General features: G+C 74.2%; 51 protein-coding genes, 1 tRNA gene and 1 pseudogene (2 of these 53 running past the window's edge). 27 read left to right on the top strand and 26 right to left on the bottom strand.

The genetic code is table 11. The features are described from left to right. The 3 genes in view from NRK68_RS27025 to NRK68_RS27015 are tightly spaced (at most 5 nt apart) and all read left to right on the top strand, a layout consistent with a single transcriptional unit that may run on beyond the window. A protein-coding gene (locus NRK68_RS27025) for an ABC transporter ATP-binding protein (RefSeq protein ID WP_257854358.1) crosses the window boundary here: on the top strand, positions 1-522 show its 3' portion. Its footprint begins 273 nt before the window's first position; only the last 522 of its 795 coding nucleotides appear in the window; its start codon lies off the left edge, out of view; it ends in the stop codon at positions 520-522. Continuing rightward, positions 509-1,393 (top strand): ABC transporter permease, encoded by an 885-nt coding sequence (locus tag NRK68_RS27020; protein WP_257857008.1) that lies wholly within the window; start codon positions 509-511, stop codon positions 1,391-1,393. Before NRK68_RS27025 ends, NRK68_RS27020 begins: the two co-directional genes overlap by 14 nt. 5 nt (positions 1,394-1,398) lie before the next feature. Then, the gene (locus NRK68_RS27015; protein ID WP_183068538.1) at positions 1,399-2,154 is read left to right on the top strand and encodes a sirohydrochlorin chelatase; all 756 of its coding nucleotides are present in this window, start codon (positions 1,399-1,401) and stop codon (positions 2,152-2,154) included. A gap of 23 nt (positions 2,155-2,177) precedes the next feature. Here the strand turns inward: NRK68_RS27015 and NRK68_RS27010 are convergent, their stop codons facing one another. After that, positions 2,178-3,179: a ketopantoate reductase family protein gene (locus NRK68_RS27010; protein ID WP_183068537.1), complete on the bottom strand. Its 1,002-nt coding sequence runs from the start codon at positions 3,177-3,179 to the stop codon at positions 2,178-2,180. An 85-nt stretch (positions 3,180-3,264) separates the two neighbouring features. On the opposite strand from NRK68_RS27010, the gene NRK68_RS27005 reads away from it, so the two are divergent. Then, positions 3,265-3,645, top strand: a complete 381-nt coding sequence (locus tag NRK68_RS27005) for a nuclear transport factor 2 family protein (protein WP_183068536.1) — start codon at positions 3,265-3,267, stop codon at positions 3,643-3,645. 7 nt (positions 3,646-3,652) lie between these two features. Here NRK68_RS27005 and NRK68_RS27000 read toward each other — a convergent pair whose 3' ends face one another. The 3 genes and pseudogenes from NRK68_RS27000 to NRK68_RS26990 all read right to left on the bottom strand — a co-directional run bounded on the left by NRK68_RS27000 (position 3,653) and on the right by NRK68_RS26990 (position 7,676). Continuing rightward, positions 3,653-4,219 (bottom strand): DUF1697 domain-containing protein, encoded by a 567-nt coding sequence (locus tag NRK68_RS27000; protein WP_220819385.1) that lies wholly within the window; start codon positions 4,217-4,219, stop codon positions 3,653-3,655. A gap of 20 nt (positions 4,220-4,239) precedes the next feature. Then, positions 4,240-5,477, bottom strand: a pseudogene (gene mgt / locus NRK68_RS26995) (macrolide-inactivating glycosyltransferase). Next, entirely contained in the window at positions 5,478-7,676 is a 2,199-nt protein-coding gene (locus NRK68_RS26990; RefSeq protein ID WP_257857007.1) for an FUSC family protein, read from the bottom strand. A gap of 134 nt (positions 7,677-7,810) precedes the next feature. Here NRK68_RS26990 and NRK68_RS26985 point away from each other — a divergent pair, with 134 nt between their 5' ends. From NRK68_RS26985 to NRK68_RS26970, 4 genes are all read left to right on the top strand, one after another. Continuing rightward, positions 7,811-8,425 (top strand): TetR/AcrR family transcriptional regulator, encoded by a 615-nt coding sequence (locus NRK68_RS26985; protein ID WP_257857006.1) that lies wholly within the window; start codon positions 7,811-7,813, stop codon positions 8,423-8,425. Continuing rightward, on the top strand, positions 8,422-9,333 hold the full coding sequence (locus NRK68_RS26980; RefSeq protein ID WP_257857005.1) for an SDR family oxidoreductase: 912 nt from the start codon (positions 8,422-8,424) through the stop codon (positions 9,331-9,333). Before NRK68_RS26985 ends, NRK68_RS26980 begins: the two co-directional genes overlap by 4 nt. Positions 9,334-9,395: 62 nt before the next feature. After that, on the top strand, positions 9,396-10,262 hold the full coding sequence (locus tag NRK68_RS26975; protein WP_257857003.1) for a phosphotransferase enzyme family protein: 867 nt from the start codon (positions 9,396-9,398) through the stop codon (positions 10,260-10,262). A 36-nt stretch (positions 10,263-10,298) separates the two neighbouring features. Then, the gene (locus tag NRK68_RS26970; protein ID WP_183068531.1) at positions 10,299-11,084 is read left to right on the top strand and encodes an alpha/beta fold hydrolase; all 786 of its coding nucleotides are present in this window, start codon (positions 10,299-10,301) and stop codon (positions 11,082-11,084) included. A 53-nt stretch (positions 11,085-11,137) separates the two neighbouring features. On the opposite strand, the gene NRK68_RS26965 is transcribed toward NRK68_RS26970, so the two are convergent. The 3 genes from NRK68_RS26965 to NRK68_RS26955 all read right to left on the bottom strand — a co-directional run bounded on the left by NRK68_RS26965 (position 11,138) and on the right by NRK68_RS26955 (position 16,243). Next, positions 11,138-13,945 (bottom strand): hypothetical protein, encoded by a 2,808-nt coding sequence (locus NRK68_RS26965; RefSeq protein WP_257857001.1) that lies wholly within the window; start codon positions 13,943-13,945, stop codon positions 11,138-11,140. A 192-nt stretch (positions 13,946-14,137) separates the two neighbouring features. After that, a complete protein-coding gene (locus tag NRK68_RS26960) occupies positions 14,138-14,875 on the bottom strand; it encodes a 3'-5' exonuclease (protein ID WP_183068529.1) in 738 nt (245 codons plus the stop codon). A 90-nt stretch (positions 14,876-14,965) separates the two neighbouring features. Continuing rightward, positions 14,966-16,243 (bottom strand): DUF5919 domain-containing protein, encoded by a 1,278-nt coding sequence (locus tag NRK68_RS26955; RefSeq protein WP_183068528.1) that lies wholly within the window; start codon positions 16,241-16,243, stop codon positions 14,966-14,968. 286 nt (positions 16,244-16,529) lie between these two features. On the opposite strand from NRK68_RS26955, the gene glgX reads away from it, so the two are divergent. After that, positions 16,530-18,644, top strand: coding sequence for a glycogen debranching protein GlgX (gene glgX, locus NRK68_RS26950; protein ID WP_183068556.1), 2,115 nt, complete (start codon positions 16,530-16,532; stop codon positions 18,642-18,644). Here glgX and NRK68_RS26945 read toward each other — a convergent pair. Beyond that, positions 18,629-19,933, bottom strand: coding sequence for an MFS transporter (locus NRK68_RS26945; protein ID WP_257856998.1), 1,305 nt, complete (start codon positions 19,931-19,933; stop codon positions 18,629-18,631). The two genes, glgX and NRK68_RS26945, sit on opposite strands and share 16 nt — an antisense overlap. An 82-nt stretch (positions 19,934-20,015) precedes the next feature. On the opposite strand from NRK68_RS26945, the gene treY reads away from it, so the two are divergent. Beyond that, entirely contained in the window at positions 20,016-22,289 is a 2,274-nt protein-coding gene (treY, locus tag NRK68_RS26940) for a malto-oligosyltrehalose synthase (RefSeq protein ID WP_257856997.1), read from the top strand. A 215-nt stretch (positions 22,290-22,504) separates the two neighbouring features. Further along, positions 22,505-23,959 carry a M14 family zinc carboxypeptidase gene (locus NRK68_RS26935; RefSeq protein WP_183068525.1) on the top strand — a complete coding sequence of 485 codons (1,455 nt, stop codon included), beginning with the start codon at positions 22,505-22,507 and terminating at the stop codon, positions 23,957-23,959. Here NRK68_RS26935 and NRK68_RS26930 read toward each other — a convergent pair. Together NRK68_RS26930 and NRK68_RS26925 are read right to left on the bottom strand one after the other, a co-directional pair. After that, complete coding sequence (locus NRK68_RS26930) at positions 23,914-24,399, bottom strand: GNAT family N-acetyltransferase (protein ID WP_183068524.1); 486 nt, start codon at positions 24,397-24,399, stop codon at positions 23,914-23,916. The genes NRK68_RS26935 and NRK68_RS26930 overlap by 46 nt on opposite strands. An 80-nt stretch (positions 24,400-24,479) precedes the next feature. Then, positions 24,480-25,043: a DUF1707 and FHA domain-containing protein gene (locus tag NRK68_RS26925; protein WP_183068523.1), complete on the bottom strand. Its 564-nt coding sequence runs from the start codon at positions 25,041-25,043 to the stop codon at positions 24,480-24,482. Between the two features lie 111 nt (positions 25,044-25,154). On the opposite strand from NRK68_RS26925, the gene treZ reads away from it, so the two are divergent. Continuing rightward, positions 25,155-26,924: a malto-oligosyltrehalose trehalohydrolase gene (gene treZ, locus NRK68_RS26920; RefSeq protein ID WP_257856996.1), complete on the top strand. Its 1,770-nt coding sequence runs from the start codon at positions 25,155-25,157 to the stop codon at positions 26,922-26,924. Positions 26,925-26,933: 9 nt separating this feature from the next. On the opposite strand, the gene NRK68_RS26915 is transcribed toward treZ, so the two are convergent. Then, the gene (locus tag NRK68_RS26915; protein WP_257856995.1) at positions 26,934-28,073 is read right to left on the bottom strand and encodes an aminopeptidase P family protein; all 1,140 of its coding nucleotides are present in this window, start codon (positions 28,071-28,073) and stop codon (positions 26,934-26,936) included. Then, positions 28,070-28,915: a LysR family transcriptional regulator gene (locus NRK68_RS26910; RefSeq protein ID WP_257856994.1), complete on the bottom strand. Its 846-nt coding sequence runs from the start codon at positions 28,913-28,915 to the stop codon at positions 28,070-28,072. The genes NRK68_RS26915 and NRK68_RS26910 overlap by 4 nt, the downstream gene beginning before the upstream one ends. Positions 28,916-28,992: 77 nt before the next feature. On the opposite strand from NRK68_RS26910, the gene NRK68_RS26905 reads away from it, so the two are divergent. After that, complete coding sequence (locus NRK68_RS26905; RefSeq protein WP_257856993.1) at positions 28,993-29,886, top strand: CTP synthase C-terminal region-related (seleno)protein; 894 nt, start codon at positions 28,993-28,995, stop codon at positions 29,884-29,886. Between the two features lie 74 nt (positions 29,887-29,960). Then, positions 29,961-30,033 (top strand) — tRNA-His (locus NRK68_RS26900). 69 nt (positions 30,034-30,102) lie between these two features. On the opposite strand, the gene NRK68_RS26895 is transcribed toward NRK68_RS26900, so the two are convergent. Continuing rightward, on the bottom strand, positions 30,103-30,858 hold the full coding sequence (locus tag NRK68_RS26895) for an alpha/beta fold hydrolase (RefSeq protein ID WP_183068518.1): 756 nt from the start codon (positions 30,856-30,858) through the stop codon (positions 30,103-30,105). Positions 30,859-30,931: 73 nt separating this feature from the next. On the opposite strand from NRK68_RS26895, the gene NRK68_RS26890 reads away from it, so the two are divergent. Together NRK68_RS26890 and NRK68_RS26885 are read left to right on the top strand one after the other, a co-directional pair. After that, a complete protein-coding gene (locus NRK68_RS26890; protein ID WP_257856992.1) occupies positions 30,932-31,438 on the top strand; it encodes a hypothetical protein in 507 nt (168 codons plus the stop codon). Next, complete coding sequence (locus tag NRK68_RS26885; protein ID WP_257856991.1) at positions 31,435-31,644, top strand: hypothetical protein; 210 nt, start codon at positions 31,435-31,437, stop codon at positions 31,642-31,644. Before NRK68_RS26890 ends, NRK68_RS26885 begins: the two co-directional genes overlap by 4 nt. Here the strand turns inward: NRK68_RS26885 and NRK68_RS26880 are convergent. Then, positions 31,631-33,691: a phosphocholine-specific phospholipase C gene (locus tag NRK68_RS26880; RefSeq protein WP_257856990.1), complete on the bottom strand. Its 2,061-nt coding sequence runs from the start codon at positions 33,689-33,691 to the stop codon at positions 31,631-31,633. The genes NRK68_RS26885 and NRK68_RS26880 overlap by 14 nt on opposite strands. Positions 33,692-34,016: 325 nt before the next feature. On the opposite strand from NRK68_RS26880, the gene NRK68_RS26875 reads away from it, so the two are divergent. The 5 genes from NRK68_RS26875 (at position 34,017) to NRK68_RS26855 (ending at position 39,733) form a co-directional block, all read left to right on the top strand. Then, positions 34,017-35,039: a 3-oxoacyl-ACP synthase III family protein gene (locus tag NRK68_RS26875; protein WP_257856989.1), complete on the top strand. Its 1,023-nt coding sequence runs from the start codon at positions 34,017-34,019 to the stop codon at positions 35,037-35,039. Next, the gene (locus tag NRK68_RS26870; protein ID WP_183068514.1) at positions 35,036-35,779 is read left to right on the top strand and encodes a glycosyltransferase family 2 protein; all 744 of its coding nucleotides are present in this window, start codon (positions 35,036-35,038) and stop codon (positions 35,777-35,779) included. The genes NRK68_RS26875 and NRK68_RS26870 overlap by 4 nt, the downstream gene beginning before the upstream one ends. Further along, positions 35,779-37,260, top strand: a complete 1,482-nt coding sequence (locus NRK68_RS26865; RefSeq protein WP_183068513.1) for an AMP-binding protein — start codon at positions 35,779-35,781, stop codon at positions 37,258-37,260. Before NRK68_RS26870 ends, NRK68_RS26865 begins: the two co-directional genes overlap by 1 nt. A gap of 311 nt (positions 37,261-37,571) precedes the next feature. After that, positions 37,572-38,777 carry a cytochrome P450 family protein gene (locus tag NRK68_RS26860; protein ID WP_257856988.1) on the top strand — a complete coding sequence of 402 codons (1,206 nt, stop codon included), beginning with the start codon at positions 37,572-37,574 and terminating at the stop codon, positions 38,775-38,777. Then, positions 38,774-39,733: an NAD-dependent epimerase/dehydratase family protein gene (locus tag NRK68_RS26855; protein ID WP_183068440.1), complete on the top strand. Its 960-nt coding sequence runs from the start codon at positions 38,774-38,776 to the stop codon at positions 39,731-39,733. Before NRK68_RS26860 ends, NRK68_RS26855 begins: the two co-directional genes overlap by 4 nt. On the opposite strand, the gene NRK68_RS26850 is transcribed toward NRK68_RS26855, so the two are convergent. Genes NRK68_RS26850 through NRK68_RS26835 form a run of 4 tightly spaced genes read right to left on the bottom strand, consistent with a single transcriptional unit; the run spans position 39,690 to position 43,438 of the window. Beyond that, the gene (locus NRK68_RS26850) at positions 39,690-40,301 is read right to left on the bottom strand and encodes a GTP-binding protein (protein WP_183068439.1); all 612 of its coding nucleotides are present in this window, start codon (positions 40,299-40,301) and stop codon (positions 39,690-39,692) included. The two genes, NRK68_RS26855 and NRK68_RS26850, sit on opposite strands and share 44 nt — an antisense overlap. Continuing rightward, positions 40,288-40,662, bottom strand: a complete 375-nt coding sequence (locus NRK68_RS26845) for a DUF742 domain-containing protein (protein WP_257856987.1) — start codon at positions 40,660-40,662, stop codon at positions 40,288-40,290. The genes NRK68_RS26850 and NRK68_RS26845 overlap by 14 nt, the downstream gene beginning before the upstream one ends. Then, entirely contained in the window at positions 40,662-41,081 is a 420-nt protein-coding gene (locus tag NRK68_RS26840) for a roadblock/LC7 domain-containing protein (protein ID WP_030960438.1), read from the bottom strand. The genes NRK68_RS26845 and NRK68_RS26840 overlap by 1 nt, the downstream gene beginning before the upstream one ends. Further along, positions 41,078-43,438: a sensor histidine kinase gene (locus NRK68_RS26835; RefSeq protein ID WP_257856986.1), complete on the bottom strand. Its 2,361-nt coding sequence runs from the start codon at positions 43,436-43,438 to the stop codon at positions 41,078-41,080. The genes NRK68_RS26840 and NRK68_RS26835 overlap by 4 nt, the downstream gene beginning before the upstream one ends. Before the next feature lie 394 nt (positions 43,439-43,832). Here NRK68_RS26835 and NRK68_RS26830 point away from each other — a divergent pair, with 394 nt between their 5' ends. After that, positions 43,833-44,156: a hypothetical protein gene (locus NRK68_RS26830; RefSeq protein WP_183068436.1), complete on the top strand. Its 324-nt coding sequence runs from the start codon at positions 43,833-43,835 to the stop codon at positions 44,154-44,156. Positions 44,157-44,294: 138 nt separating this feature from the next. Here NRK68_RS26830 and msrB read toward each other — a convergent pair whose 3' ends face one another. From msrB to NRK68_RS26810, 4 genes are all read right to left on the bottom strand, one after another. Further along, positions 44,295-44,708, bottom strand: coding sequence for a peptide-methionine (R)-S-oxide reductase MsrB (msrB, locus tag NRK68_RS26825; protein ID WP_183068435.1), 414 nt, complete (start codon positions 44,706-44,708; stop codon positions 44,295-44,297). Between the two features lie 23 nt (positions 44,709-44,731). Continuing rightward, complete coding sequence (murC, locus tag NRK68_RS26820; protein ID WP_183068434.1) at positions 44,732-46,129, bottom strand: UDP-N-acetylmuramate--L-alanine ligase; 1,398 nt, start codon at positions 46,127-46,129, stop codon at positions 44,732-44,734. Positions 46,130-46,223: 94 nt separating this feature from the next. After that, positions 46,224-46,691, bottom strand: a complete 468-nt coding sequence (locus NRK68_RS26815) for an indole-3-glycerol phosphate synthase (protein WP_183068433.1) — start codon at positions 46,689-46,691, stop codon at positions 46,224-46,226. A gap of 136 nt (positions 46,692-46,827) precedes the next feature. Continuing rightward, positions 46,828-47,610 (bottom strand): pyrimidine reductase family protein, encoded by a 783-nt coding sequence (locus tag NRK68_RS26810; RefSeq protein ID WP_183068432.1) that lies wholly within the window; start codon positions 47,608-47,610, stop codon positions 46,828-46,830. Positions 47,611-47,694: 84 nt separating this feature from the next. On the opposite strand from NRK68_RS26810, the gene zapE reads away from it, so the two are divergent. Beyond that, positions 47,695-48,750 carry a cell division protein ZapE gene (zapE, locus tag NRK68_RS26805; protein WP_373024535.1) on the top strand — a complete coding sequence of 352 codons (1,056 nt, stop codon included), beginning with the start codon at positions 47,695-47,697 and terminating at the stop codon, positions 48,748-48,750. A 64-nt stretch (positions 48,751-48,814) separates the two neighbouring features. Further along, positions 48,815-49,240, top strand: coding sequence for an OsmC family protein (locus NRK68_RS26800; RefSeq protein ID WP_046779505.1), 426 nt, complete (start codon positions 48,815-48,817; stop codon positions 49,238-49,240). Positions 49,241-49,335: 95 nt separating this feature from the next. On the opposite strand, the gene NRK68_RS26795 is transcribed toward NRK68_RS26800, so the two are convergent. Next, positions 49,336-50,418 (bottom strand): amidohydrolase family protein, encoded by a 1,083-nt coding sequence (locus NRK68_RS26795; RefSeq protein WP_257856984.1) that lies wholly within the window; start codon positions 50,416-50,418, stop codon positions 49,336-49,338. A gap of 39 nt (positions 50,419-50,457) precedes the next feature. Beyond that, positions 50,458-51,783, bottom strand: coding sequence for a cytochrome P450 family protein (locus NRK68_RS26790; RefSeq protein ID WP_257856983.1), 1,326 nt, complete (start codon positions 51,781-51,783; stop codon positions 50,458-50,460). A gap of 377 nt (positions 51,784-52,160) precedes the next feature. Here NRK68_RS26790 and NRK68_RS26785 point away from each other — a divergent pair, with 377 nt between their 5' ends. The 3 genes from NRK68_RS26785 to NRK68_RS26775 all read left to right on the top strand — a co-directional run bounded on the left by NRK68_RS26785 (position 52,161) and on the right by NRK68_RS26775 (position 55,162). Continuing rightward, a complete protein-coding gene (locus NRK68_RS26785) occupies positions 52,161-52,718 on the top strand; it encodes a hypothetical protein (protein ID WP_257856982.1) in 558 nt (185 codons plus the stop codon). Positions 52,719-52,772: 54 nt separating this feature from the next. Then, positions 52,773-54,131 carry an alkaline phosphatase PhoX gene (locus tag NRK68_RS26780; RefSeq protein WP_183068428.1) on the top strand — a complete coding sequence of 453 codons (1,359 nt, stop codon included), beginning with the start codon at positions 52,773-52,775 and terminating at the stop codon, positions 54,129-54,131. An 89-nt stretch (positions 54,132-54,220) separates the two neighbouring features. Beyond that, entirely contained in the window at positions 54,221-55,162 is a 942-nt protein-coding gene (locus NRK68_RS26775) for a polysaccharide deacetylase family protein (protein WP_373024533.1), read from the top strand. A gap of 15 nt (positions 55,163-55,177) precedes the next feature. Here the strand turns inward: NRK68_RS26775 and NRK68_RS26770 are convergent, their stop codons facing one another. Together NRK68_RS26770 and NRK68_RS26765 are read right to left on the bottom strand one after the other, a co-directional pair. After that, positions 55,178-55,828 carry an ABC transporter gene (locus tag NRK68_RS26770; protein ID WP_257856980.1) on the bottom strand — a complete coding sequence of 217 codons (651 nt, stop codon included), beginning with the start codon at positions 55,826-55,828 and terminating at the stop codon, positions 55,178-55,180. Continuing rightward, positions 55,825-55,878 carry the 3' end of an ATP-binding cassette domain-containing protein gene (locus tag NRK68_RS26765; protein ID WP_183068546.1) on the bottom strand. The gene runs 762 nt beyond the window's last position, so 54 of the gene's 816 nt are visible here — the last part of the coding sequence; the start codon falls outside the window, past its right edge; it ends in the stop codon at positions 55,825-55,827. The genes NRK68_RS26770 and NRK68_RS26765 overlap by 4 nt, the downstream gene beginning before the upstream one ends.

The raw sequence follows: 55,878 nt of genomic DNA, 5'->3' as shown, positions 1-55,878 counted from the left end.
CAGGAACACGCCCTCTTCCCCTGGCTGACCGCCGGCAAGAACATCGAACTCGCCCTCCGGCTGCGCGGCGTCGCCAAAGCCGACCGCAGGCCCGAAGCCGAACGCCTCCTCGAACTCGTCCGCCTCACCGGCGCCCACGGCAAGCGCGTCCACGAACTCTCCGGCGGCATGCGCCAGCGCGTCGCCCTCGCCCGCGCCCTCGCCCAGGACAGCCGCCTGCTCCTGATGGACGAACCCTTCGCCGCCCTCGACGCCATCACCCGCGACGTCCTGCACGGCGAACTCACCCGCATCTGGGAAGAGACCGGCCTGTCGGTCCTCTTCGTCACCCACAACGTCCGCGAAGCCGTCCGCCTCGCCCAGCGCGTGGTCCTGCTCTCCTCCCGACCCGGCCGGGTCGCCAGGCAATGGACCGTGGACATCCCGCAGCCACGCCGCATCGAGGACGCCGACGTCGCCGAACTGTCCCTCGAGATCACTGAACACCTGCGTGGGGAGATCCGCCGCCATGGCCAGCACTGAAACCAAGCCGAAGGCCGATGACCTCGCCGGCCTGGAAGCCGGCCTCGACGCCCTCGACGCCGTCCCCACGCACCGCACCCCGCTCCGTGAGGTCCTGGTCAAGAAGGCCCTGCCGCCGTTCCTCGCCGTCGCTCTGGTCCTGCTGGTCTGGCAGGTCCTGGTCTCCCTGAAGGTCACCGACGAGACGAAACTCCCCGCCCTCTCCGCCGTCTGGCACAGCCTGTCCGACATGTGGCTGAAGGGAACCCTGCTGGAGGTCATCTGGACCTCCGTCTCCCGCGGCCTCCTCGGCTTCCTCCTCGCCCTCGCCATCGGCACCCCCCTCGGCCTCCTCGTCGCCCGCGTCAAGTTCGTCCGCGCCGCGATCGGCCCCATCCTCCAGGGCCTGCAGTCCCTGCCCTCCGTCGCCTGGGTGCCCCCGGCCGTGCTCTGGTTCGGCCTCAACGACGCCATGATGTTCACCGTCATCCTGCTCGGCGCCGTCCCCTCCATCGCCAACGGCCTCGTCTCCGGCATCGACCAGATCCCGCCCCTCTTCCTCCGCGCCGGCCGCACCCTCGGCGCCACCGGCCTGCACGGCGCCCGGCACATCGTCATGCCCGCCGCCCTCCCCGGCTACATCGCCGGCCTCAAACAGGGCTGGGCCTTCTCCTGGCGCTCCCTCATGGCCGCCGAGATCATCGCCTCCTCCCCCGACCTCGGCCTCGGCCTCGGCCAACTCCTCGAAAACGGCCGCAACAACATCGACCTCCCCGGCGTCTTCCTCGCCATCATCCTCATCCTCGTCGTCGGCATCGCCATCGACCTCCTCATCTTCAGCCCCCTCGAACGCCACGTCCTGCGCAGCCGCGGCCTGCTGGTGAAGAGCTGACCGGCATGTCGCCCGTACTGCTGGTCATCGCCCACGGCAGCCGCGATCCGCGGCACGCCGCGACCGTGCACGCCCTGACCCGGCGTGTGCGGGCGCTGCGGCCCGGACTGCGGGTGGAGACGGCCTTCCTGGACTTCAACGCCCCGCGGGTCGAGCAGGTGCTGGGGGCGCTGCACGCCGACGGCGTGCGCGACGTGGTGGCCCTGCCGCTGCTGCTGACCCGCGCCTTCCACGCGAAGGCCGACATCCCGGCGGCCCTGTCGGAGGCGCTGACCCGGCTGCCGGGCCTGGCGGTCTCGGTGGCTGACGTGCTCGGCCCGTCCCCGCTGCTCGTCGAGGCGCTCGAGCGCCGGCTGTCCGAAGCCGGCATCACCCCGGCGGACCGCGCCACCACCGCGGTGGTGCTCGCGTCCGCCGGATCCACGGACCCGGAGGCGATCGCAGTGATCGCTGAAATCGCGCGGGAGTGGCGGCACACCGGTTGGTGCGCCGTGCGGCCTGCGTTCGCCTCCGCCGCTCTGCCCCGTACGGAGGACGCCGTACGGGCCCTGCGCGCCGAGGGCTTCGCCCGGGTGGCGGTGGCCCCGTACGTCATCGCCCCCGGCCGGCTCCCGGACCGGATCGTGGCCGGCGCCGGGGCGGCGGGCGCCGACGTGGTGGCCGACGTCCTGGGCGCCGCCCCGGAACTGGCCCTTCTCCTGCTGCGTCGCTACGACGCGGCCGCGGCGGCACCCGCCCGGCTCCCGGCTCTCACGGCGTGACGGCCTGAGAACCGCCGCGCCGGCTACGCCCGGGCGGCGGCCTCGTCGGCCAGGGCCGTCAGGTCCGCGATGGACATGGCGCCCGGCGGCAGACCCTCGCGGGCGAAGATGTTCGCCGCGTGCCGCAGGACGTCATTGACCGGGGTGGGCACCCCGTGCAGCCGGCCCAGCAGCGAGATCTCCCCGTTGAGGTAGTCCGCCTCCACCGAGCCCGTGCCGCGGGCCAGGCTCTGCCAGGAGGATCCGCCCCGGACGCCCGGCGGCTGCTCGACCTTCCCGTCTCGGGCCTGCGACTGCTCCGCGTCCGAGGCGTATGCGATGCCGGCCGCCCCGAAGGCGGCCTTCGCCTCGCGGACGGCCCGCAGCAGCAGTGCCGCCTTCGCGGGGTCGGGCTCCGGGCCGGTGGTCGCCTGGATCGCGTTGCTCAGGTTGCCCAGCAGCTTCGCGTACTTCCACCGCATGACGTCCTCGACCAGCGGGGCCTCGAAGCCGGCCTTGGTCAGGTCCGCCGCGACGGTCCGGGCGAGGGCGTCCGTGCCGCCCGCGGCCCGGCCCAGGTGCAGGATGCCGGTCAGGGGGGTGCACAGCGCCGAGACCACGCCGGGTTCCAGGAAGGTGGCGGGCAGCCAGACGCACACCCCGTACACGCGTGCGAAGCGCCGTAGCGCCAGCCGCTCGCTCTCCACGCCGTTTTGCGCGCAGAACACCGGGAGCCGCTGCGCGGCCGTACCGCCGCCGGCGACCTCCGCGTCGCCCCAGGTGTCGAGCGCGGCGATGGCGTCCTGGGTCTTCACGGCCAGCAACAGCACGTCGTCCGGGCGGAGTTCGCCCAGTTCGTCCGGTCCGGTGACCACGTCGAGCCGGTGCACCCGGCTCCCGTCGGCGGTCGTGAGCCGCAGTCCCCCGGCCCGGAGGGCCTCCGCGTGTGCGCCGCGTGCGACGAGGACGACCTCGCCGCCCGCCTCCGCGAGCCGTCCGCCGATGGTGGCGCCCACGGCGCCCGCGCCGATGATGATGTACCGCATGCCGATGAGCCTGGCACACCCCACCACCCACGTCGCCCCCGGGGGCGGTCACCGGCGTCGCGTCCGACCGGGGCAGGATGCTCCCATGGGTGGGGACGGAGAGGCCGTGGCCGAGGCGGTCGCGCGCGAGATGCAGTTGATGAGTCCGGGCGTGCGGACGTCGCGGGTCCTGACGGACCGGCTCCTCGATCCGGAGTTCGTCGAGGTCGGTGCCTCGGGCCGCCGGTGGGACCGGCGGGCGATGCTGGCGGCGCTGCCGGAGATGGAGGGCGGCGCCGAGGACGGACCGCGGTACGAGCCCGCCGGTATGACGGGGGTCGAGCTGGCGCCGGGGGTGGTGCACCTCCTGTACGAGACCGTGATCGACGGGCGGCGGGCGCGTCGGAGTTCGATCTGGCGGCGGTCGGACGACGGGGCCGGGTGGCGGCTGTACTACCACCAGGCCACGCCGGTGCCGGACGCGTAGACGCCGGTCAGGGGCCGGTCAGTTCCACGAGCTTGGCGACGGTGTTCCAGTTGCGGGTGGTCACGTCGATGCCCTTGACGACGGCGGGCCGGGCGAGGGCTTCGGCCAGCTTGGAGCGGCCGAGGCCGTCAGGGACGTAGAGGTAGAGGACGCGGTCGCCGAGCCGGTACTCCTCGGGGAGGAACGCGGCGCCGTCGAGTGCGGCGAAGCGTTCCGGGCCGGGCTGTTCGGCGAAGAAGGTGGCGTGGAGCTGCTTCCCCTCCAGTTCCGCGGCCGGGAAGGGGCAGGCCTCGGCGACGGCGCGCAGGTACGCGCCGTCCACCACCAGGCACGCGACCCGGAAGCCGAAGTGGGCCTCGATGGCCGCCTCCAGCTCCCGGGCGAGGGCCACCGGGTCGGTCTGCGCACTGCTGAACACGGCGTTCCCGCTCTGCAGGTACGTCTGCACGTCCCCGTGCCCGAGTCCTTCCAGGACCGTGCGCAGTTCCGCCATCGGGACCTTCCTGCTGCCGCCGACATTGATCCCGCGCAGCAGCGCCGCGTACTTGGTCGTCACCGTGGCCTTCTTCGTCATGGGGGCACCTTAGGGGTCGCCTATGACAGTTCGGCCTCGATGAGGTCGGCCGCCTGGTGCGTGCCGCCCTCGGCGGCCATTGCGGCCCGGATCTCCTCGGCGCGGGCGGCGACGGCGGGGTCGGCGACGAGGGCGAGGACGGCCTCGCGGAGGGTGGCCGCGTCCGCTTCGGCCATGGGGACGTGCCGGGCGACGCCGAGGGCGGCCAGCATGTCGGCGTTGCCGAACTGGTCGACGGCCTGGGGGACGGCGACCATCGGGGTGGCGGTGGCGAGTCCCTCCTGGCTGCCGCCGGCGCCGGCGTGGGTGATGAAGGCGTCGGCCTGGCGCAGGATGTCCAGCTGGGGGACCCAGCGGTGGACCTCGACGTTGGCGGGGATCTCGCCGAGGTCGGCCTCGTCGGTGAACTTGCCGATCTGCAGGACGACGTGCCAGTCGGGCAGGTCCGCGAAGGCGTCCATGCAGGCGCGGTAGAAGGCGGGCTGCTTGGTGAAGGCCGAGCCCAGCGAGACCAGGACGACCTTCTTGCCGTGGGCGGCATCGGGCCGGCTCCAGGTGCCCTGGGTGGCGCTGCGGTCGCCCTGGCAGGCGCCGACGAAGGTGTGGACGGTCTCGTCGACGCGGTCGGCGTGGGGCTGCAGGGCCTTGGGGATCAGGACGAGGCTGCGGCGGGGGCGGCTCTGGAAGCGGTCGACCTGGTCGCCGAGGCCGTTCTCGGTGAGCCATGCCGCGAACTTGGCGTAGTACGCCTGCCCGCGCTCGGAGGCCTTCAGCCCGGCGAACATCGGCTCGGCCACCTCCTGTTCGTACCCCTCCCAGGCGACGAGGTTCGGGGAGAGCGAGACGGCGGGGACGCCCCAGCGGTGGGCGAGCACGGGCGCCGGGTAGGAGGTGATGTCGTGGATGACGAGGTCCGGTTCGTCGCCCTCAAAGGCGGCGGCGAGCTGCGGGAGGACCTGGACGGCGTCGTTCAGGAAGGGCTCCAGGTTGTCGATGAGTTCGGTGCCCCAGGCCTCCGGGTCGTCGTCGGTGGGGAGGGTGGAGGTGTAGATCACCGGCGTGGCGCCGGTCTCGGCGACCTTGTCGGCGAAGGCGGCGGGGATGGCGTAGCTGACGCGGTGGCCGCGGGCGACGAGCTCCCGGATCACCTCGATGCTCGGGTTCACGTGCCCGTGGGCGGCGATGGAGAACATGGCGATGTGGGCGGGCTTCGCTGAGGTCATGCACCGACCTTAACGAGACGATACGTCTCGTGCAACTATTTTCGGGATTCTTCTCCCTCGCCGGACGGGGCGCGGCACGGCTCCAGGACGCGTTCGACATCGACGGCGAGGCTTTCGAGCCAGGCGAGCGCCCCGAAATACCGCGACGGCGCCACGCTCTCGGGCGTATCGGGGTACGGCCACTCCCCGCCCGCCCCGGCCTCCGGGGACTGCTGCCCGGCGGTCGAAGGGGCCGCGGCGTCGGCGGCGCGCGCGGGAAGCCATCCGGCGGTGGCCGCGGGCGGCTCGGACCGGGCGCGGCGGGACGCGGCGTACATCGCGGCGACGAGTTCGGAGGTCCGGCCGCCGAGCCGGTCCCGGTGCACCGGGTCGAGGACGGGTCCGGAGCGGGCGAGCAGCCGGCGCGAGCCCCACAGCACGTGATGGCCCGTCATCATGGCCGCCTGCCAGTCCGGTGCCCCTTGCGCCGGCGCCCTCGGCTCGCCCTGGCGCTGTGCGTACGCGCTCTCCGCCAGGGACAGCGCTCGCTGGAGCGCCCGGTCGTCGGGCGTGGCACCCGGGACACCCGCCACCACGGCGGCCGTGGTGCGCTCGACCGTCTCGGCCTCCCGTTCCAGCAGCTCGGCCACGGCCCGGTGCAGCTCCGCCTGGGCTCCCCGCGGCCAGGCGAGCAGTCCGAAGACGACGCCGATCATGCTGCCGATGATCACGTCCATGATCCGCACCTCGGCCAGCCGCCAGGTCACCGGTGCCAGCTGCGCGAAGACGAAGGACACGACGAGGGTGAACATCCCCTGGGCCCAGCCCACGCCTCGTACCGGCCCGACCCGGAAGGCGACGACCATGACGACCGGCAGGACCACGGCGTAGACGGTGGTCCGCCCGCCGACCAGGGCCAGTACGCCCGCGGCCAGGAGCGCCCCGAGCAGCGTGCCCGTGAGTGCCTGGCGCACGGTCGCCCGGGTCTGCGCGGCCGTGGTCCGGGTCAGGCTGAGGACGGCCAGCATCGCCCAGAAGCCGTGCGGCAGCGATTCCACGCCCGCGACGGTCCGGGCGGCGCCGAGCGCGAGGGCGATGCGGACGGCGTTCTGGAAGTACACGGAACGCGGTCCGGCATGGGCCCACAGCCGGTGCCACCACAGCAGGGGCGCTCCTTGGCCCGCGTACCAGAAGCGGACGGAGTCGGTCCCGCCGGGGATCCGCGCGCGCCGCCCCCGTACCGCCAGTTCCGATGCGTCGGCGTAGGCCACCGCGGCGTCCGCGACCTCCAGCAGCGCGGCCCGGCGACGGCCGCGGGCGGCCGTCAGGCCCTGCCGCTCGTGTTCGGCGCGGTCCGCGGCCTCCTCGCGAAGCCGCCGCAGGGTGAGGGCCTCGTCATTGGTGCGGCCGGTGCCGGAGAGGAGGGCGGCCGTCGCGGCGGCGGCCCGGCCGACCGCGTCCAGCAGGTCCGCCCCGGGCTTCAGCGGGGCCTTGCCCGGGGGCGGTGGCGGCAGGTGCTGCATGCGGCCGAGGAGCGTACGGACGGCCAGACCCGTATGGGCGAGGGCCCGGTCGCGCAGGCCCGGCCCGGCGGGGCGGTCGGCCTCGTCGGTCCGCAGGGGGCGCAGCGACTCTCCGGCCTCGTGGACGGCCGCCACGGTGGCGGCGGACAGGGTGTACGGTGCCCGCCCCAGCTCGTCCGCGCAGCGTACGGCGACCATGCCCGCCTCGGCGGCCCGCTGCCGGTAGGTGGGGCCGCGCGGTTCGGGCAGGACGAAGAGCTCGGCGAGGACCAGCAGGACGAGTCCGAGGGTGACGCCCAGGAGCCGCTGGCCGAGGGTGTCCGGGGCGTAGGGCGGGAAGCTGGGCATGATGTAGAGCAGTTGCAGCCCGGGGGTCGCGCCGGCGGCTCGGGGACCGGCCGCCGCCACGAAGGCGAGGACGAAGCCGATCAGCAGCATGCCGGCGACCGCGGTCCAGGTCCGTACCGCGAGGAAGGTGCCGGCCGTCACCAGCAGCCAGATCGCGGGCGTCGTCCGGAGCATGACGGCCGCCCGCTGGCGCCCGGTCCCGGGGATGTGGGAGAGCGCCGCCATCGACACGACGCCGAAGAGGGCGTACGTGGCCGCCACGGGCTGGTCCAGCCCGTAGAGGAACAGGTAGAAGCTGCCGCATGCGGCGAGGGTGGTGCGGATCGCGCGCCGCGCCACCGTACCGGGGCCGCGGCCTGCGCGTCCGTCGCGTTCGGCGCCCACCACTCCAGCATCGGGCCGTCGGCGGGAAGCCACCACCCGCCCGCGTGCGGGCGGCGGGACTTGCCGTGGGGGAAGGACTCCCGCTTTAATGAATGAACAGTCATTTATATGGCGACCGAGGGAGGTGGGCGGCGGTGGGACGCCCCCGGGGGATCGAGGACGAGGTGATCCTGCGCGCGACCGCGCGGGTCATGGGCCGGGTGGGGCCGACGGGGCTCACCCTGGCCGCCGTGGCCCGCGAGGTCGGTCTGGTGCCCGGCACCCTCGTGCAGCGGTTCGGGTCCAAGCACGGTCTGCTGCTGGCGCTCGCCGACCGGTCCGCCGAGGAGGCCGGCGAGCTGGCCGCCCGGGCGCGCGGGGCGCACGCGAGCGCGCTCGACGCCCTGGCGGCGCTGACGTCGCAGAGCTTTGCCGGGATGGACACGCCGGAGAGCTTCGCCCACCACCTGGCCTTCCTGTGCACGGACCTCACCGATCCGCAGCTGTACGAACGCGCCCTGGCCGTTCACCACGCCCAGCGGCGGGCCATCGCAGCGCTGCTGGCGGAGGCCGTCGCCGCGGGCGAACTCCGCGCCGCGACGGACGTCGCGGCCCTGGCCGGCACCGTGCAGGCGATCACCGCCGGCGCGGGCCTGACCTGGGCCGTCGAACGCAGCGGCACCCTCGCCCAGCGGCTGCGGCGCGAACTCCACGCCGTACTGCACCCCCATCTCCCGCCACGGCACGGTCACGAACCGGAGGAATCATGACCACCGACACACGCCCGCTCGCCGGAAAGGTGGCCCTGGTCGCCGGCGGCACCCGCGGCGGCGGCCGGGGCATCGCCGTCGAGCTGGGCTCCGCCGGAGCGACCGTGTACGTCACCGGGCGCAGCAGCGGCGCCGGGCGCTCGGACCTGGACCGTCCGGAGACGATCGAGGACACGGCGGCGAGGATCACGGCCGCGGGCGGCCTGGGCATACCCGTACGGACCGACCACAGCCGTCCCGAGGAGGTACGGTCCCTCGTCGAGCGGATCGCCGCCGAGCGGGAAGGGCGGCTCGACGTGCTGGTCAACTCGGTGTGGGGCGGCGACCCGTTGACCGACTGGGAACGCCCCCTGTGGGAGCAGGACCTGGAGACCGGCCTGCGGCTGCTGCGGCAGGCCGTGGAGACCCATGTGATCACCAGCCGGTACGCGCTGCCGCTGATGGTCGCCCGCGGGAGCGGCCTGGTGGTCGAGGTCACCGACGGCAACACCGCCCGCTACCGCGGCACGTTCTTCTACGACCTGGCCAAGTCCGCGGTGATCCGCCTCGCCTTCGCGCAGTCCGCCGAGCTGAAGCCGCACGGCGTGGCCGCCGTGGCGATCACCCCCGGGTTCCTGCGGTCGGAGGCCGTGCTCGACCACTTCGGCGTCACCGAGGCCGACTGGCGCGACGGGGTGGCGCAGGACCCGGACTTCGCCCACTCCGAATCCCCCGTGTATCTGGGCCGGGCGGTCGCGGCGCTGGCGGCCGACCCGCAGATCATGACCAAGACCGGCCGGGCGCTGGCGACTTGGGGCCTGTACGAGGAGTACGGGTTCACCGACGCCGACGGTACCCGGCCGGACTTCGCCGCCCACTGGGCGAAGAACCTGGAGGCGGAGTACGGCCCGCTCGGCGACCCCCTCTGACCGGAGCGTCCGGGCACGTCCCATCGCGTCCCGCCGTGTCAGGGCGGTGGTAGAACAGCGGCATGGACGAAGCGCTGGCGAGGAACGTACTGGCGGCGGCGGGCCTCACCGGCGGCGGGCGCCGGGAGGCCGAGCTGCTCGCGCTCGGTGAGAACGCCGTGTTCGCGGTCGGCGACCTCGTGGTCAAGGTGGGCCGGGAGGCCTCGCTGCTGGAGCGGGCCGAGCGCGAACTCGTGGTGGCCGACTGGTTCGCCACGGCCGGCGTCCCGGCGGTCCGCGCGGCGGAACCGAAGCCGCGGCTGGTGGGAGGGCATCCGCTGACCCTGTGGCACCGTCTCCCGGACGCGGTGCGGCCCGCGCGACCGGAGGACCTGGCGGTGCTGCTGCGGGCCGTCCACGCGCTGCCGGAGCCTCCGTTCGCCCTGCCGGCGCGGGACCTGCTGGGCGGGGTCGAGCGCTGGCTGCGGCTGGCGGGGGACGCGATCGACCCGGCCGACGCGGCGTACCTGCGCGCCCGCCGGGACGCCCACGCGGACCGGGTGGCGGCGCTGACCCCGCACCTGCCGCCGGGCCCGGTCCACGGCGACGCCCTGCCCCGCAACGTCCATGTGGGCCCGGACGGCCCGGTCCTGGTCGACCTGGAGACCGTATCGGCCGACCTGCGCGAACACGACCTGGTGGTGATGGCCCTGGCCCACGACCGGTACGGCGTGCCCGCCGGGGAGTACGAGGCCTTCGTGGCGGCGTACGGGTGGGACGTCCGCGACTGGGCGGGCTGCGCGGTCCTGCGCGGCGCCCGCGAGACGGCCGGCTGCGCCTGGGTCGCCCAGCACGCACCCGGCAACGCCGCCGCCGGGGCCGAGTTCCGCCGCCGCGTGGCCTCACTCAGGGCGGGCGACCAGCGGACGCGGTGGCATTCGTTCCAGTAGATGGCGGGTACGGCGCGGACCTGCGAGTATCCGCGGATGATCACACTCTCCGATGACCTCGGACACCTTTCCTACGTCGTCACCGGCGACGGGCCGCCCGTCGTGCTCGTGCACGCCGGCATCGCCGACCACCGCATGTGGGACGCGGTCGTGCCCGCCCTCGCGGAACGGCACACCGTCATCCGCTACGACCTGCGCGGCTTCGGGCAGTCCGCTCCGCCGAGCGGCCCGTTCCGGGAGACCGACGACCTGCGCCGGCTCCTGGACCACCTCGGCCACGAGCGTGTCCGGCTCGTCGGCGCGTCCTGGGGCGGCCGCGTGGCCGTGGACTTCACCCTCACCCACCCGGACCGGGTCCACTCCCTCGCGGTGCTGGCCGCACCGTGGCCGGGATACGACTGGTCCGCGGAGATGATCGCGTACGACGCGGCCGAGACGCGGGCGCTGGCCGCCGGCGACCTGGACGCGGCCGTCGCGACGAACCTCGACATGTGGGTGCGCGGACCGGCCCGCGCCTGGGAGGACGTCGCCACCGCACTGGCCGACCGGCTTCGCGAGCCGATCCGTACGTCGCTGGTGAACCAGGACGTCGTCGGGGAGCACTCGCAGGGCGTCGTGCGGGGCGACCTGTCCGGTATCGCGGTCCCCACCCTGGTCGGGATCGGCACGCTCGACGTCGCCGACTTCCAGGACATCGGCCGCCGCTACGCCTCCGAGATCCCCGGCGCCGTCCTGATCGAGTTCCCCACCGCCGCCCACCTCATCGCGATGGACGCCCCCGCCGAACTCACCGCGGCACTGCTCCCGTTCCTGGGCCGCTAGGGGGTGTCCTTGCGCCGGCCCGATCGGCCGGCGCAAGGACGGGGTTTCCGGCGCTACTTCGTGTAGTAGCCGGCCACGTCGGCGATCAGATCGACCGCTCCCGCGTTGTTGTAGAAGGTGACCCTCCCGTTCACCACGGGGACGATCACGAGGTTCGGAATCGTCTGCCCGGTGGTGAAGTTGAGGTTCGACGCACTGGTACGGGTCGTACCGTCCGGGAACACCGACACGTAGCTGTCCGTCGTCGGGTCGGTCGCCGTCACGTTCAGGACGACGGCCGTGACACCCGACGCCGGGATCCCCGCCGTACCCGCGACCTGCAGGGTCACCGTGCCGCCCTGGCCGACCTTCGCCTTCGGCACACCCTGGCCGGCCCGCGTGTCCATCAACCGCGTCGGCGTGACCGGCTTGTACGAGGAACCGGAGCCGTCCGTGGTGTAGTAGCCGGCCACATCGGCGATCAGGTCCACCGAACCGGCGTTGTTGTAGAAGACGACCCTCCCGTTCACCACGGGGACGACGACCAGATTCGGAATCGTCTGCCCGGCAGTGAAGTTCAGGTTCGACGCGCTGGTCCGCGCCGTGCCGTCCGGGTACACCGACACGTAGCTGCCCGTGGTCGGGTCGGTCGCCGTCACGTTCAGGACGACGGCCGTGACACCGGACGCCGGAATCCCGGACGTACCCGCGACCTGCAGGGTCACCGTGCCGCCCTGGCCGACCTTCGCCTTCGGCACACCCAGACCGCTGCGGGTGTCCATCAACCGGGTCGGGGTGACGGGCTTGTACGTCGAGCCCGAGCCGTCCGTCGTGTAGTAGCCCGCCACATCGGCGATCAGGTCCACCGAACCGGCGTTGTTGTAGAAGCCGACCTTCCCGTTCACCACGGGGACGACGACCAGATTCGGAATCGTCTGCCCGGCAGTGAAGTTCAGGTTCGACGCACTGGAGCGCGGCGTCCCGTCCGGGTACACGGAGACGTGGCTGGCCGTGGTCGGGTCGGTCGCCGTCACGTTCAGGACGACAGCCGTGACACCGGACGCCGGGATCCCGGACGTACCCGCGACCTGCAGGGTCACCGTCCCGCCCTGGCCCACCTTCGCCTTCGGCACGCCCAGCCCGCTGCGCGTGTCCATCAGCCGCGTCGGGGTGACCGGCCTGTACGTGCCCAGGCCGGAGACCGGAGGCGGCGTCACCGTCAGCGTGCCCGCCGCGTACTGGTGGCTCAGCGCTCTCACGCTGATGTTCCAGGTGCCGGCGGGAGCCGTGCGCAGGTCCACGGTCGCCTTCAGGGTGCGGGCGTCGTCGGAGACCGAGACGGTGGTGGCCGTCAGCGGGGCCGGGCCGCCGGTGAACTGGACGGTGGTGCTCATGCCCAGTGCCGTGCCCTGCACGGTGAGGGTGGCGACCGTACCGCTCTGCACGGTGGTCGGCGTGACCGTCCCGACGGTCACCTCCTCCCCGCCGCACGGAGCGGTGGTGCAGACGAGCTCGGCGCGGTAGGCCGTACGCTCCGTCCGGTCCGGCAGCGCGAGGACGAACAGGCTCTGGTCGGAACCCGTGCACTCGAACGAGGTCGAGGTGTTCGTGCAGAGGTCGGTACCGGCCTTGCTGTACAGCAGGGGCCGCGGGATGTGTATCCCGCCGTCCGTGGCGGCGATGTCGGCCCTGAACCGGTCGCCCGAGACGCTCGGCAGGACGGCGCACACGCCGGTCCGCTCCTCGGAGAGCGTGCCGGTCAGCGGACCGTACCCGTACGCGACCGACCCGACGCGCGGGCAGTCGGCGGCGGGCCCGGCGGCCGTGGCGATCCGCCAGGCGTCGAGGCGGTAGGAAGCAGGCAGGGACCAGTTCTCGGGAGCCTGGGTGACGACCTGGTAGCCGGTGGATCCGGTGGGCGTGCACGCCCAGGTCCGCGGATGGCAGGCGATGCCGCCGGCGTTGTTCATGATCAGCATGCTCGTGCTGTCGTGGGCGTCCCGGACGTCTATATGCAGCCGGTCCGTGGTGGCGGCCGTGGTGATCCGGTGGCAGCGCAGGGTGCCGCTCTGGCCGGACGTCCCGGTCGCGGCCGGGGCTCCGACCGTCGTGGCCGCGGAGGTGGCGCAGCCGCGGGCCGTGGCGGTGACGTCGCGGCGGTCCAGGGTGTGGCCGCGCGGGACGTCCTGGCCCTCCAGGAGGACGGTGTAGGCCTTGCCCGCGGTGAAGGAGCAACTGGTCAGGCCGTCGGTCCGGAGCTGCTGGCCCGGGGCGGGGTGGGTGTAGCAGGAAGGCCCGTTGCCGTCGGTGTCGATCATGGTGATCGCGTAGTCCGGGAACAGGTCCGCGTCGTCCGGAAGGCTGTAGCGGACCCGCAGGAGTTCGGAGGTGGAGTGCGCGTCGGCCGGGATCGTCAGGCAGTGTGAGAAGACGCCGTTGCCGGTCTCCAGGCGCACCGTCCCCGAGTCGTCGGCGAAGGTCCCCGCGGGCAGGGTCTGACAGTCCTTCTGGAGTACGTCCGTACGGACCAGGTGGACGCCGTACGGTCCGGTGGCCTCGGTGTCGTCGGCGCGCACCAGCGCGCGGAAGGGTGCCGTTCCGGTCAGCCCGCAGACTCCCTGGGAAAGGTCACCGGCGGTGCACTGCGCGGTGCCGTTCCGGTCGACCACCTCGACCTGGACGGTCAGGCCCGCGCCGCCGCGCGAGGTGAGGGCGGCGATCCGGGCGCCCTGCGGGCTCGGCAGCTCCAGGCAGTGCGTCTGCCCGGGCGCGGTGAGCGTGCCCGCGTACCGTCCCTCGGTGACGCCGACGCAGTCCTCGGCGACCGGTGCGGCCTGAGCGGTGCCCACCGGCAGGAGCAGCGCCGCGAGGACACCGAGCAAGCCCGTCAATACGGTGGAAAACAGGCGTCTTCCGGACGCCGATGCGGTTGTCATGGACCCCCCACGGTGATGTGCGACGAGAGATCGTCGCACATCCGTACGGGGTGGCCTGGCCGATATTCGCGCACCCTGTCACCGCACCCCGTGACCGCGCCCGCCACCGCCCTGTCCGGCCGGTCCGGCCGGGTCCGGTCAGGCCGGGACCAGGTCGCGCAGGGGCCAGGCGGTGTCGATCACCGCGTCCGGGGTGCCCTGGCGGCGCAGGTAGGACTGGAAGTCCCGGGCCCAGCGGGCGTGCCAGGTGCCCTGCCGGGCGTGCAGGTCGGCCGGGGTCAGCGCGGCCACCTGCGGGTGCCGCTCGGCTATCGCGCGGGCCACATGGACCGCGGCCAGCGCGTCCGCACCCGCGTCGTGCGCCGCCTCCAGCGTGACCCCGTACACCCCGCAGACGGCCTCCAGGGTCCGCTTGCCGCGCCGGAAGCGGTCCACGGCCCGGTCGATGGTCAGCGGGTCGACCACCGGGCCGGTCCGCGCCCCGCCCAGCCGGTCGGCCAGCGAGGGCAGCCCGTGCCGGGCCAGTTCGGCGCTCAGCAGCGTGAGGTCGAAGGCGGCGTTGTACGCGACGACCACCGCCCCCGTACGCCAGTGCGCGACCAGCGCCCGCGCGACCTCGTCGGCGACCTCCCGCACCGGGCGGCCCTCCGCGACGGCCCGTTCCGTGCTGATCCCGTGGATGGCCGAGGCCCCTTCCGGAATCGGTATCCCCGGATCCGCGAGCCAGCCGCGCCGCTCGTGCACCGCACCGCCGCGCACCTCGACCACGGCCGCCGTCACGATCCTCGACTCCCCCGGCTCCGTGCCGGTCGTCTCCAGGTCGAACCCGATCAGTACCCGGCCGTGCCAGCCCCCCGTACCGTGCTGCTCCTCCACCCCGTGTCCTTCCCCCGTACACCTTCGGTCAACGGGTTTCAGCCTGCCACGGGCCACTGACAAGCCCGGCGACGGCCCCTCCCGGGAGGCTCACGACACCGGGCGGGAGTCCTCCCACATCGACTCGAACTCCTCCCGGTAGGTCGCGAACAGTCCGTGGTCCGCGTCCTTGGGCACCCCGCGCCCGCCGCCCCGCAGTACCAGGACCGGCGATTCCATCCCCCGCGCCCGCCGCAGGTACGACTGGACCACCGCGATCCCCGAGGACTGCCCCTCCACCAGGTAGGCGGTGAAGCGGGGCGTCTCGTCGAAGACGTGGATCTCGAAGCGCGAGGGGTCCCGCAGTCCCGCCCGGACCCGTCGCACGTGCAGGATGTTCATCTCCACCGAGCGGCTCAGCTCGCCCTTGCGCAGCCCCAGCTCCCGCTCGCGGCGTTTGACCGCGCTGCTCGCCGGGTTGAGGAAGAGCAGCCGCACCCGGCAGCCCGCCTCCGTCAGCCGGACGAGTCTTCGCCCGGAGAAGTTCTGCACGAGCAGGTTGAGGCCTATGCCGATGGCGTCGAGCCGCCGCGCGCCCCCGAAGAGGTCCTCCGCCGGCAGATTGCGCTGGAGCCGCACCCGGTCCGGGTGGACCGAGACGACGTCCGCGTACCGGTCGCCCACCAGGTCCTCGACGGCGTCGATCGGCAGCCGGTCCGCGGCGGGGCTGCCGGAGCCGCCGCCCAGCACCTCCAGCAGCCGTGCCGAGGCCCGCTCCGCCTGCTCCAGTACGGGCCGCGACAGCGCCCGGTTGCGGGAGACGACGTTACGGGTGACCTCCAGCTCGTCCAGGGCCAGCTCGATCTCGCGCCGGTCGTCGAAGTACGGCTCGAAGCACGGCCAGTGCTGGACCATCAGCTCCCGCAGCTGCGGCAGGGTCAGGAAGCTCAGCACGTTGTCGTCCGCGGAGTCGAGCAGGTAGCCCTTGCGCCGGCTGACCTCTCGCACGGCCACCGCCCGCTGCACCCATTCCTGCCCGGCGGGCCCGGCGGCCGCGACGACCCAGTCGTCCCCGCCGTGCACCGGTTCGTAGATCGGCCGCAGCACCGCTCCGACCACCGACCGCAGCCGCTGTTCGATCAGGTTGAGCCAGATGTACGCCCGGCCGGCCCGCTGCGCCCGCGTACGGACCTCGCTCCAGGCCTCCGCACCCCAGTCCAGCTCGGCGCCGGCCCCCGCGCTCCCGGCCTCCGCCGGCCCGCCCGCCAGGGAGACCGTCCCCGCCGGGATCCCCGTCGGCGCCCCGCCGGGGGCACCTCCTGGGGCGTCCGCCGGGCCACCCTCGTGACTGCTGTCACCAGGGGGCAGCTCCAGACCTCCCGAGCTCACCCGTGCACCGCCTTCTGCGTCTGGACGCCCGTCTCCAGTGATCACGGAAGGGTATCCCGCGCGTGCGGCCCGGTGCAGCCCGATGGGGCTTACGAAGGCCGTCCGTCGACCCATTATCGGATGCACGGACAGTCCGCTGACCCGCATATCAGCTCTGCGGGTCACCCGGTAGGACCACTCCCAAGTCCGCGCGTGAGGACCCTCTTTCGGGGAAGATCTGGCAGTGACGCTGTCCATGCCGGTTCATCCGGGACGTCTTTCGACACCGAGGGAAGAGTCGTTGTCTATGCAGGTCTGGCCGGGACAGGCGTATCCCCTCGGCGCCACGTACGACGGCGCCGGAACGAACTTCGCGGTCTACTCCGAGGCCGCCCGCCGCATCGAGCTGTGCCTCCTCCACGACGACGGGTCGGAGACCGCCGTCGAACTGCGGGAGACGGACGCCTTCGTCCGCCACGCGTACCTGCCGGGGATCATGCCGGGCCAGCGCTACGGCTTCCGCGTGCACGGCCCGTACGAGCCCGAGCGCGGCCGGCGCTGCAACGCGGCGAAACTGCTGCTGGACCCGTACGCGCGGGCGATCAGCGGCAAGGTGAACTGGAACGAGGCGGTGTACGGCTACCACTTCGGCCGGCCCGACTCCCGCAACGACCTGGACTCCGCCCCGCACACCATGAGCTCGGTGGTGGTGAACCCGTACTTCGACTGGGCCAACGACCGGCCGCCGCGCCACGAGTACCACCACACCGTGCTGTACGAGGCCCACGTCAAGGGCCTGACCATGCGCCACCCCGACCTGCCCGAGGAACTGCGCGGCACCTACGGGGCGCTCGCGCACCCGGCGGTCATCGGCCACCTCGCCAAGCTCGGGGTCACGGCGCTGGAGCTGATGCCGGTGCACCAGTTCGTCAACGACCACCGGCTCGTCAACGACGGTCTGAGCAACTACTGGGGCTACAACACGATCGGTTTCTTCGCCCCGCACAACGGCTACGCCTCGGGCGACCGCGGCCAGCAGGTGCTGGAGTTCAAGTCGGCGGTACGGGCCCTGCACGAGGCCGGGATCGAGGTGATCCTCGACGTGGTCTACAACCACACCGCCGAGGGCAACCACCTGGGCCCGACGCTGTCCTTCCGGGGGCTCGACAACGCCTCGTACTACCGGCTGTCGGACGATCCGCGGCACTACATGGACACCACGGGCACCGGGAACTCGCTGCTGATGCGGTCCCCGCACGTACTCCAGCTGATCATGGACTCGCTGCGTTACTGGGTCACCGAGATGCACGTGGACGGCTTCCGCTTCGACCTCGCGGCGACCCTGGCCCGGCAGTTCCACGAGGTGGACCGGCTGTCGTCGTTCTTCGACCTCGTCCAGCAGGACCCGGTGGTCAGCCAGGTGAAGCTGATCGCCGAACCGTGGGACCTCGGCGAGGGCGGCTACCAGGTCGGCAACTTCCCGCCGCTGTGGACGGAGTGGAACGGCAAGTACCGCGACACGGTGCGGGACCTGTGGCGCGGGCAGCCGCGCACGCTCGCGGAGTTCGCCGGGCGGCTGACCGGGTCCTCGGACCTGTACCAGGACGACGGGCGGCGTCCGCTGGCCTCCATCAACTTCACCACCTGCCACGACGGCTTCACCCTGAACGACCTCGTCTCGTACGACGAGAAGCACAACGAGGCCAACCGCGAGGGCAACCGGGACGGCGAGAGCCACAACCGGTCCTGGAACTGCGGGGTGGAGGGCCCGACCGAGGATCCGGAGATCATGGCGCTGCGCGAGCGCCAGATGCGCAACTTCACGGCGACCCTGCTGCTGTCGCAGGGGGTGCCGATGCTCAGCCACGGCGACGAGTTCGGCCGCACCCAGGGCGGCAACAACAACGCCTACTGCCAGGACAACGAACTGTCGTGGGTGGGCTGGCCCGAGCCCGGGAAACCGGCCCCTTCGCTGCTGGAGTTCACCCGCCGGATGGTGTGGCTGCGCCGCGACCACCCGGTCTTCCGGAGGCGCCGGTTCTTCCACGGCCGGCCGGTGGAGGGCACGCACGACGAGCTCTCCGACATCGCCTGGTTCACCCCGCACGGGGAGGAGATGCGGGCGCGGGACTGGCAGGCGCAGCACGCCCGGGCGCTGACCGTGTTCCTCAACGGTGAGGCGATCTCCGAGCCGGGCAGCCGCGGGGAACGGATCACCGACGACTCGTTCCTGCTGATGTTCAACGCCGGTGCGGATCCGCAGGAGTTCACCGTGCCGCCCGGGCACGGCGCGCAGTGGCGGCTGGTGGTGGACACCGCCCGGGCGGACGTACTGCCACCCGGCACCGGGCCGCAGTACGCGGCCGGCGACCGGGTGGCGCTGACGGGACGGTGTCTGGTGGTGCTTCAGCGGCCGGCGTAGGCGCTGTCGGGGGCCGGCCGCCGGTCCGGCTCGGGGCCCGCCTCGTCCCGGACCGGGTCGGCGCCCGGATCGGCGGGCGGGGCGGGGGACGTACGGGCGGCGGGTACCGGGGTGGCGAGGGCGAGTGTGAGGCAGAGCGCGGCCGCCGCCACGGCCACCGCGAACGCCCCGCTCGGGCCGTACCGCTCGGCGAGGCGCCCGGCGACCACGAGCGCGGCGGCCTGCCCGGCGACCAGGCTGCTGGCGGCGAAGGCCATGGCGGTGGCGAGCCGGTCCGGGTCCACGGCCCGCTCGGTCAGCGCGAACGCCGTGATCAGGTGGGGTGCGTAGGCGGCCCCGAGGACGGTGACGACCGCGTACAGCGGCCACAGGCCGTCGGTGACCAGCAGGGGCGCGGAGAACACGAGGGCGGCGCCCGTGGCGACCTGCCAGCGCAGCCGCAGGCCGAAGCGGGCGGGCAGCGCGCCGAGCGCCAGGCCGACGGCGGCGCTGACGACGCCCATCGCGGAGTAGACGACGGCGGCCTGGTCCGGGACGCCGAGACGGATGGTGAGCGCGGTGATGCCGGCCTGGCAGGCGCCGAACATCACGCCCTGGAGCGCGAGGGAGACCCGTACGGCGTGGACCACGGCGGGCGGCCGGACCCGGCCCGCGCGGCGTTCACGCGCCGGTGATCCGGCGGTGGCGGAGGCGGTCGGATGCAGGGCGAAGGCACCGCCGAAGACGGCGACGAGGCCGGCCGCCCCGGCCAGGGCGAAGGCCGGGTGTGCGATCAGCGCGGCGAGCCCGACCAGGGCGGGCCCGAAGACGAAGGAGACCTCGTCCAGGGTGCCCTCGAGGGCGTGGACGGCGCCCACGACGCCCTCGTCGGCCCCGGCACGGCGGGCCAGGGCGACGGAGCGGGTCCGGGCGAGCGGTCCGATCAGCGGCACGGAGGCACCGGTGACGGCGCCGATCGCGGCGAGCGGGAGGGTCGCGAGATGGGTGAGCGCACCGGCGACGAGGGCGGCGGTGGCGACGGCGTTGACGGCGGCGGCGACCAGGACGACGGGCCGCTGCCCGTGCCGGTCGGCGAGCCGGCCGAGGACGGGTCCGAAGAGGACCTGGCCGAGGGAGAGGGTGCCGCCGACGATGCCCGCGGTGGCCAGGGAGCCGCTGGTCTGGGCGACCAGCAGGAAGCTCCCGAACTGGGACATGGCGACCGGCAGGCGGGCGAGGAAGGAGACGAGCGGAAGGAGGGGCCCGGTCAGGGCGATGACTCTTCGATACGTGTTGACGGTTCCGAGCACTTGATCGACACTAACCCGGCGCAGTCACTCGGATGCATTGGGTCATGGCACGGAATCCGGCAGGTTGGGTACGTACGTTCTCATGAGCCAGCCGCACCCGACCCCCGCATCGGAATCCGATCTTCCGAAACCCGTCACCCCGGCGTCGACCTACCGCCTCCAACTGCGCCCGGAATTCCCCTTCGCGGCGGCCGAGGCGGCCGTGCCGTACCTCGCCTCGCTCGGCGTGTCGCACCTGCACCTCTCCCCCGTCCTGGAGGCGGCGCCCGGATCGGCCCACGGATACGACGTCACCGACCACTCGCGCGTACGGGCCGAGCTCGGCGGCGAGCCCGGACTGCGGGCCCTGGCCGCGACGGCCCGGGCGCACGGCCTCGGCCTGGTCCTCGACATCGTGCCCAACCACATGGCGGTACCGACGCCGCTGCGGCTCAACCGGCCGCTGTGGGAGGTGCTGCGGGACGGGCCCGGTTCGCCGTACGCGCGCTGGTTCGACATCGACTGGGAGGCCGGCGGCGGACAGCTGGTGCTTCCGCTGCTCCCGGGGCCGGCGGACTCCTGCGACCTGCGCGTCGAGGGCGGGGTGCTGCGCCACGGGGAGCAGGAGTTCCCGCTGCGGGAAGGGACCGGGGAGCTGGCCCTGCCGGAGCTGCTGGCCGCGCAGTGGTACCGGCCCACCTGGTGGCGGGAGACCGCGACCGCGCTCAACTACCGGCGTTTCTTCACCATTTCGGAGCTGATCGGGGTCCGGGTGGAGGAACCGGAGGTGTTCACGGCCACCCACGCGAAGGTGCTGGAGCTGGTCCGCGACGGCGTCGCGCAGGGGCTGCGGATCGACCACGTGGACGGCCTGGCCGACCCGGAGGAGTACCTGGGCCGGCTCCGGGCCGCGGCGGGCGACGGCTGCTGGGTGGTGGTGGAGAAGATCCTGGCCCGCCACGAGCGGCTGCCGGCCGGATGGCCGGTGGCGGGGACCACCGGGTACGACGCGCTGCACCGGGTCGACGGGGTGTTCACGGATCCCGCGGGCGCCGCGGAACTGGCGGCCCGGTACCGGGAGTCGACCGGGCTGCCGCAGTGGACGGAGACGGCCCGGGCCTGTGCGCGGGAGGTGCTGACCGGCGACCTGGCGGCCGAGCTGGGGGCGCTGGAGCGCCGGGCCGGCGCAGAACTGGCCTCGGCGGTACGCGAGTTGCTGATCGCCTTCCCCGTCTACCGGCCCTATCCCGGTGAGCCGGAGCTGCCGCCGCAGGCGCTGGAGCGGGCGGCCGGGCTGGCCGGTCCGGTCGCGGTGGCCGGGGTACGGGAGCTGCTGCTGCGGGACCCGGCGTTCGCGGCCCGGTTCGCCCAGACCTCGGCGGCCCTGCGGGCCAAGTCCCTGGAGGACCGGGCCTTCTACCGGTACGCGCCGCTGCTGTCGGCCACCGAGGTGGGCGGGGAGCCGGGGCGCCCCGCGGTGTCGCCCGAGGAGTTCCACGCGTACTGCGCCGCGCTGGCCCGGGACTGGCCCGGGACCGGCACGGTGCTGTCCACGCACGACACCAAGCGCAGCGCGGACGTCCGGGCCCGGATCTCGGCGCTGTCGCAGGCTCCGGAGCTGATGGACGTGGAGGACACCTCGCCGGACCCCCACCTGGCCTGGGTGGCCCGGCAGACCGCGCTGGGGCTCGGCCGGGCCCCCGAGGCGGTGCCGCGTCTGGCCGACGCGCTGCTCAAGGGGGCCCGCGAGGCGGCCCTGCACACCAGCTGGACCGACCGGAACGAGGAGTACGAGACGGGTGTACCCGGCTACGCCCCCGCCCCGCTCGACCTCCCGGCGGACCTCGCGGAGGCGGCCCGCGCCAACCTGCTCGGCATGGCGCTGCTGCACCTCGCGATGCCGGGGGTCCCGGAGGTGTACCAGGGCGCGGAGACCGAGTACCGGGCCCTGGTGGACCCGGACAACCGGCGCCCGGCGCACTTCCCGCGCGGCGCGCTGGCCCGGCTGGACGCCGGTGCCGCCCCGGACGGGCCGGCCGAGGAGAAGCTGGCCCTCACGGCGGCGCTGCTGCGGCTGCGCCGCGACCGGCCGGAGCTGTTCCGCGGCTACGCCCCCGTCGCGGCCCGCGGCCCGGCGGCCGGCCATCTGGTGGCCTTCACCCGGGCCGCGGGCCTGCTGGTGGCGGCCACCCGGCTGTCCCACCGGCTGGCGGCGTCGGGCGGCTGGCGCGGCACCCGGCTGGATCTGCCGCCCGGCACGTGGGCCCCTGCCCTCCCTTCCACCTCCGACGCGAAATCCCATGCCCAGTACAGCGGTTCGGTCGACGTGTCCACACTGCTGGCCGGCCGCCCGGTGGGGGTGTGGCTGTGCCGCTGACCCCCTGCGCCGGGCCCCGCCGGACGTCAGGGGGTGTGCGGCGGGCCACTCGCGTCCCGGCCGGCCGTAGATCCCGCCGGCCCGGGCCTCACCGGGACGGTGCGGCACAGCCTTGGCCAGGGGTTTCGCCGGATCTCGGGGGAACTGCGGGGCCCGTACAGCAGTAGGCGGCGGGCCCGGCGGGCATGGCATCCCTTGTGACTCTCCTCCGTGACATGTGCTACCCCACACCGCAGGAACTCGGGCTGGCCGCCCGCGCTCTGGCGGACGAACACCCCGCCGAGGTCCGGCTCCGCCAGGCCGGCACCTCCCGGTCCGGCCAGCCGATCTGGGTCCTGTCCGTAGCCCCGACCTCCCCGGCGGGCCCGGCCGGCACGCTCGTCCCGGGCGACGCGGACGGCCCGGCCGACGCGGACGACCCGGGCGGCGAGGACGGCCCGGCCGGCGGCGCGGACCCGGCGGAACGCCCGGGCGGCGGCGCGGACGGCCCGGACCCTGCGGACGGCGCGGACGGCCCCGGCGGGGGCGGGGGCGGCCGCAATGTCCTCGTCGTCGCCGGAGCGCACGCCAACGAGCCCGTCGGCGGGGCCACGGCGCTCTCGCTCGCCCGCCGGCTCCTGCGCGATCCGGCGCCGCGGGCCGGCTGCGGCTGGCACTTCCTGCTCTGTGCCGACCCGGACGGGGCGGACCTGCACCGCACACCCCGCCCGTACTCGCTGCTGGACTACCACCGGTACTTCTTCCGGCCGCCCGGGCCCGAACAGCCCGAGTGGGCGCCGTCGTTACTGCCCGCGGACCGGCTGCCGCCGGAAACCCTCGCGCTCCTCGCGCTCATCGACGAGCTGCGGCCCGTCCTCCAGGTCTCCCTGCACGCCACCGACCTCGGCGGTTCCTGGGTGCAGCTCACGCGCGACATACCGGGCCTCGCCGAGCCGTTCGCCAAGTCGGCCGCCGATCTGCGCATCCCGGTGGAGAACGGGGCCTCGGACGCCGCCGGCTGGCCCTCCCCCGGGCCCGGGATCTTCGTGATCCCGGAGCCGGGCAGCGAGGCCGCCGGAGCGTTCCACCCGGAGGACACCCGGCTGAGCACCTGGTACCACGCCCACCGCTACGACGGCACCACCGCGATCGTCGAAGTCCCCATGTGGGCCTCCGACCTGGTGGACGACCCGGCCCCGCACCCCGACCCGCGCGGCGCCCTGCGGATACTCGCCGGGCGGCTCACGGCGGACGCCGCGCTCGTCGCCGAGGCCCGGGAGCGCGCCCGGAGCCGGGACCGGCCGGGGCCGGCCGCGCACGAGGACCCGGCCGCGGCCCCGCTGCTGCGCGCGGTGGACTGGACGCTCGCGCTGATCCCCCGGATCGCCGTCGAGTGGACCGGACCCGGCGCCCCCGCGGAGGCCACGGCGGCGTACATCGCCAGCATCGACGCCTTCGGGCGCCGGCTGTCGCTGCGCGCGGCGGCGATGCTGCTGCGGGTCCTGCGGGCCGAGGGGCACCCGGCGGCGCCCGGCCTGGACCGGCTGGTCACCGGCTGGTGCGAGGAGTTCGCGGCCCGGTTCGGGGCCCGCTGGATCCCGGTGGCCACCCAGGTGGAGCACCAGTCCCGTACGGTCCTGGCCGCCTACGCGCGACTCGTGGCGGCCGGACCCTCCACGGGCAGGGTGTAGCGGAGCTTGGGGTTGGAGGCGGCACCGAGGCGGTCGTAGAAGCGGATCGCCCCCTCGTTCCAGTCGGGGGTCTGCCACTGGACCTGCTCCAGGCCCAGCTCGCGGGCCAGCTCGCGCACGCCGTCCATCAGGGCGGCGCCCAGGCCCTGGCCGCGGGCGGCCGCGGCCAGGTAGAGGCAGTCCATGTGCAGGTGGTCGCGCGCGTCCCAGAAGGCGAACTCGGCGGAGCAGGCGGCGTACCCGGCGACGACCCCGTCGGCGTTCTCGGCGAGCAGCACCCACAGCCGGGCGTCCTCGGTGAAGAGCCGCGGGCCGAGCCGCCCGGCGAGGTCCGCGGGGCGGGGGTCCGACTTCTCGTACGCGACGTGCTCGTGGATGAGCTCGACCAGCCGGGGCAGGTCCCCGACCCGGGCGCGGCGGATGACAGGCAGGTGTTCCATACCGCCATCCTGCGCGGTCCCTGCCGCGATCCGGGTGGCGGGGGCCGCCGCGCAGCCCACCGGGCCGTACGGTGGTGCGGTCAACTCGCCGAGAGGCGGAAGGTCATGTTGCCGAAGGCGACCTGGTCGCCGTCGCGGACGACCGCGGAGCCCGTCACGCGGCGGCCGTTGACGCTGGTGCCGTTGGTGGAGCCGAGGTCCTTGAGCACCCACACCCCGTCGCGCAGGCTCAGTTCCGCGTGCACCCGGGAGACGGTCTCGTGGCTGAGGCGCAGCCCGTTGGCGGGGTCGCGGCCGATCCGCAGGGCCGCGGCGCTGGGGTGCGGCAGCAGCAGCTTGGGCAGCCGCTCGGCGTTCCAGGCGCGCCGGACACCCGCGGAGACCGCCGAGACGCGGCCGACCCAGCCGAACAGCTTGCGGGTCCAGGGGCTTTCGGCGGCCTCCCGGGACTGGAGGTCCGCGGTGAGGACCGCGAGGTCCTCGGAACGGCGGGCCACCAGGGCGAGTTCCATGCGGCGCAGGAAGGTGTCGTGGGACAGCTTGCCGAGGGCCGCGCCCTCCCTGAGCTGGCCCAGCGCACGGTCTCGCTCGGCGTCCGACAGCCGCGGCGCGGGGAAGGCAGGAAGTTCGAAACTCGACGTCACAGGGTGATTGTCGGCCCGTCGGGGGCAGAGTGTCCAGAACACCCGCGCCACCCCCGTAATGATGGGCACGATGAGCATGCTGGACACCGCCGACAGACGAGGGGGCCGCCCGTGCGGTTCGAGGTGTGGGCACCGCTGACGGACCGGGTCGCCCTGCGACTCGACGACGCGACGTACGACATGGCACGCGATCCGGACCGGGACGGCTGGTGGACGGTGCAGGCCCCGGCCGGGGACGGCAGCCGCTACGGCTTCCTGCTCGACGGGGAAACCGTCCCGCGACCCGACCCGCGCGGCCGGCGGCTCCCGGACGGTCCCGACGGGCTGTCCGCCGTCGTCGACCTCGACGCCCTCGCCCCGCAGTCCGCCCCGCAGTCCGCCGGGTCCGCCCCGTCGCCGCGCATCCCGCTCCAGGACGCGGTCCTGTACGAGCTCCACATCGGCACCTTCACCCCCGAGGGCACCTTCGACGCCGCCGCGGCCCGCCTCGGCCACCTCGTCGCCCTCGGGGTCACACACGTGGAGCTGATGCCGGTGTGCTCCTTCTCCGGCCGGCACGGCTGGGGGTACGACGGGGTCGCGCCCTGGTCCGTGCACGAGCCGTACGGCGGCCCGGCCGGCCTGGCCCGCTTCACGACGGCCGCGCACGCGGCCGGGCTGGGCGTGGTCCTCGACGTCGTGCACAACCACCTCGGCCCCTCAGGCAACCACCTGCCCGCCTTCGGCCCGTACTTCACCGACACCCACCACACCCCGTGGGGTGCCGCGGTGAACCTGGACGCGCCGGGCTCCGACGAGGTCCGCGCGTATCTCATCGGCAGCGCGCTCGCCTGGCTGCGCGACTACGGCATCGACGGGCTGCGGCTCGACGCCGTCCACGCCCTGGCCGACGGGCGGGCGCTGACCTTCCTGGAGGAACTGTCCGCGGCCGTCGACGCGCTCGCCGCCGAGAGCGGCCGGCCGCTGTTCCTGATCGCCGAGTCCGACCGGTGCGACCCGCGCACCACCACCCCGCGCGCCGCCGGTGGTCCGGGGCTGCAGGCCCAGTGGAACGACGACTTCCACCACGCCCTGCACTGCGCGCTGACCGGCGAATCCCAGGCGTACTACGCCGACTTCGCCGAGGCCCCGCTGGCCGCCCTGGCCAAGACCCTGACCCGGGTGTTCTTCCACGACGGGACCTGGTCGTCCTTCCGGGGCCGCACGCACGGCCGCCCGGTGGACCACCGCCGGACCCCTGCCCACCGGTTCGTCGGCTACTCCCAGACCCACGACCAGATCGGCAACCGGGCGCTCGGCGACCGGCTCTCGGCCTCCCTCTCCCCCGGGCTGCTGTCCTGCGCGGCGGCGGTGACGCTGACCGGGCCCTTCGTCCCGATGCTGTTCATGGGCGAGGAGTGGGGCGCGCGCACCCCCTGGCAGTACTTCACCGACCACCCCGATCCGGAGCTCGCCGAGGCGGTGCGGTCCGGCCGGCGCCGGGAGTTCGCGGCGCACGGCTGGAAGGCCGAGGAGATCCCCGATCCGCAGGACCCGGCCACCCGGGACCGTTCCTGCCTGAACTGGTCGGAGCCCGAACAGCCGGTCCACGCCCGCCTGCTGGACTGGTACCGCACCCTGGTCGCGCTCCGCCGCACCCACCCGGACCTGCGGGACCCGGACCTGGCGGCGGTCCGGGTCGCCCATGACGAGGAGCGGCGCTGGCTCACCTTCCGGCGGGGCGACGTACGGGTGGCCGTGAACCTGTCCGCCGAGCCGGTGACGATCGCGCTGGGCCGCAACAGGGTACGGGTGCTGGCGTCCTGGGAGCCGCTCGAACGCCCCGGGCCGGACGGGAGGATCCACCTGCCGGGAGAGTCGGCGGTGGTCCTCGGGCTCTGAGCGCGGGGTCTACTCGACGACGGCGAGTTCGCGTGGGGCGTGGTTGAGGCGGCGTCCGCCGTCCTCGGTGACGGTCACGATGTCCTCGATGCGGACGCCGAAGCGGCCCGGCACATACACGCCGGGCTCCACGGAGAAGCACATGCCGGGCACCAGGGGCTGTTCCTCGCCCTCGACCATGTACGGGGGTTCGTGGGTGGTGACGCCGATGCCGTGGCCGGTGCGGTGGATGAAGCGGTCGCCGTAGCCGAACTCGGTGATCACGGCCCGGGCCGCCCGGTCCACCTCCTGGCAGGCGATGCCGGGCCGGACCGCCGCCACGCCCGCCTGCTGGGCCTCGCGCACGATGTCGTGGACGCGCTGCTCCTCGGCGGTGGGCTCGCCGACGTGCACCGTACGGGAGATGTCGGAGCCGTAGCCGAAGCGCAGGCCGCCGAAGTCGAGGACGACCATGTCGCCGTGACGGATGACGCGGTCGCCGGCCTCGTGGTGCGGGTTCGCGCCGTTGGGGCCGGAGCCGACGACGGTGAAGTCGACCTGTGAGTGTCCGTGCGTGCGCAGCAGGGCGGCCAGGTCGGCGGCGACGTCGCTCTCGCGGCGGCCGGCGAAGGGGAGGTGGAGGATCTGCGCGTAGGCGGCGTCCGCGGCGGCTCCCGCCGCGGCGAGGCGCTCCAGCTCCCGCGGGTCCTTCACGGCGCGGAGCATCGGCAGGCAGTCGGTGAGCGCCGCGTAGGAGGTGTTCGGCAACTCCCTCTGAAGGCCGAGGAGATGCAGGGACCAGGTGTTGTCGCTGACGCCGAAGCGGCCGCGGAAGTCCAGCAGGGGCGCGGTCACCGCGTACGGGTCCTTCCCGTCGGCCCAGTCCCGCAGGGTCAGCGCGCCCGCCCCGGGGGCGGAGGCCGCGTCGGGAGCCTCCAGGGCGGGCACGATCAGCACCGGGTCCTGGCCGGCGGCCAGCACGAGGAGGGTCAGCCGCTCGGTCTCGGCGGTGGGGCGGTATCCGGTGAGGTGGGTGAGGTCGGGGCCGGGGGCGATCAGCAGTCCGGCGAGCCCCGCGTCGGCGGCGCTCCGCGCGGCCGAGGCCATACGGGCGGCGTAGTCGGCCGCGGTGAAGGGGGCGGGGCCGGCGGCGTCGATGTCATCCGTCATACGGGGGATCCTGCCGTGAGCCGTGCCGCGAGGGCGGCGGCCGCGCCGGTCGGGGTGCCGGGCGAGAGCAGTTCCGTACGGTGCACCAGGCGCGGGCCGGACAGCGGTACGGCGACGCCCGCGCCGGCGGCCTCGGCGACACGGCGCGGCAGGAGCGCGAGGCCGTGCCCGGCGGCGGCCAGGGCGCAGAGGGCGAGCAGGTCGGTGCCCTCGTAGCGGACGGCGGCACGGGCGGCGGTGAGCGGCAGGCCGACGCCGGGGGCGTCGATCCAGCGGGCGTCGGCGAGGTCGTCCAGCCGGACGGCGGCCCGGCCGGCGAAGGGGTGTCCGTCGGGCAGGAGCACGGCCAGCTCCTCCTCCCCCACCCCGGTCACGGTGAGCGGCGCCACGTCGGGCAGCCGCAGCGGGTCGCTGGGGGCGGCCGGGCCGTCGACCAGTCCGAGGTCGCAACCGCCGGTGGCCACGGCGGCGGGCACCTCGGCCGGGGGCAGCACGCGCAGGGTGACGCCGGTGGCGGGCAGGGCCGCGAGCAGCCGCGGGCCGACGGCGAGCGGGGACACGGCGAGGGTGACGCGCCCGGGCGGGGCGGCGGCCAGCCGCAGTACGTCGGCCCGCGCGGCGTCGAGCCGCAGCAGGAGCGGTCCGGCGTGCTCCAGGAGCCGCTCCCCGGCCGGGGTCGGTGCGACGGGCCGGCGGGTGAGGAGCTCCGCCCGCAGGTCCCCTTCCAGCGCGGCGATGTGCTGGGAGACGGCGGACTGGGTGTAGCCCAGCTCGCGGGCGGCGCCGGAGAAGGAGGAGAGCCGGGCCACGGTGACGAAGGTGCGGAGCAGGTGCGGATCCATGGCCATCAGGATCACTTATCGCAGGTGCGCGAACAATCGTTGGCGCTGAAGCGGGCGGCGGCCCCAGGATGATCCGCATGACCACCGCACGCACGGCTCCCACGGCTCCATCGGCTCCCACAGCAGGCACGGCAGGCTCGGCAGGCACCGCTCACACGGCAGACACGGCTCACGCGGCGCGTACCGCCGACGCCTCGGGGGTGGCGCGGATCGCCCTCGTCGGCGACCGCTCCCCCCACGTGATGTCCCACACCCGGATCCCGCTTCTCCTCGACGCCCTCGCCGCCCGCGACGGGCTCGTCCTGGACGCCTGCTGGATCCCCACCGGCGACGCCGCGGCCGAGGCCGCCGCCGGGACCCTGGCCCGCTTCGACGCCGTGTGGGTGCTGCCGGGCAGTCCGTACGCCAGCGAGGCGGGGGCGCTGGCGGCGATCCGGGTGGCCCGTGAGGAGGGCATCCCCTTCCTCGGGACGTGCGGCGGCTTCCAGCACACGCTGCTGGAGTACGCCCGGTCGGTGTGCGGGCTGGACGATGTCGCGCACGCCGAGAACGACCCCGGGGCGCGGGACCTGCTGATCGCCCCGCTCGCCTGCTCGCTCGTCGGCCACGAGGGCCTCGTACGGGCCGAGCCCGGGTCGCTCGCCGAGGCCGCGCTCGGCGCGGAGCGGTCGATGGAGCGCTACCACTGCAACTACGGGCCGGCTCCCCGGCACCTGCCGGCCCTCACCGCGCACGGGCTGCGGCTGTCGGGGCACGACGAGGACGGGCAGGCGCGCATCGCGGAGCTGCCCGGGCACCCGTTCTTCCTGGCCACGCTCTTCCAGCCGGAGCTCCAGGGGGACACGGCGCGGCCCCATCCGATCATCAGGGCCCTCGCCGCGGCGGCCGCCCGGCACGCCGCCGGCCGCCGCCGGAACGGGGTCGGGGCCGGGCTCGCCGCCACCCCGGCCGCGAGCCGGTCGGCCGGATAACGCGTCGCAGGACCACCCCGCAGATCGGCTATGCTGTGCTTGCACATCGAACGGGCGGTCCGCCGCCCTTCGTGGTGGGTGTAGCTCAGTTGGTAGAGCACCTGGTTGTGGTCCAGGTGGCCGCGGGTTCAAGTCCCGTCACTCACCCTGATCCCCCTGGGGTACGAGGTCTCCTCGTACCCCAGGGGTTTTTTCGTCACCGCGCCGCTGGTCGCGCTAGTCGCGGAGGAAGGCCTCCACCTCCGTGGCGAAGGCCACCGGGGTCTCGTGCGGCGGGTAGTGCCCCGCGCCGGCGAGGGTCACGATCCGGCAGTTCGGGTACCAGGCCTGCCATGTGGCCCTCATCACGTCGGCGGTGAGCGCCAGGTCGTACTCACCGACCAGCACGAGCACCGGGACGGTGTTCCCCTTCACCGCGGCGGACAGGTCGAGGGACTGCCAGCTGGCGAGGTAAGCGGCGAAGGCCTCCGGCCGGGAGACCTCCAGGGAGTGGTCGACCATCCGGTCGAGCCAGTGGCGGCTCGCCCGGTTGCCGGTGACGAGGTCGAGGATGAGGCGCCGGTTCCCGGGGCTCTCGGCGGCGCCGAAGAACAGCTCGTGGGTGGCGTCGTCCATCTCGTAGGGCGCGGCCGGCACGGGAGCCAGCCCGATCAGCTTCTCGATCCGCTCGGGGGTGCGGACGAGGACCTGCTGGGCGGCCTTGCCGCCCATGGAGTGGCCGAGCAGGGAGAAGGTGTCCCAGCCCAGCTCGTCGGCGAGTTCGAGGACGTCGTCGGCGATCTCGGCGAGGGTGTGGCGGCCGGGGACGTCCCGGCGTTCGCCGTAACCGCGGTAGTCGAGGAAGGCGTAACTGAACCCTTCGGGGTCCAGGTGGTCCAGCACGGAGCCCCAGTTGGCGGAGGTGCCGAACCAGTCGTGCAGCACGATGACGCGGACGGGTCCGGTGCCGATCCGGCGGTGGGCGATGGCCATGCGTTCTCCCTCGGTGACGGGTGTGGTGACAGCCGACGCCGTACGTCATGCCCAACGCGCCTACCATCACACCGTGAGGCCGACATCGCGCACGGACCGGCTGGTCATGGGGGACTTCTCGCGGCCGGACGGGGCCCGGCACCCCCATCACCCGCGGAGCTACGAGATCACCGACCCCGCCGAGGCCGCCGAGGTCCGGGCCGTCCGTGAACTCGGCCGCAGGCTCGCCGCCGAGGCCGGCGAGTACCTGTTCGACTGCTCGTGCGGGGACGACGACGGGACCCGCCACCCCACGCCCGAGTCGGGGCGGCTGCTGGACCCGTTGTCCCCCGAGGGCATCCCGGCCCGCCACCGGGCCCGCTGGGCGGCCGCGGCGCCCGGCGCGCTGCGGGAGTACGCCGAGGCCCTGGCCTCGGGCACCGAGGAGCCCGCGCCGCCGGCCGGGGTGCCGCTGAGCGTGGCCTTCGGCTGGCTGGGCGCCGTACGGCAGGAGCCGCGCGACGCGGCGTGGCTGCTCGCCGAACGGGCCCCGATGCGGCTGCTGGCGGGGGCGCGACCGCGGAACTGGCCTGGGCGGTGAGGGAGTCCGACCGTGCCGGGCTGGAGGGCGCGGTGCGGTTCTTCGCGGGCGAGGAGTTCACCACCCGCCACCCGAAGCGGCGCCGGGTCCCGGACACCGCCCGGGACCTGCTGCTCCGGCACGCCCGCAGCCACCGTCCCGCGGACCTGGCGGTCCTGGAACGGCGGCTGCTGCGCGCACCGGAGGACCGGATCAGGCGGTCCTGATCGCGGGGTCGGAAACGCCCGGAGCGCCGGTCTCCACATGGCCGGCGAAGCGCCGCAGGAAGGTGGAGTCGAGGTCGGAGACCACCTTGACGTCGTACCAGCGGCCCGTCGCGCCCAGGTCCACGGTGTGGGTGGCCGTGCCGCCGGCCGCGACGCGGAAGGTCTGGGCGGCGCCGCCGTAGGCGTTGGTCACCGTGAGGTTGACGGCGGCCGTGCCGGTGTTGGTCATCGTCAGGGCCAGGTTGCCGGTGGCGGTGACGTGGCGGGCGGTGACCTCGGGGCCCGCCTTCTTCGCCGGGCCCTTCCAGGTGCGCAGGAAGCCGTTGGGGCCCCACACCGTCAGGTTGACCTGGTTGCCGGTGGAGCTGCTGGTGGACCAGGTGTCCGAGAGGGTCTTGCCCGCCTCGACGGTGTAGGGCCAGGGGCCGTCCGTGCGGTTGCCCGAGGTGCTGTGGAAGTGGGCGCCCAGGGTCGGACCGGAGGCGAAGGTGAGGGTGAACCTGCCGGTGGAGACGGTGCGGGCGCCGTCCACATACGGGACGTAGCCGAGCGCGCGGGTCGGCTTGGACCCGGCCTCCTGCGGGGGCAGGGCTCCGGTGGCGGGCGGCGTCGGGTGGTAGGACGGGTGGCGGTCCTTGTCCGGCGGGACGTACGCGGCCGTGGAGGGCAGCGCGGCGGGGGCGGCGTCGGCCCGGGTGAAGTCGAAGGCCGAGGTCAGGTCGCCGCAGACGGCGCGGCGCCACGGGGAGATGTTCGGTTCGTGCACCCCGAAGCGCTTCTCCATGAAGCGGATCACCGAGGTGTGGTCGAAGGTCTCGGAGCAGACGTAGCCGCCCTTGCTCCACGGGGAGACCACGATCATCGGGACGCGCGGGCCGAGGCCGTACGGTCCGGCCGCGTAACCGCCGCCGCCCGCGTACAGGTCGCCCTTGACGTCGGCCGTGGACAGGCCCCAGGCGGAGGACGCCGGCGGGTACGGCGGGACCACGTGGTCGAAGAAGCCGTCGTTCTCGTCGTAGGTGATGAACAGGGCGGTCTTCGCCCACACCGCCGGGTTCGCCGTGAGGGCGTCCAGGACCTTGGAGATGTACCAGGCGCCGAAGTTCGTCGGCCAGTTGGAGTGCTCGCTGAACGCCTCGGGGGCGGCGATCCAGGAGACCTGGGGCAGCGTGCCGTCCACCACGTCGGCGCGCAGCCGGTCGAAGTAGCCGTCGCCCGCCTTGACGTTCGTGCCGGTGCGGGCCTTCTCGTACAGGGGGCTGCCCGGCTGGGCGCTCCGGTAGCTGTTGAAGTACAGCAGGGAGTTGTCGCCGTAGTTGCCGCGGAAGGCGTCGTTGATCCAGCCCCAGGATCCGGCGGCGTTCAGGCCGTCGCCGATGTCCTGGTAGACCTTCCAGGAGATCCCGGCGGACTCCAGTCGCTCGGGGTAGGTCTTCCATCCGTAGCCGAGTTCCTGGTTGCCCAGGACCGGGCCGCCGCCCACGCCGTCGTTGCCGGTGTAGCCCGTCCACATGTAGTAGCGGTTCGGGTCCGTGGCGCCGATGAAGGAGCAGTGGTAGGCGTCGCACACCGTGAAGGCGTCGGCGAGGGCGTAGTGGAACGGGATGTCGTTCCGTGTCATGTACGACATGGTGGTGGCCGTCTTGGCCGGGATCCACTTGTCGTACTTGCCGTTGTTGTAGGCCTGGTGGCCGCCGGCCCAGTCGTGGTTGAGCCCTTCCAGGAACTGCATCCCGAGGTCCTCGATCTGCGGGTGGAAGGGCAGGATGTCCTTCGTCCCGTTCGACTGGTGGAAGACCGGCTTGCCGTTGTCCTGGAGGACCGGCCGCGGGTCGCCGAAGCCCCGGACCCCCTTCATCGCGCCGAAGTAGTGGTCGAAGGACCGGTTCTCCTGCATGAGGACGACGATGTGCTCGATGTCCTGGATCGTTCCGGTGGTGCCCTGGGCGGAGATGGCGGCGGCCCGCGCGATGCTGTCGTTCAGCATGGCGACGGCGGCCGTGCCGCCGGCTATCTGCAGGAACCTGCGACGGTTGAGTTCTGCCATGGGGTGACGACCTCTGGGGGTGAGGGGGGAGTCGAGGGGCGCCCCAAGGACAGCGGTCCCGGGGTACCGGACGGGGGTGTCTTCGTGACACCGCGCCGTACACCTGGGGAACGGAAGGCGTTCCGGTGCGGCCCGCGGGCCCGGTCGCCCGCCGCTGCCGCGCCGCTGGGAGGGTACGGCGCACCACACGCCCCACACCAGGAGACGGGAACGGGCCACTTGGCCGGAACGCGGCGTTCCTACTCATCCGGGCCGCGCACCGGACCCCGGCGAACTGAGCATCCGTACTCAGGCCCGGACGCACCCGCCTTGCCATCGTGGGGACATGTTCATCGAGCCGTGTGACCCGCCGCGCAGCGCCGGGCCGACCGCCGTCGGCAGCTTCCTGCCCGACGAGGCACTCTCCTCGGAGGCCCTCCAGGCGGAGGTGGCGCGCCGCAGTGGCCTGACGCTGCCGCCGAGGCTGCTGACGCAGGCCACCGGGATCGTCTCCCGCCGTGTCGCGGGCGAGGGCGTGTACGCCTCCACGCTCGCCGTGGGCGCCGCCCGCCGGGCACTGGAATCCGCCTCCCTCTCCCCGCTCGACATCGACCTGCTGCTCTTCGCGTCCGCCTCCCGCGACATGGTCGAGCCCGCGACCGCGCACATCGTGCAGGCGGAACTGGGCTCGCGGGCCCACGCCCTGGACGTCACCAACGCCTGCAACAGCTTCGTGAACGGCATCGACCTCGCCCGGTCCATGATCCTCGCGGGCCGGGCCCGGCGGGCCCTGGTGGTCACCGGTGAGACCCCCAGCCGCGCAGTGCGCAAGGACCCGTCCTCACTCGCGGAGCTGCGCGACGGGTTCGCCGGCTACACCTTCGGCGACGCGGGCGCGGCCGTCGTGGTGGAGGCCGTGGACCGGGGCGGCATCCTCCACGTGGACACCGAGACCCACTCGGAGCACTGGGAGGTCGGCGGCATACCCGGCGGCGGTTCGCGGCACCCGCGCGGGGACGCGTACACCTACTTCCGCGGTGACGGGCACGAACTGCGCGGCGTCTTCGAGAAGGTGGGCACCGCCGTCATCGACCGGACGCTGCACCGCACGGGGATGGGCTGGGACGACTTCGCCAAGGTCCTCGTCCACCAGGTGACGGTCCCCTACCTGGAGCGGTTCGCCGAACTGACCGGGGTGCCCGCCGGCAAGCTGGTGGTGACGGTGCCGGAGCTCGGCAACATCGCGAGCGCGAGCATCGGCGTACAGCTGGACCGCGTCTTCCCCCAACTGGCTCCGGGCGAACGGGTGCTGTTCGTCGGCCTGGGCGGCGGCATCAGCATCATGACAATGGTCTGGGAGAAGTCATGAGCCGTCTGTGGGTCGTGGTGCCCGCGCACGAGGAGGAGGCCCGGCTCGCGGACACCCTGCGGGCGCTCGCCGCGCAGCGCGACCGGGACTTCACCCTCCTCGTCGTCGACAACGCCTCGGCGGACGGCACCGGGGCCGTCGCCCGGGAGTTCGCGGCGTCCGCGCCCTTCCCGGTGGAGGTGATCGAGGAACCCGAGAAGGGGGTCGGCTCCGCCGTGGACACCGGCTTCCGGTACGCGATCGGCCGCGGCGCGGCCCTCCTCGCCCGGACCGACGCCGACTGCCTGCCCCGGCCCGGCTGGACGGGCGCCGCGCGGACCGCGCTCACCCGCCGCCCCGGGCTCGTGTGCGGGCGGATCACGGCCCGCCGCGACGAGCACGGCCCGCTGGGCCGGGCCGGGTTCGGAGTGCTGGTGGCGCTCGCGGCGCTGTTCGGCCGGCTGCGGCCGCGGCACGCCCGCCGCCACGGCTACCGGGCGCCGTACCGCATGCACGCCGGGAACAACATGGCGATCACCGCAGAGCTGTACCTGGCCGTCGGCGGGATGCCGCGGCGCCCCTCGCCGACCGACCGCCTCTTCCTCAACGCCGTACGCCGCCACACCGACCGGATCGTCCACTGCCGGGAGATGGTCGTGGAGAACTCGACACGGCGCCTGCGGGCCTACGGGCTCGCCGGCACCGCCCGCTGGTACCTGGACCAGGGCAGCGGGAAGCACGGAACGGACGACCCCCGCTGATGCTGGACCGACTCGACCACGCCCTGCGCACCACCCGCCCCGAACGGCCCGCCGTGCTCACCGCGAGCCGTACCGGGGCGTCCCGGGTGCGCGCCACCCGCGGCGAACTCGCCGAACTGGCGGACGCGTTCGCCGCCGCCCTGCACGCGCGCGGGCTGCGCGCCGGGGACACCGTCGGGGTCGCGGTGCGCCCGGGCCCGCGGGCCCTCGCCGTCCTGCTCGCGCTGTGGCGGCTCGGGCTGCGCGGGGCCGTCCTGGATCCGGGCGCCGGGCCCGACGTCCTGCGCGCCCGCCTCGCGCTGGCGCGGCCCGCGCTGGTGCTGGCCGACGCCGCCGCGCAGGCGGTGGCGGGCTGGGCCCGGCCGCTGGCCCGCCGGGCCGGGCTCGCGCTGCCCGGGCTGGCCGGTCTCGGGCCGGTGGCCACGGTCGGGCCCCGGCTCCCGGGGTGCGCGCCCGCGCTGGACCTGGGGGCGCCCCGGGTGGGTGTGCCGGCCCGGGCCGCCGTGGACGGCGCCGCCGACGCGGTGATCGTGTTCACCTCCGGGACCACCTCCCGGCCGCGGGCCGTGGTGCACACGCGGGCGAGCCTGTCGGCCGGCATGGCCACGGTCTCCTCCCTGTTCGACGCCCCCGGGGACGAGCCGGTGCTCGGCGGCACCTTCTTCGTCCTCGTGCCCGCACTGACCCGGGGCGCCCCCGTGGCCCTGCCCGCCGCCGGCACACGTCTGCTGACACGGCAGTTGGCGGGACTGCGGCCCTGCGACACCTATCTGACCCCGCCGCGGCTGCGGGACGCGCTGGGGGCCGGCGCCCGCTTCCACGGCCGGGTGTGGACGGGGTCGGCGCCGGCCGGCGCCGGACTGCTGGAACGCGTACGCGCCGCGGGCGCGGCCGAGGCCTGGGGCGTGTACGCGCTCACCGAGCTGTTCCCCGCCGCGGCGGTCGAGTCCCGCGAGAAGTCCGCCTTCGACGCGGCCGGTGACCTGGTCGGGACCCCGCTGCCGGGCGTACGGGCCGAACTTGACGAGGCGGGACAGCTGCTGCTGGCGGGGCCGGCGGCCCGCCACCGCTACCTCGGGGAGGAGCCCGACCCGTGGGTGCGTACGGGCGACCGGGCGCGGCTGGACGCCACGGGCCGCATCGTCCTGGAGGGCCGGTGCAAGGACATGGTGCTGCGCCGGGCCGAGAACATCTACCCCGGCCTGTACGAGCCGGCCCTGCACGTGCCGGGGGTGGAGCTGGCCGTGCTCGTCGGGATCCCGGCGGACGACGGCGACGAACGCCTCGTCGCCGTCGTACAGCCGCAGCGCGGCGCGGACGAACCGGCCCTGCGCGCGGCCCTGTCGGAACCGGTCTCCCGCATGGGCACCGCCCGCCCGGACGAGGTGCTCCTGGCCCGGATCCCGCTGTCGGGCCGCTCGCGCAAACCGGACCGCGCGGCGACGGCAGCCCTCGCGGCACGACGCCTGGCCCGGACATGACGCCGGGGCCGGGCGTGGCCCGCGTCCGGTGGAAGCGCGGTGCAGGCCCGGCGTGGCCCGGTACAAGCCCGGTGCGGGGCCGGGGCCGGGAGTGGCCCGGTACGAGCCCCGGCGGGGGCGCGGTGCGGGCCTGGCACTGGCCCTGGCCCTGGCGGGCCGTAACGGCAGCGGCCCCATCCCGGCCGGGGACTCCGCCGCCGGGCCGAATCCTGGCCGCCGGACCGGAACCGCGGCGCGGGGCCGCTGCCGACCTTCCGCCCCCGCAGTCCCTGTCTTTCCCCCGCCCACCCGTCCCAGGAGGTACGTCCTCGATGAATTCCACGTCCCATGCCCGGGCGCGGCGCCGCGACCGCCGGGTGTACCTGGGCGGGCACCCCTTGCTGTTCGGGCTGCTCGCCGCGACGCGCGGACGGCCCGTCCGCCGGATCGGCGGCACCCTGCTGGTGCACGGGGCCGAGGCCTACCGGGAGGCCCTGACCCGGCTGCCCCTTGACCGGACGGCGGCCGGCACCACGGGCGGCGCGGCGCGCTCCGCGCTGGCGGGCGACGGCGGCGTGCTCTTCGATCAGGAGGGCGGCGGGCACCGGGCCGGCCGGCGGGACCTCGCGGCAGGCCTCGGCGCGGCCGGCGTGGAGGAGCTGCGGGCGCGGTGGCAGCCCCTGCTCGCGGCCCGCCTCGCGCCGCTCGCCGCGGGCCGGGAGGTGGACCTCGTCGAGCTGGCCCGGGAGCTGTCCGGGACGGTGGTGTGCGCCCTGCTGGGCTCCGGCGCCGACCCGTGCGAGGTCGCGCGGGCGGCCGCCGAGGCCGCGGCCGCCTCCGTACGCAGCCACCTGCCCGGCCCGCGCCGCCCCCGCGCGGAGGCCGCCGCAGTCCGGGCCGCCGCCCGGCTGCGGGACCTGCTGGCCACGCCGGGGGCACCGGCCGGTGGGCCCGTCGGCCCTCAGGACGGCTCGGTGGCGTCCCGTGCGCGCGCCGGCGAGGCGGCGGAGAACGGCGGTGCGGCGGACCGGCCGGGCCCCGCCGACGGCGCGCCGGCCGCGATGCTGGCGGTGGCCGCCGTGAACACCACCGTGGCCGCGCTGCCGCGGGCGGTGGCCTGGTGCGCCGACGCCGGGCTGTGGGACCAGGCCACCGACGAGGCGCTGCGCCCGGCGCTGGCGGCCGAGTTGCTGCGGGTCACGGCGGCCTCGCCGCTGCTGCCGCGCGTGGCCGCCGCGGACGGCACGGTCGGCGGCTGTCCGGTGCGGGGCGGCGACCGGCTGCTGCTGGTCGCCCGGCACGCGGCGGACGCGCACCGCCGCGACCCGGATGCCCGTCGGCCCGCGGAACCGGCGCTCTCCCGGCTGGTGTTCGGGGTGGGGGCGCACGCGTGCCCCGGAGCCCGGCTGGCGTCCGTCCAGCTGGCCGACGTACTGGCGGCGCTGGCCCCGTACCGGCCGGTGGTGACACGGGCCCGGGTGGACCGGGGTGCGGCGCTGCCGGGCTGGCGGACGCTGTGCGTACGGGCGGCGTCATGATCGCGGTCACGGGCGCGAGCGGCTTCTGCGGCGGGCACGTGGCGCGCGCCGCAGCCGCGGCCGGTGCGCGCGTGGTGGGCCTGGGGCGCAGGCCGGGCCCGGTGGGCGAGCACCGGTTCTGGGACGCGGCCTCCGGCGACCCGGACCTCACCGGGGTGGACATCGTCGTGCACTGCGCGGCGGCGGTCGGCGACCCCTCCCCCGGTTCCGCGGCGGAGGCCCTCATGCACGAGGTCAACGTCGTCGGCACCGAGCGGCTGATGCGGGCCGCCGCGGGCCGGCCGGTGGTGTGGGTGAGCAGCGCCAGTGTCTACGACCCGCGGCTCGACCGCTCGCTGGTCGGCGAGGACCATCGGCGCGCCGGCCAGCTGAACGCCTACGGCCGTACGAAGGCGGCGGGCGAGGCCCTGGCGCTGGCCGCCGGGGCGGTGGTGCTGCGCCCGCGGGCCGTGTACGGGCCGGGCGACACCACGCTGCTGCCCCGGCTGCTGTCCCGGGTCCGCGCGGGCACCCTGCTGCTGCCGGGCCCGGACGTGCGGCTGAGCCTGACGGCCGTGGAGAACCTGGCGGAGGCCTGCCTCGCGGCCGCGGCCTGGCCGCCGGGGGCGTACAACGTCGCCGACGGCGAGCCGTACGAACGTGACGCCGCGGTCCGCTCGGTGCTGGACGCGCACGGCGTCCGGGCCCGCATCCGGCACCTGCCCCTGCGGCTGGCCCGGACGGCGGCCCGGGTGGCGGAGGCCCTGCCGACCGCCGAACCGGCCCTCAGCCGCTACGCGGTGGACCAGCTGGCCCACCCGGTGGTCCTGGACCTGACCCGCGCCCGCTCCCGGGGCTGGGCCCCCCACCGCACCCTGGCGGACCACCTGGCGGACGTCGTGCCGGGCGGGGACGAGGGCGGGGGCCGGGTGGTCAGCCGGGGACGGCCGTGGGGGGATGCTCGGCGCGGTCGATGAGGACGTCGAGGAGCGCGAGCAGGGACGCGCGGACGTCCGTGCGGGAGCGGGCGTCGAGCATCAGGACGGGGGTGTCCGGGTCGCGCAGGTGCAGGGCCGCCGCGATCTCCTCGGCGGTGTAGGGCTGTTCGCCGTGGAAGCAGTTCGCGCCGACGACGAAGGGCAGGCCGCGGCTCTCGAAGAAGTCGACAGCCGGGAAGCTGCGGTCGAGGCGCCGCGTGTCGACCAGCACGATCGCCCCGAGGGCGCCGTTCAGGAGGTCGTCCCACATGAACCAGAAGCGTTCCTGGCCCGGTGTGCCGAACAGGTAGAGGACGACTCCGGCGTCGGTGAGGGTGATCCGGCCGAAGTCCATCGCCACGGTGGTGAGGGTCTTGGACTCGATGCCCGCGAGGTCGTCGACGCCGACGCCCGCGGCCGTCAGCCGCTCCTCCGTCCGCAGCGGCTCGATCTCGGAGATCGTCTCCACCAGGGTGGTCTTGCCGACCCCGAATCCACCGGCGATGAGGATCTTGACCGGGTCCGGTTCCCCGGAGTCGGGCGGGGCGGGCGTGTCATATCCGGGCAAGGTTGTCCCTGATTCTCATGAGCAGGTTGACGTCGGTGGTGTCGGAAGCCGCCAGCGGCGGCCGGTGGGTGACCAGCCCGCGTTCGGCGAGTTCGCCGAGGAGCAGCGTCATCGGGGTGAGGCGGATGTTCATCCGCGCCGCTATCTCCGCGACCGCCCGCCCGCCCGGCGGCGCGCACATGACGAGGATCTCCTGCCACTCGGTGGGCAGCGCCCCGTGCGCGTCGCCGGCGACCGCCGCCGTGATGGTGGTGTCCATGGTCAGGACGGTGTGCGCAGCGGCCGTACGGCCGTCGGTGAGGGCGTACAGCCGCGTACGGCGACGGCTTGCGGGCTGCGGCTGCGACTCGTCCTGCGGCATTACTGGTTCGGTACCTGGCCGCGCTCGGGGGTGCCCAGCCATTCGCCGAGCGCCTGCGCGGTACGGACGGCCTCGCCGCCGAGCTCGCCGAGGCGCGCCTTGCGGGAGGTCACCACGATGAGGGTGCTGCCCTCGCCGCAGCCGACGATGCAGAGGTACCTGTCGTCCATCTCGACGAGCTGGCGGATGACGCGGCCGCCGTCGATCTCGCGGGATATCGCCTTCATCGTGGAGGCGATACCGGAGGCGGCGGCCGCCATGCGCTCGGCCTGGGGCTGGTCCAGCAGGTAGGCGCTGAGCCGGATGCCGTCGTTGGACAGCAGCACGGCTCCCTGGATGCCGGCGATTCTGCTCAGGTTGTTGTCGAGGACGCTGTAGATCGCGTCGTTGGATGCTGCGGTGTTCGATGAGGTGGTCATGGCTGATCCCGTCGGAGCTCTTCTTCCACTGTCTGGGTCCCCTGTTCGTAGTCCGCCCAGGCGTCGGCGACCTCTTCGGGTGTCGCGGTGTCCTGGGGAACCCGTGTTTCCGGCACGCGGGGCGCGCGCAGTTGGTCGGCTATGTGGGTCTGCGGGACCCGCTCGGGGAGGGCCGGCCGCGTGGGGGCGGCCGCCGGGGCCGGCCGGGCCGCGGGTACGGCGGCGGCCGCGCGCCGGGGCGCCTTGGTACGCCGGCTGGGCAGTCCGGCACTGGTGTGCACGACCGGCTCGGGCTCGGCGTCCGGCTCGGGCTCGGCGTCCGGCTCGGTGTCCGGCTCGCGCTCGGTGTCCGGCTCGGTGTCCGGCTCGCGCTCGGTGTCCGGCTCGGTGTCCGGCTCGCGCTCCCGTTCGGGCTTCGCGGCGGCGGCCGGCTCGGCGGCCGGGGCCGGGAGCGCGGGTTCGCGGCGGGCCGGCTCGCGCGGGGTCTCCCCCTCGGTCGGCAGCAGCAGCTCGGCCGGCAGGACCACCACCGCGCAGGTGCCCCCGTACACGGAGCGGCGCAGGGTGACCGTGGCGCCGAGCTGGTCGGCGAGGTGACCCACGACGAAGAGGCCGAGGCGGTGCGCGTTCTGTGCGAGCACCGAGTACGGCGGGGCCTGGTGCAGGCGCCCGTTCATCTCCTCGTACCGCTCGGGGCTCACCCGCGGCCCGCGGTCCTCGATCTCGACGGTCAGCCCGTCCGCGACCAGTTCGGCCCGGATGACCACCTTGGACTTCGGCGGGGAGAACCGGGTGGCGTTGTCGAGCAGCTCGGCCAGCAGGTGGCTGATCTGGCTGATGACGCTGGGCTCCACGCTGGTCTCGTCGAGGGCCTGGCGCTCGATGCGCCGGAAGTCCTCGACCTCGGCGGCGGCTTCGCGCAGCAGGTCGGCGACGCGCATGGGCTCGGTGTGCGGGTCGGGAACCTCGCCGCCCGCGAGGATGAGGAGGTTCTCGATCTGGCGTCGCATGCCGACCGTCAGCTGGTCGGACCGCATCAACTGGGCGAGCAGAGCCTCGTCGTGGCCGAAGGTGTCCTGGAGGTCCTCGGTGAGACTGAGCTGGCGGCTGACGAGGTTCCCGGTGCGCGAGGCGATACCCGAGGCGAACAGGCCGAAGCCGTGGCGTTCGGCGGCCAGCCGGCGGTGTCCGTCGACCGAGACGGAGACGGCCCGGGCGAACGCGTCGCTGATGCGCCCGACCTCGTCCCGGTCGCCGGTGACGGACGGCAGGGCCTGGGGGTCCACGGTCTGTCCGCGCTCCAGCCGTGCGACGACGTCGGGGAGGGTCTCCTCGGCCACGGTGACCGTGCGTTCGTGCAGTTCGCGCAGGCGGCGCAGGACGGACCGGGTGGTGAACACGACCACGACGACGACGGCCAGCAGCCCGCCGCCGCTCCCGGCTATCAGCCAGGCGACCTCGGCCTGCAGTTCCGCGGCCTTGGCCTCGCCGCGGGCGAGCACCGAGCGCGCCAGGTCGATGTTGAGGGTGGTCATCTGCACGGAGAAATTGGCGTGCGCGGACTTCCAGCCGCCGACCTCGGCGGGCACCTTGATGCCGGCGACGGTGTCCTTGTGCCCGGAGAGGACCGCGTTCTCGATGCGCGTCTTCGCCTGCCAGTCCTCGGAGCCGACGACCCGTTCGTAGAACCGCTCGTCCCGCTCCGTCAGGTGCGGGACGATCAGCGCCTCGTGGAGGTAGCGCTGGGCGCCCAGGGAGCTGACGAACTGGTCGTAGCCGACGAAGCTGAGTTCCCCGGACGGTCCGGCGAGGGCCAGGACGGTGTCCTCACGGGCCACCATCTCGGTGGCCTGGAGCATCGACACGACGGGGCGGCTCGCCTGGGCGAGTTCGGCGTCCTCCGCGTGGCTGAACTCCTGCTGGTAGACCTGGATGACCTTGCCGATCACATCGGAGTAGTAGGCCAGGGTGCTGTCGGCGCCGCCGCTGCGGGTGTCGGCGCGCTGGCGGTACGCGGGCAGTCGGTCGAGCTGCCGGGTCACCTCGGTGAAGGACCTCGACGGATCGTCCGCGAGGCGGCGGAACTCGGCGGCGGCCGTGTCCGTGGCGGCGCGCCGTATGCGCAGTTCGGCCTCGGCCCCGTCGGTGCCCGCCCACTGGGCCGCGGTCGCCGTCCGCTCCTCCTGCATGTCGACCAGCAGCGTGTAGAGCGGTGCGCCGACCCGCTCGGCGGCCTCCACGTCGGCCCGCAGCCGCGCCGACTGCTCCAGCAACCGTTCGGCGGTCACCGCGACTTGGGTGCCCATCGCCACGGTGGGAACCACGGCCAGCCAGATCAGGAGGGTGCGCAGGCGCACATTGCGCCACCGACGCGTCGTCGACTGCCCTCTTACGCCTTCGGGTTCTATGGGAGACATCGGTCCTCGGGGGCGGGAGCGGCGGGGGACGTCAGGGGTGGCCGAACGGCCGGACCGGGCACGGAACTGCGGAGGGGACGACCACAACGGGTGTGGTCGTGACGGGATGTGAGGGGCCGATCATAACCAGACAGACGGAAGAAACGGATAGGTGTCTTCACAGGCCGAACGTGCTATCTCTGTGGGATCGCCCCAGGCCGGAGACCGGATCGCAATCGAACCGCGACGTCCCCGACACCATCCCCGTCCGGTTCCGGCCAGTGACGCCCCGGGTCGCACCGGGCAGCGGCCGGGGTGACGATGGAAGGACGTTCCCTCCCGGTGAGGAAGTCCCATGAACCGGTGCACACGGATCCTCGTTCTCGGCCCCCTCGTGGCCGCCTCGTTCGTCACCGCGCCCGCCGCCCTCGCGGCCGTCCCCCACATCCCGCCGGCCGCTGTCCCCGCCGCGACGTGCTCGACCTCCGGGGTCCTGGAGAACGGGAAGGTGCACCTGTCCGGCGGCGGCTTCAGCCCGGGCCCGGCCTACGTGTACGGGTCGGCCGGCTTCGGCGGGACGGTCGAGATCGCCCAGAACGGCGGTTTCCAGGTCATGAACGTGCCGCCCGGCCAGTACAGCGTCCGGCAGGGCGGCGAACTGACCCAGTGCAGCGGCTGAGCGCGCCGCCCGCGCGCCGCCCGTCCGGGCCTGGACACGACGGGGCCCTCCCGGCCGCAGGGGGCCGGGAGGGCCTGTCGGTGTCCCGGGGGCGCCCCGGGGCGTCCGCGGGTCTCCTCGGGGTGGGTGGCCTGGCGGTCAGCCCGCGTCGGGGGCCGGGGTCAGGCGCAGGGAGATGCTGTTGATGCAGTACCGCTGGTCCGTGGGCGTCGGGTAGCCCTCGCCCTCGAAGACGTGGCCCAGGTGGGAACCGCACGTCGCGCAGCGGACCTCGGTGCGGACCATGCCGTGCGAGGTGTCGGCGAGCAGCTCGACGGCGTCGGTGTCCTTCGGGTCGAAGAAGGACGGCCACCCGCAGTGCGAGTCGAACTTCTCCGAGGAGCGGAACAGCTCGGCCCCGCAGCCGCGACAGGAGTAGACGCCCTCCGTCTTGGTGTCGGTGTACTCACCGCGGAAGGCCGGCTCGGTGCCGGCGAGGCGCAGCACCTGGTATTCGGACGGGGTCAGCTCCGCCTGCCACTGCTCGTCCGTCTTCTCGACCTCGTACGACATGACTCTCCCGCTCCCTCGTTCCGTCAGCTCGACAGGCGGGCGAGGATGGCCGGACCGAGGTCCGTGACGTCGCCCGCGCCCATGGTGAGAACGAGATCGCCGGGCTTGGCCATTCCCGCGATGACATCGGCGACGGCCGTCTTGTCGTGCTCGGCGGTGACGTCCGCACCCTCGGCCCGGGCGGCCGCGATGATGATCTCGCTGGTGACGCCGGGGACCGGGTCCTCGCGGGCGGGGTAGATGTCCAGGACGACGGAGGCGTCGGCGAGGGCGAGGGCCTGGCCCATCTCCTTGCCCAGCTCCTGGGTGCGGGAGAAGAGGTGCGGCTGGAAGACGACCAGGATGCGGGAGTCGCCGGCGGCTCCGCGGATGGCCTCCAGGTCGGCGTTCATCTCGGTGGGGTGGTGCGCGTAGGAGTCGATGACCTGTACGCCGGCGGCCTCGCCCTTGAGCTGGAGGCGGCGCTTGACGCCGGTGTACTTGCCGAGCGCGGAGGCCAGGTTGTGCGCGGGGATGCCGAGGGCCACGCCCGCGGCGAGCGCGGCGACGGCGTTGTGCGCGTAGTGGCGGCCGGGGACGGAGACGGTGAAGGTGAGCATCCGGCCGTCCAGGACCACGGTGACCTCGCTGGTCAGACCACGCGGGGTGATCTTGGTGATCCGGATGTCGGCGTCCTCCTCCTCGCCGTACGTGACGACGGTGAGGCCCTCGCGGCCCGCGACGCGGCGGGCGATCTCGGCGGCGCCCTCCTGGCCGTGGGCGACGACCAGGGTGCCGCCGGGCACGATCTTGCCGACGAAGGTCTCGAAGGACTCGTGGATCTCGTCGATCGACGCGTAGTTCGCGTGGTGGTCGAGTTCCGCGTTGAGGATGATCGCGACCTGCGGGGTGTACTTGTGGAAGGACCGGTCGCTCTCGTCGGCCTCGGCCACGAAGATGTCGCCCTCGCCGTGGTGGGCGTTGGAGCCCGGGGCGTCGAGGTCGCCGCCGATGGCGTAGGAGGGGGCCAGGCCCAGGGCCGACAGGGAGACCGCCAGCATCGAGGTGGTGGTGGTCTTGCCGTGGGTACCGGCGACGGCGATCGGACGCAGTCCGTCCATCAGGGCGGCGAGGGCGTCGGAGCGGTGCACGACGGGGATACCGAGCTCGGCGGCGCGGGCCAGCTCGGGGTTGTCGGCGCGGATGGCGCTGGAGACGACCACGCAGGTGGAGTCGTCGGCGAGGTGGCCGGCCGCGTGCCCGCCGTGGACGGTGACGCCGTGGGCGCGCAGTGCCTCGGCGGTCTCGGAGTCGCCGCGGGCGTCGCTGCCGGCGACCTTCCCCCCGCGCTGGGCCAGGATCTTCGCGATGCCGGACATGCCGGCGCCGCCGATGCCGATGAAGTGGGGCCGTTCCATGGCGGTCGGCAGGCCGGGCTTCATTCAGGTCGCTCCAGGATCGAGTGCGGTGCTTGTGTGCGTCGGGCACTGGGGCCCGGTCGGGCGCTGGGACCCAGCCGGGCGCTGGGGCCCAAGCCTATTCGTTGTGGGCGAAGAGCTTGAGCACGGGAACGCCGACCTTGTGGCGCGCCCGCGAGGCCCAGTCCCGGTGGAAGAACTCCTCCACGAAGTGCGGCGAGGTCAGGACGATCACCTCGTCGGCGCCGGTCTCGTCCACGACGGACTGCAGTTTGTCGAGCGGGTGCTTCTCGATGATCTGCCCGACGGCCTTGGCGCCCTTCTGGCGCAGGGCGTTCAGGGAGTGCGCGAGGGCGTGCGCGGCGGGGCCGAGCGCGTCCTCGCCCTCGGGTTCGTCGCCCTCACGGATGGCCTCCGGGAGCTCACCGAGCGCCACGTCGTCGATGGCGCGCAGCAGTCGGTCCTGGTCGCCCCGGGGTTGCATGAGGACGACGAAAGAGACCGGGTCGTCTCCGTGCAGGCTGGTGACGAAGTCCACGTCCACCGTGGTCAGCGGCTGCTCGATCATCAATACGCTCGTGAACACGGACGCCCTCTCCTTCATGGGCCCGAGGCCGGTCGGCCGGCCCCTGCGGAAACCATCCTGCCCCGCTGTCGCACGGGGCCTGCGCAGGTATATGTGCCCAGCGGAAGCAAAGCGGAACGGGAAATTCCGCCCCTTGTCAGATCCGACGGTAGCTCGTGAACAGGAACCCGGCCTCCTCCAGTACGCAGGCGGGCGCGAGCCGGTGCGGAACCGTGACGGAAGGCCCTCCGGCGATGCGCTGGGCGCCGCCCGCCGTGAGCGTCGGGGAGATCGTCAGGCACAGCTCGTCCAGCACGTCGGCGGCCACGAACTGGCCCAGCAGCCGGGGCCCGCCCTCGGTGAGCTGGCGGCGCAGCCCCCGCCCGGCGAGCTCCCGTACCGCCCGGGCCGCGTCGACGGAGACGCCGTCGCCGGCCACCACCACCTCGGCCCCGGCCGCCTCGGCCTCGGCCACCCGGCCGGCGGGCGCGGCGGCGCCGGTGACCACCAGGGTCGGCACCAGCGGGGAGGTGAACAGGGGCAGCGAGAAGTCCAGGTCCATGCTGGCGGTGATCACGGCGATGGCGGGGGCCGGGCCCTGTCCGGCGGCCGCGCGGCGGGCCGCGAAGGCCTCCCGGGCGCGGGCCGGGCGGTAGCCCTCCTGGCGAACCGTTTCCGCGCCGACGACCACCACGTCGGCCAGCGCCCGCAGGGTGCCGAAGATCCGCATGTCGGTCTCGCCGGAGATGGGCTGGGAGCGGCCGTCGTGCTGGGCGGCGCCGTCCAGGGTGGAGACCATGTTGGCCCGCAGCCAGTGGCCGTCCGCCGCCAGGGCGGGGTAGGCGTAGGCGTCCGCGAGTTCGTCGAGCGACCACTCCCGGTCCGCCCCGTCCTGGCTCCGGGCTGGTGTCTGATCGGTCACAGGGAACAGGCGTCGCATCGGTGCAGTGTGCCACGCCCCGTAGAGTTAAGGGCTGTGTCGACATCACTCTCCACCTCCGGTTCCCTCTCCGGTCGGCCCCCGATAGCCGACGCCGGGCCGCAGGCCCTGTGCGCGCGGGAGCCGCGGGTTCCCGCCGAACGGCTGGTGGCCGAGATGGTGCCGCCGCCGCGGTTCGACTCCGTCCGCTTCGACACGTACAACCCCGACCCGGCCCAGCCGAGCCAGGCCGAGGCGGTCACCGTGCTGAGCGGCTTCGCCGCGGGCCTGGGCGGGGCGCACGCGAGCGGCGCCGGGAAGAGGCGCTGGTTCTCGAAGAAGCCCGCGGCCCCCGCCGCGCCCCGCGGGGTCTACCTCGACGGCGGCTACGGCGTCGGCAAGACCCACCTGCTCGCCTCCCTGTGGCACGCCACCCCGGCCGAGCCCGCGCTCAAGGCCTTCGGCACCTTCGTGGAGCTCACGAACCTGGTGGGCGCGCTCGGCTTCCAGCAGACCGTGCAGACCCTGGGCGGGCACCGGCTGCTGTGCATCGACGAGTTCGAGCTGGACGACCCGGGCGACACCGTGCTGGTGTCCTCGCTGCTCAGCCGCCTCGTGGAGCAGGGTGTGGCGCTGGCCGCCACCTCCAACACGCTGCCCGGCAAGCTCGGCGAGGGCCGCTTCGCCGCCGCGGACTTCCTGCGGGAGATCCAGGGGCTGTCGGCGCACTTCCGGCCGCTGCGGATCGACGGCCAGGACTACCGCCACCGCGGCCTGCCGGAGGCCCCGGCGCCGTTCTCCGACGAGCAGGTCGCCAAGGCCGCGTACGCGACCGAGGGCGCGAGCCTGGACGACTTCCCCGGGCTGCTGGAACACCTGGCCCGGGTCCACCCGAGCCGCTACGGCGCGCTGACCGACGGGATCACGGCGGTCTGCCTGACCGACGTCGGCCCGGTGCCGGACCAGTCCACCGCGCTGCGGCTGGTGGTCCTGGCCGACCGGCTGTACGACCGCGAGGTCCCGGTCCTGGCCTCCGGCGTCCCCTTCGACAAGCTGTTCAGTGAGGAGATGCTGAACGGCGGTTATCGGAAGAAGTACTTCCGCGCCATATCGCGGCTCACCGCGCTGGCACGCGACGCGAAACCCCTGGTGTCCCAGTAGGTTTGGGAAGGCCGGGCCCCTCTCGGGGGCCCGGCCGTTTCCCCACCTCTGCGAAGGGATCACCATGGCCACCACGCGTCACGCGCACACCGTCTGGGAAGGCGACCTGCTGAAGGGCAAGGGTGTCGTCAGCCTCGACTCCTCGGGCATCGGTTCGTACGACGTCTCCTGGCCCGCCCGCTCCGAGGCCGCGAACGGCAAGACCAGCCCGGAAGAGCTGATCGCCGCCGCCCACTCCAGCTGCTTCTCGATGGCGCTGTCCCACGGCCTCGCGGGCGCGGGCACCCCGCCCACCCGCCTGGAGACCAAGGCCGACGTCACCTTCCAGCCCGGCGAGGGCATCACCGGCATCCACCTGACCGTCGAGGGTGAGGTCCCGGGCCTGGACAACGACGCCTTCGTCGCCGCCGCCGAGGACGCGAAGAAGAACTGCCCGGTGAGCCAGGCCCTGACGGGCACGACGATCACCCTGAGCGCCAAGCTCGCCTGATCACGGCGACGGGGGTACGGGCCGCGCCGTGCGGCCCGTACCCCTGCGGCCCGTAAGCCTGCGGCCCGGGCCGTCGGGGCTCGGGCCGCCGCGGCTCAGGCCGTCGCGAGCTGCGGGATCAGGCGCAGCGCGTTGCCGTGGTAGATCCCCCGCAGTTGCTCCGGGGTGAAGGCCGGGTCCGCGTCGAGAGCGGGCAGCGCCAGGTCCATGACCGTGTCGGCGGGGGCGGCGGGCCAGTCCGTACCGAACAGGACGTGGTCGGCCGGCACGTACTCCAGCAGGGTCGCGGCGGGCGCCATGGGGCCCGCGGTGTCGTAGTAGAAGCGGCTCAGGTGGTCGCGTACCGCGGCGGGCTCCACGCTCGGCTCGCAGAACCGCCCCAGGGCCTGCAGGCGCGTGGCGATGTACGGCAGGAAGCCGCCGGCGTGCGGCAGGACGACGGAGATGTCCGGGAAGCGGTCCAGGGTCCGTCTGCTGATCATGTTCACGGCGGCCCGGGTGGTGTCCAGCAGGAAGTCGCACATGAAGTTCGGGATGCCGGGGACCGTCGACGCGCCGGGCGCGCAGCCCGGGAGGTTGTGCGGGTGGGTGTCGACCACCGCGGAGCGTTCGTTCAGCTCGTGGAAGAGCCGGTCGTAGGCGGGGTCCCCGAGGTAGACGCCCCCGTAGTTCGCGGTCACGTTGACACCGACGGCACCGAGCTGTCCGAGCCCGCGGCGCACGGCCCAGGACGACGCCTCCTCGTCGTCCAGGAAGAGCGGCACGTAGTACGAGAACCTGCCCGGGTGCGAGGAGGCCACCTCGATCATCGACCGCAGCGTGATGTTGATCGCCTCGCGCAGCTGCGCCGACGACCGGTAGCGGGCCGGCAGCATCGGCTTGAGGACCGCGGTGGTGATGCCCGCGTCGTCCATGAAGCGGATCGCCGCCTCGGTGTCGAGGCGGGTCCACGGGGGCAGCTGCTCCGGCGCGATCAGCCCGTGGTGCACCGCCCACTCGCGCCACTCCGGCGCGCAGTAGTGGTGGTGCATGTCGATCTTCGAGTGGACCGTGCCCGCGGTGTCCCGGGCCGGCGCGGAGGGGCCCCGGGCGATCCGGATGACCTCGCTGGTGCCCACCGCGGCGATGCGCAGTTCGTCCGCCGGGGTCCCCAGGAGGCGCAGTGCGGGGGTACTCACGGAATCCGTCATGTCAATCCACCGCCATCGGGTCTGGGGTCACTGTCCGGAGGCCACGGCGGCCAGGGTCGGCTCGTCCGGGTCCGCGCCCGGGTCCCCGTCCGGGCGGGAGGGCTCCAGGACGAGCCGGAGGTGCTCCAGCCCCCGGAAGGCCGCCACCGGTCCCTTGAGCCACGCGCCGCGGGTCTCCGCCAGGTCCACCGGCCGCATGTCCGGGAACTCCCGCAGGAGGCAGCCGAGCGCGATCTCGAGTTCGAGCCGTGCCAGGGGCGCGCCCAGGCAGTAGTGGGTGCCGTGGCCGAAGCCCAGGTGCGTGCCCTGGAGGCCCTCGCGCGTCACGTCCAGGTCGTCGGGCGCGTCGAACCGCTCCGGGTCCCGGTTGGCCGCGGAGATCGCGATCTGCACCAGGGAGCCCTTGGGGATCACCGTGTCCCGGATCCGGGCCTCCTCGGCCGCGTACCGGAAGGTGGAGGTCTCCACCGAGCCCTCGAAGCGCAGCATCTCCTCGACCGCCCCGGGGATGAGCCGGGGGTCCTCGCGCAGCCTGGCCGCCTGCTCGGGGTGGAGCAGCAGATTGAGGACGGAGTTCCCGATCTGGTAGGCGGTGGTCTTGTGGCCGGCGAAGAACAGGACCCACAGCGACGCGACCAGTTCGGGGTCGTCCAGCCGTTCCTCCGCCCGGACCAGGTCACTGAGGAAGGTGTCCGACGGGTGGTCACGGGTGTCCTGGATGAGCCGCTCCAGCCGGTGCTGGAGCCGTTCCTCGGCCGCCTTGAGCTCCGCCCTGCGGCTGGGGTCGAACCGGGAGCGGGTGACGACCGCGAACTGCTCCAGGATCTCCGGCCGGTCCTCCTGCGGGATGCCCATCAGCTCGCACAGGACCGCGACGGGCAGCGGGAACGCGAACGAGGCCATCAGGTCGACCGTGCCGGCCCTGCGGCACTCGTCGAGGATCGTCTGCGCGATCTCGGTGATCCTCGGCCGCATCTGCTCCACCCGCCGGGGGGTGAAGGCACTGCGCAGGATGCGGCGCAGGCGGGTGTGCCGGGGCGGGTCCGAGAAGAGCACGTTGTCGTCGAGTGCGTCGAAGAAGCTGCCGTACACCGCGTGGTAGGTGTCGATGGCGCCGCGCATGTCCTTGCTGAACCGGGGGTCCGACAGGGCGTCGCGGGCGTCGTCGTGGCGGGTGATCAGATAGGTGTCGATCCCGTGGGGAGGGGTCAGCCGGCACACCGGGTCCTGCTCGCGCAGGGCGGCGTACAGGGGGTGGGGGCACTGCCGGTACTCCGGCGCGCCCCGCGAGACGGCCGAGACGATGTCCCGCAGTCCTCCGTCGCCGTTCGGTGCCGCATCCCGCTGCGCCATGTTCCGCACCCTCCGTCGCACCGGCCGCCGTGGCCGTGGCCTTGGCCGTCGCAACGGCCGTCTGCGGACTCACCGGTTCCCCGTGCCGGTGCGCCGCGAAACGGCGCCGCTCCCGTTCGGGTGAGCCGCCGACGGCGGTGGCCGGGCCGCCGGCGTACGGAGGTCCGGCCGGCGGCCCGGCCGGGGGGACGGCGGGTCGGCCGCCCGCCCGGCCGCCCGGTGACCGCCCGCCCGGCCGCCCGGTGACCGCCCGTCGGCCGTCGGCCGATCGGCGGTCGTCCGTCCGTGCCGTGTACGCGGCGGACGCGGGGCGGGTACGGCGGCCGGCGGGAAGGGCTGCTGTGCCACCAGCCAGTCCGTCACGAGGAGCCCCGCGCATGGCCCGACGTCTCACCCCCGCCCTCATCGCAGCCGCCTCCCTCGCCCTGGCGGCCGTCGCCGCACCGACGGCCTCCGCCGACCACGGTGCGGCCACCGGCCGGGCCCTGGCCGACCGGGCGACCGCGTACGGGGCGACCGCCAAGTACCAGGTGCACGCCAACGCGGTGGCGGACGGCTACGTGCCGGACAAGTACTGCGTCTTCGACAGGGTGGGCCGGACCGGCGCGCTCGGCTACCCGCACTTCAACCACAAGTACGACAACTCCGTCGACCCGAAGAAGCCCGCCGCGCTGTACTACGAGGACGACGGGCGCGGCGGCAAGCGCCTCGTCGGCGTGCAGTGGCTGGTCTACGACCGCGACCAGAAGCTGACCACGGACGACGACCGCCCCGCCCTGTTCGGCACCGCGTTCAAGGGCCCCAAGCCCGGCAACTTCCCCGGCCAGCCGGTCCACTACGCCCTGCACCTGTGGCTGTGGAAGAAGAACCCCCGCGGCCTGCACGAGACCTTCAACCCGGCGGTGGCCTGCCTCCCCGGCACCACCCGCCCCTGACGTTCCCGCGGTCCCGACGTTCCCGCGTTCCCGACGTTCCCTTCGGAGCCGCCGATGTCCGTCTCCCGACGCAGCCTGCTCGCCGCGGGCGCGGTCGCCTTCAGCGGAGCACTGGGCGCGCTGTTCGCCGGCGGCTCCCCCGCCTCCGCCCGGGCCGCCCGGGCCGGTGGCGGGTACGGGCCGCTGCTCCCGGACCCGCGCGGGCTGCTCGACCTGCCCGCCGGATTCGGCTACCGGGTGCTCTCGCGCGCCGGCGACCCGCTGCGCTCCGGTGAGGGGGCCGTCCCCTCGAACTGCGACGGCATGGCCGCCTTCGACGCCGGGGGCGGCCGGGTGCGGCTGGTGCGCAACCACGAGAACCGCGCCACCGCCGCCCTGCGCGTCCCCGCGGTGCCGGGGCTGACGTACGACCCGGGTGCGCTCGGCGGCTGTACGGCCCTGGACCTCGCGGGGGACGGGCGGGTCACCGGCGAGCGCGTCGCCCTCGCCGGCACCGCCGTCAACTGCGCGGGCGGCCGCACCCCCTGGAACACCTGGCTGAGCTGCGAGGAGACCGAGGACCGGGCCGGCACCTCCGGCTACGACCGCGACCACGGCTACGTCTTCGAGGTGGACCCCGCCCGGCCGCGGCGCACGGGCGCCGTCCCCCTCACCGCGATGGGCCGCTTCGCACATGAGGCCGTCGCCGTGGACCCGTACCGCGGGGTGGTCTACGAGACCGAGGACGCCTTCGTCCGGCCCTTCGGGCTGTTCTACCGGTTCCTGCCGCACCGCCCGCTCGGCGGCGCCGGTTCGCTGCGGGCCGGCGGCGCCCTGGAGGCCCTGCGGGTGCCGGGGCTGGCGGACCTGGCGGCGGTGGACGAGCCCGGGGCGGAGTTCCCGGTGGAGTGGGTGCCCGTACCGGACCCCTCGGCCGCCGGCACCCCGGTCCGGCACCAGGACTTCGGGCGGGGCGGCATCACCCACGCGCAGAAGCTGGAGGGCTGCTACTGGGGCGGCCACGGCGTCCACTTCGTGTCCAGCTACGCCCGCACGGGCGAGGGCGCGTCCGCCGACCACCACGGACAGGTGTGGTTCTACGATCCGCGCCGCGCCCGGCTCCGGCTCGACGTGCTCTTCGGCCCGGCCGCCGATGTCCGGCTGCCCGGGGAGTCCCCCGACAACATCTGCCTGGCCCCGGACGGCGGGCTGATGGTGTGCGAGGACGGCGGCGGGGCGCAGTACGTGTTCGGGGTGACGGCGGGCGGCGAGGTCTACCCGGTGGCCCGCAACGCCCAGGACATCGGCGCTCCGGGGGCCCCGGAGTGGGGGGAGTTCGCCGGGGTCACCTTCTCCCCCGACGGGCGGACGATGTACGTCAACGCCTACACCCCCGGCACGACCTTCGCCGTGACGGGCCCCTGGCGGCGCTGACCGGGGGTCTCCCGGCACCGGTGGGAGTGCCGCGGACACCTACTTGTCACATAGTCATATATTTTGCGTGCGTGACCATTTCTGTGCGCATGCGCAAGGTGACGGCCGCGGCCGCACTCAGTGCCGCCCTCACCGCTTCCCTCGCGGGCTGCGGCGGCGGCTCCGGCACCCCGGACGCCGGCCGCGAAGCCCGCATGGGCACGCCGCCGGCGTCCGCCCCGGCGGCTTCCGCGCCGCCGCCTGCCCCACCCGCGGCTTCCGCGCCCGGAGCCGCGGCCTCCTCCCCGGGCGGCCCCGCCCCGGGCGCCCCGCCTGCCGGTGCTCCCGGCAGGGCCCCGACTCTGGCACCCGGCCCGAACGGCCTGACCCCCGTCTTCGAGCGGGCGAAGCAGCACACGGACAAGACCGTGGCGCTGACCTTCGACGCCGACATGACCTCCGACCAGGGGCCGCGCGCCGCGGGCGGGGAGCGCTTCGACAACCCGCAGCTGATCTCCACGCTGCGCACCCTCAAGGTGCCCTCGACGATCTTCATGACGGGCCGCTGGGCCGAGGAGTATCCGGACCAGGCCAGGTCCATCGGGACCGACCCGAACTTCGAGATCGCCAACCACTCGTACAGCCACCACGCCTTCACGTCCCCCTGCTACGGCCTCCCCGCGCTGGACGGCGCCGCGGCCCGGGCCGACGTGGACCGGGCCTTCGCCGCCTTCCGGCAGGCCGGGGCCGTCAACACCGTCCCGTACTTCCGCTTCCCCGGCGGCTGCTACGACGACCCGGCGCTGCGGGCCCTTTCCACGGCCAGGGTCACGGCGGTCCAGTGGGACGTGGTCAGCGGTGACGCCTTCGCGAAGGACCCCGACGCGGTGGCGGAACAGGTCCTCGCCGGCGTGAAGCCCGGCTCGGTGGTGGTGATGCACTGCACGCGCAGCGCCGCTCCGGTCACCGAGGAGGCCATCCGGAAGATCGTCCCCGAACTGCGCAAGCGCGGCTACCGCTTCGTGAAGGTCTCCGAACTGATCGGGACGTAGCAGTCGGTCGCACCCTCACCCGCGCCGCTCGGCGGCCAGGCAGGCCGCGGCGCCCGCGGCGGCGGCCAGGGCGAGCGCGACCGCGAGGGACGTGAGCGGCAGCGGCGTGCTTCCCGAGCGGGCCGCCGAGGCCAGGGCGGACACCGCGCCGTGGGCCGGGGAGGGCTCGAGGACCAGGGCCAGCAGGGAGCCGAGGGCCGCCGACAGTACCCCGTGCCCGCGGCGGCGCAGCACCGGCCCGGCGGACAGCGCGCCCACCGCCGCGCCGGTCAGTGCGCACACGGCCGTCCCCAGGCCGCCCGCGACGGCGGCCGCGGCGGGGGCGGCTCCGGCCGGGTCGCAGACCAGCAACGCCGTGCCGGCTCCCAGGGCGCCCGCGGTCAGCGCCCCGAGCAGGCCGGTGAGCAGGACCGCCGCGTGGGCCCGCACCGGACCGGCCGCGGCGGCCGCACAGTCGCGGGCGGCCCCGGGCTCGTTGCCCGCGCAGATCCGGACCAGCCAGGCGGCGAACGGGACCAGGCCGGCGGCCGCGTAGCCGAGGGAGTCCAGCACCGGGTCGCCCGGCCGGATCCCGACGGCCACGAACGCCGCGTACGCGACGCAGGGGGCGAGCCACCGCTGGGAGCGCAGCAGGAGCGCGGCCTGGTAGCGCAGGAGTGCGGTCACGGCAGTTCCTCGACGGTGCGTACGTGCCAGGGCGGGCGGGCGCCGAGGAG

Source organism: Streptomyces yangpuensis, from assembly GCF_024666385.1.
GTDB classification, from domain to species: Bacteria; Actinomycetota; Actinomycetes; order Streptomycetales; family Streptomycetaceae; genus Streptomyces; species Streptomyces yangpuensis.
This window is presented reverse-complemented; position numbering and strand designations above follow the sequence as displayed.

Coding starts and splice junctions, on each gene's coding strand:
- NRK68_RS27010 (WP_183068537.1), bottom strand. CDS start 3,179: ATGCGGTACATCATCATCGGCGCGGGCGCCGTGGGCGCCACCATCGGC.
- NRK68_RS26975 (WP_257857003.1), top strand. CDS start 9,396: ATGGACGAAGCGCTGGCGAGGAACGTACTGGCGGCGGCGGGCCTCACC.
- NRK68_RS26800 (WP_046779505.1), top strand. CDS start 48,815: ATGGCCACCACGCGTCACGCGCACACCGTCTGGGAAGGCGACCTGCTG.
- msrB (WP_183068435.1), bottom strand. CDS start 44,708: ATGTCGTACGAGGTCGAGAAGACGGACGAGCAGTGGCAGGCGGAGCTG.
- NRK68_RS26810 (WP_183068432.1), bottom strand. CDS start 47,610: ATGCGACGCCTGTTCCCTGTGACCGATCAGACACCAGCCCGGAGCCAG.
- NRK68_RS27020 (WP_257857008.1), top strand. CDS start 509: ATGGCCAGCACTGAAACCAAGCCGAAGGCCGATGACCTCGCCGGCCTG.
- NRK68_RS27005 (WP_183068536.1), top strand. CDS start 3,265: ATGGGTGGGGACGGAGAGGCCGTGGCCGAGGCGGTCGCGCGCGAGATG.
- NRK68_RS26860 (WP_257856988.1), top strand. CDS start 37,572: ATGAATTCCACGTCCCATGCCCGGGCGCGGCGCCGCGACCGCCGGGTG.
- NRK68_RS26785 (WP_257856982.1), top strand. CDS start 52,161: ATGGCCCGACGTCTCACCCCCGCCCTCATCGCAGCCGCCTCCCTCGCC.
- NRK68_RS27015 (WP_183068538.1), top strand. CDS start 1,399: ATGTCGCCCGTACTGCTGGTCATCGCCCACGGCAGCCGCGATCCGCGG.
- NRK68_RS27000 (WP_220819385.1), bottom strand. CDS start 4,219: ATGACGAAGAAGGCCACGGTGACGACCAAGTACGCGGCGCTGCTGCGC.
- NRK68_RS26930 (WP_183068524.1), bottom strand. CDS start 24,399: ATGGAACACCTGCCTGTCATCCGCCGCGCCCGGGTCGGGGACCTGCCC.
- NRK68_RS26935 (WP_183068525.1), top strand. CDS start 22,505: ATGTGCTACCCCACACCGCAGGAACTCGGGCTGGCCGCCCGCGCTCTG.
- NRK68_RS26970 (WP_183068531.1), top strand. CDS start 10,299: ATGATCACACTCTCCGATGACCTCGGACACCTTTCCTACGTCGTCACC.
- NRK68_RS26855 (WP_183068440.1), top strand. CDS start 38,774: ATGATCGCGGTCACGGGCGCGAGCGGCTTCTGCGGCGGGCACGTGGCG.
- murC (WP_183068434.1), bottom strand. CDS start 46,129: ATGAAGCCCGGCCTGCCGACCGCCATGGAACGGCCCCACTTCATCGGC.
- NRK68_RS26875 (WP_257856989.1), top strand. CDS start 34,017: ATGTTCATCGAGCCGTGTGACCCGCCGCGCAGCGCCGGGCCGACCGCC.
- NRK68_RS26980 (WP_257857005.1), top strand. CDS start 8,422: ATGACCACCGACACACGCCCGCTCGCCGGAAAGGTGGCCCTGGTCGCC.
- NRK68_RS26865 (WP_183068513.1), top strand. CDS start 35,779: ATGCTGGACCGACTCGACCACGCCCTGCGCACCACCCGCCCCGAACGG.
- NRK68_RS26905 (WP_257856993.1), top strand. CDS start 28,993: ATGACCACCGCACGCACGGCTCCCACGGCTCCATCGGCTCCCACAGCA.
- treY (WP_257856997.1), top strand. CDS start 20,016: ATGAGCCAGCCGCACCCGACCCCCGCATCGGAATCCGATCTTCCGAAA.
- NRK68_RS26780 (WP_183068428.1), top strand. CDS start 52,773: ATGTCCGTCTCCCGACGCAGCCTGCTCGCCGCGGGCGCGGTCGCCTTC.
- NRK68_RS26775 (WP_373024533.1), top strand. CDS start 54,221: ATGCGCAAGGTGACGGCCGCGGCCGCACTCAGTGCCGCCCTCACCGCT.
- NRK68_RS26915 (WP_257856995.1), bottom strand. CDS start 28,073: ATGACGGATGACATCGACGCCGCCGGCCCCGCCCCCTTCACCGCGGCC.
- NRK68_RS26880 (WP_257856990.1), bottom strand. CDS start 33,691: ATGGCAGAACTCAACCGTCGCAGGTTCCTGCAGATAGCCGGCGGCACG.
- glgX (WP_183068556.1), top strand. CDS start 16,530: ATGCAGGTCTGGCCGGGACAGGCGTATCCCCTCGGCGCCACGTACGAC.
- NRK68_RS26845 (WP_257856987.1), bottom strand. CDS start 40,662: ATGCCGCAGGACGAGTCGCAGCCGCAGCCCGCAAGCCGTCGCCGTACG.
- NRK68_RS26870 (WP_183068514.1), top strand. CDS start 35,036: ATGAGCCGTCTGTGGGTCGTGGTGCCCGCGCACGAGGAGGAGGCCCGG.
- NRK68_RS26910 (WP_257856994.1), bottom strand. CDS start 28,915: ATGGATCCGCACCTGCTCCGCACCTTCGTCACCGTGGCCCGGCTCTCC.
- NRK68_RS26790 (WP_257856983.1), bottom strand. CDS start 51,783: ATGGCGCAGCGGGATGCGGCACCGAACGGCGACGGAGGACTGCGGGAC.
- NRK68_RS26840 (WP_030960438.1), bottom strand. CDS start 41,081: ATGACCACCTCATCGAACACCGCAGCATCCAACGACGCGATCTACAGC.
- NRK68_RS26895 (WP_183068518.1), bottom strand. CDS start 30,858: ATGGCCATCGCCCACCGCCGGATCGGCACCGGACCCGTCCGCGTCATC.
- NRK68_RS26830 (WP_183068436.1), top strand. CDS start 43,833: ATGAACCGGTGCACACGGATCCTCGTTCTCGGCCCCCTCGTGGCCGCC.